Below are 57671 nucleotides of genomic sequence, written 5' to 3' on the forward strand. Positions count from 1 at the left end.
GCCGTGTACGGTCGATGCCGTGGGGGGCGATGTCAATGTCGATCTGGGGGAGATCAAGGCGCATACTCTGACCGCGGGCACGGGGAGCGATTGGGAGAGTTTTAGCCTGGATCTGAGTGATTGCCCGGTTTCAACCACCAACGTTATAGCGACATTCACCGGGACGGCAGCGGATGAAAGCGCGGATCTGTATAAGAACGCCGCGGCCAATCCTGCCGGTGCTGTGCAGATTGAAATGGTTGATGGTTCATCTGGCGCCAATCGCCGCCTGGGCAGCGGCAGTGATATGACCGTGCTGGTCGATCACGCCACCAATAAGGCGACCTTCCCGCTGAAGGCGCGCGCTTTCAGCACCAACGGTGGTGCAACCCCCGGCGGTATTGAAGGTGTTGTACAGGTGGCACTCACCTATCAGTAATACCCTCTAGCCATAAGAAAACCTGGCCCCACTTTTTTATGGCAGCTTTAGCTGTGTCTGTTGAGTTAATTACCTGGGGCTTATTCATTGTGGGTAGCTGGCTTTATTTTTAATATATTTTTCGATCAATAATAAGAAAAAATAACTCTCATCAATAAGAGAGGGAATGACATTTTTGCACACCAATTTATCAAGGAAGTAAAAAAGGGTATTCAGCAGAAATGGGAGGTTCAATATGACAGTGGTTCATACTTATCAAAGAGGGAGTGCGCATTCCCCTAGCTCTTATGGGCTAAAAGGGGACGGTGTGATTGTAATGGAATCCTGCCCCATCACGGCACTTGGAATGCGTAATATTTTGGCCCAGTCCTGTGGCCTGGCGGAGGAGGTACAACGGGTCAGTAATCTGGAGCAAATCCCTGGGTTGATGCGCCACCGTCCGGCCCGGCTGTTGATTATGGAACTGTGCGGTGAAGACGAGTCGGTTCTGGACGGCTTAAGGCTGATTGCGCTGTGCCTGGAGCATTGGCCAAGCACGGCGATGATCGTGTGTACCGCACTTGACGATCCCCGGGTGCTGCAATTGCTGACCGCATCAGGCATCAAAGGGCTGGTGCTCAAACAGGAGCCTGGCGTTGCGCTGGCACAATGCGTACAGCAGGTCTTGTCGGGTTGTCGCAGCTATAGCCATAAGGTACGGCAATTGCTGAGCAGCCAGTCTGCCATTGGCAAAGCCTTGACGTCCCGTGAACTGGATGTGTTGACACACCTGTTTTCCGGCAAAAGCGTTACCACCGCGGCGTTGATGATGCACCGTGATGTTCGCACCGTCAGTACCCACAAGCGTAATGCGATGCACAAGTTGGGTTTTCAGAATGATGGTGAACTTTATTTGCAAGGCAAGTGGATGGCAAAGACCGGCCCGGTGTTTGCCCGCTAATCCTTGATACCGCTATGTACTTATTCTCTGGATGGAATCAACGAGATATTTATACAGGAGTCGTCTATGCAACCGTTGTCACAAAAGCCGCTTGGCTTGGCGTTAATGGATCGCAGCCCACTCACGCTCACCGGGCTGTCTTGCTTTATCGGCACGCTTAACGTTGCCAATGAGATTATCGTGCAGGAAACCAGCATGGTTGCGGTTGCCGAAAGGTTGCTGTACCAACCCGTCGATATTCTCATCACCGAACTCAATGGCCAGAATGAAACCATCGCGCAGGGCCGTGAAGTTCTGTTTAATCTGTGTGCACAGCAGCCTGAGTTGCGGGTCATTGTTTACACCCGTAGCCAGACAGGGGAAGATCTGTGCAAGCTGCTTGATGTGACCAATATCAGCGTGGTGTCCCGTGGGGATGAATTGCCGCTGGTTGGGGAGTTCTTTAACCGGGTATTTAACGGTGAGCGCGTATTGAGCCCGTTGATCGGCTCTTATCTGGCGCGTAACGATCCTGAAGATGCTTCAAGCCTGCATCATCTGACCCGTTGCGAAAATGATGTCCTGACGTTCTTGTTCAACGGGATGAGCCTGCGGGAAATTGCTGAGCTGCAACAACGCAGCATCAAGACCATCAGCGCGCACAAATGTAATGCCATGCGCAAACTACAGGTTAAAAACGACAGTGAACTGTTCTCGCTGAGAAAAAACATTAGCCAGCAGTTTGCATGTGATTGATGGCTGGAAATCGCTTGTTGCTCCGCCGTGCTGTCATCAAGCATGGCGGGGCATACCGCAACGGTACCTCGATCACCAAGTTACTGAGCCGCTATCCACCGATATTCAGAACGGCGATCTCGAAGCTGCCAAATCACGATGGTCGTGCCGCCAAGCTTGGCTTACGGCAATCCGTCCCTGATATCTCACCGTTATCGACGATGATATATAACGTAAGGATATTGGCTGTTGCACAGCTAGCCACGTCTGCGAAGTAAAAATGCGGTGCCAGTCTGAATTGGTGGTTTGCGGTCTGCCTTGGGTTAAATATGTATTACCCGAAAGCGTTCAACGTTGCTGGCAGTATAAATAACGGTGTTCTGAATGTTGCGATGGCCCAGGTAATCCTGAATGAGTCTGGTGTCGATCCCTCTATCTGCCAGGGCATAGCCGCAGGAGTGGCGTAACATATGGGGATGGACCTGGACGTCTATACCAGCTAATTCACCGTAGGACTTTATTAAGCGGTAAATTTGTTGGCGTGAAATCTGCCCGCCGTGGCGAGAAAGAAACAGCCAGGGGCTATCAGGTTCCAGGTAGCCTGGGCGTTTTGCCAGCCAGCGCCCCAGCGCGATACGCTCACGAATTTGAATAGGATGCTGTACAGAAAAGCCGTTCTTTAAGCGGGCTACGTGTAAGCGGTTGGTGGCCAGGTCAATATCCTCTAGCCGCAGTCCCCGTAGTTCGCTGACGCGTAATCCATGAATAAAGCACATCAACAGCATACAGCGATCACGGCAACCGTTGGCGCCGTCCGGGACGGCGGAGATCATTCTCTCAATTTCAACATGACTGAGATATTTGCGTTTTTTCATTCTCTTATCCCTAAGCTAGATAAAGCAAATATGATTGGTGGTCCGTTCATTTAAGCATTGAACACCATTGGCAGCAAACAAAATAACATAACGTTCATGAGAATAATCCTTAATTATTGTCTTAGTGCTAGGCTTTAAGGGGGGTTAGCGGTTATTTATTAAGAAAAAATCAGCTCACTTGATCATAGGGAAATCCTGTTTGATGGTTTAAAGATCGTCTGTTTTGAAATGATTTACCTAATCAGACTGGTTAGCTGTTTATCTAAAACGATTTTACCATCTTTGGGGTTAAATCTATTTTTGAGATTTTTATTATTGCGTTAATAATGTTTTTTAGCCTGACAATCTGCTGCTTGCCCTATATTTTCTTTAGTCATCGCCCCGTGTTTACCTGCATGGACAGGTCAGGGCCAGTATCTGCTCAGCCAACAAAATGAGAATTGTGATTGATATCGTGCTTTCGCCAACTACAATGCCCGCCAGTGCATGATTTCTGAATAGGGTTTCTCATGGAGTTGTTACGGGTGGTGTTCCAGCAGTATCGCTGGCCGTTTCTGGCGGTAATGGCGTTAACTCTGGCCAGTGCGGCGTTGGGGATTGGCATCATTGCATTTATTAACGTGCAACTGATGGGCGCGGCGGGTAACCCGCTAGTGGTGTTGCCGCAGTTTCTTGGCCTGTTGGCGCTGTTGATGGCGGTAACGCTCGGCTCTCAGTTGGCGTTGACCACTTTGGGGCACTATTTTGTTTACCGGCTGCGGGGTCAACTGGTGAAGCGCATATTGGATACCCATATTGAGCGGCTGGAGCAGTTGGGTAGTGCCTCATTACTGGCTAGTCTGTCGAGCGATATCCGCAATATCACCATTGCTTTTGTCCGCCTGCCGGAGTTGGTTCAGGGGGTGATCCTGACTTTAGGATCGGCTGCCTATCTGGGCTGGCTATCGCCTGCCATGCTGGGCGTGACCGCGATATGGGTAACGGTCACTATTCTGGGGAGTTGGTATCTGGTCTCGCGGGTTTATAGCCACCTGAGCAGCGTGCGCGAAGCGGAAGAGCGGCTCTACCTGCATTATCAAGCGGCGATTGACGGGCGCAAAGAGCTGGCGCTGAACCGCGATCGGGCAAAAATGCTATTCCAGCAGGCTTATCAGCCCGATGCCGGTAACTACCGTTATCATATTATCCGCGCAGATACTTTCCACCTTAGCGCCGTGAACTGGTCGAATATCATGATGCTGGGCGCCATCGGCCTGGTGTTCTATATGGCGAACAGCCTGGGCTGGGCCAACACTACGGTGGCGGCGACCTATTCCCTGACTTTATTGTTCCTGCGTACCCCTTTATTACAGGCGGTTGGGGCATTCCCGACGCTGATTGCGGCCGAAGTGGCCTTCAATAAAGTGAAGGCGCTCAAACTGGCGGACTATGATCCGGCATTTCCGACGATACAGGCTCGGGCGTGGCAAACTCTGGAACTGCGCGACGTGGCATTCCACTATGCGGTGGGTGAACAACAATCAGGGTTTGCGGTTGGGCCGATCAATTTGACGTTACGGCGGGGCGAACTGGTGTTTCTGATTGGTGGCAACGGCAGCGGTAAATCGACGCTGGCCATGCTGCTCACTGGGCTGTATGTGCCCGTTAGTGGGCAGATCCTGCTGGATGGCCAACCGATTACGGTTGCCGATCGTGAAGATTATCGCCGCCTGTTCTCTGCCATCTTTACGGATTTCCACCAGTTTCACCATCTGTTGGGGCCGCAAGGAGAACAACCGGACGCCGAACTGGTGGAAACCTGGTTGCAGCGCCTGAAAATGAAAAGCAAATTAGAATTCGACGGCACACGCATCACCAACCCGCAGCTTTCACAAGGGCAGCGCAAGCGCCTGGCCCTGTTGCTGGCGGTGGCTGAAAAGCGGGATATTTTACTGCTGGATGAATGGGCGGCGGATCAGGATCCCCAGTTCCGCCGTACTTTCTACCGCGAGTTACTGCCTCAGCTGCGCGAAATGGGAAAAACCGTGTTTGCCATCAGCCATGACGACCATTACTTTGAACATGCGGATCGCCTGCTGCAAATGCGAGATGGGCATCTGAGCGAACTGATTGGGGATGAGCGCCATCAGGCGAGCCGGGATTCTGTTAGCCAGCTTGATTGAGGCCGTGAAAAACTGCTGAATTTGTCGGGGCGCTAATATTCGCCCCGACACAGCGAGTCGGTTGAGAATATCTGTCGTCCCATAGGGTTAGGCTAGTTGAGTGATTGTTTATATCGATAATCAACATCGTCGCCAATGATTTACTCTGTGTCTAGGGGAAAACGCTACATGGCATTGCGCTCGTGTAACCGATTTCAATTGGCAACAGAGGAGTCAGGGGGACAGGAACGCGCCGATGGACAATCAATCACTCATTCCCACCACAGAGGTCCCACTAGCGGAAACGCTGAGATTTCCGCCATCCTGGCAACTCAATGAGCGGCAACAGCGCTTTATCGAAGATCTTTGGCTGCCGCAAGAACCTGCCGTGGTCGGTTCAGCCGATAATCTTGCGACGCCCGGCCAAGATGCCGAACAGCATCTGCAGCAGCGTTAACCCTAGTAAAATCGTCAACGGCACCGTCCAGCCTTGCGTCAAATCATGCATCAGACCAAACAGGGTCGGCCCCAGCGCGGCCAGCAGGTAGCCGATGGACTGCGCCATCCCAGACAGCACCGTTGCCTGATGATGCTGCTGGCTGCGCAGACCAAAGAAAGACAGTGCCAGCACTAACGAACTCCCCGCTCCCAGCCCGGCAAATATCAGCCAGATAAGAGAGTGGGCAGGCAGCAACAGCAATCCGCCGACGCCAATAAAGATCAACAGCGAACTGACCAGTGCGATCCCTCGCTGGTCGCGTGCGCGTGGCAGTGCAAATACCATGACGAAGTTAGCGGCGATCGCCACGATCTGATAAACAAACAGCTCGAACCCCGCCTGCTGCGGTGAAGTGCCGTGGCTTGCGGCAAAGGCGCTGAACCAACCGATAATGGTGTAGAAGGTGATGGATTGCAGCCCCATGAACAAGGCCACCTGCCAACCCAGGGCGCTGCTCCAGGGAGAGCGAAAGGTTTCTGTAGCCACCGGCGCGCCGGCTCGGGCTACCGGGATGGGCTTGCGCTTTAGTTGGGGTAGCCAGATCGCCAATGCGATAAATGCCGGTAGGCTCCAGCACAGCAGTGAAAAACGCCAGCCGTTATCGTTGAATGCAGCCAACGGCACCGCCATGCCGGAGGCGATAGCGGCCACCAGTGACATCATGGCCGCATAGGTACTGATCATCACCGCAGCCCGATGAGGAAAATCGCGTTTTACCAGCGTGGGTAATACCACGTTGGCAAAGGCGATGGCAGCGCCGATCAACACCGTCCCTAACCACAGCATGCCATCCCACGGTTGTGAACGTAGCACGATCCCGGCGACCAGCAGCATCAGCGCCAGCCCAAGCGTGCGCTCAATCCCGATGCGCTTGGCCAGCGACGGCGTTAATGGTGATAACACCGCAAACAGGATCAGCGGCAGGGAGTTGAGTAACCCGGCGGCGGTGGCAGAAAGCATCAGTTGCCGCTGGATCTGTTCCAGTAACGGGCCTACGCTGGTTAAAGGGGCGCGCAGGTTGGCGGCCACCAGCATGATGCCGGCCAGCAATAAGAAACGCGTCAAACGACTGCGTTTAACAACACAATTTGTGGATGGTTCGGGTTGGGGCATGAGCTCCTCGCATCAGGCATGCAGCCAATCATTACTGCATGACGAGATGCGTTGATTGACGTTAACGCTTACGTACTGGCAGGGCTGTCAGTATCTACGCGCCAGTTTAGGAAAGATCGCCTCGCCTGACAAGAGGTTAAGGAAACCGCGTGCGGCACCCACCAGGTGACTTTGATCAGCGCGAGGTCACTATTAACGGATAGTAACGGCAATAAACTTATTTTGAGGAATCGCTATGTCTTCTTTCTACAGCCCCCGCCGTATTGTGCTTTACACCATCGCCGTGATCGTGATTTTGGTGATTGTCGGTTTGGTGACACACCTGGGTGTCGGTTGGCTCAACTGAACCAATTAACGGTTTTGTGATGTTGATCACCCAAGGAAAGAAAAGCCTTTTCGCTGCAGCCCGCCAAAGCCGCTTTCACTGTGCTATTTTTCACATACTCTTAACCTGCCGCCCTATCGGCCTGCGGCAGATTTCACTTTTCTCGCGCCCGCCGAGGAAATAGTTTCATTTCATTTCGATTCGAAAGCTTTTTACCCCCATTTGCTGCTAAAACTGCCCTGTAATCCCGATCACAATTTCATTGCTTTCGCTTTGCTGTAATACCGCCGCAGTAGAGCGAAAGCCATCATCTCCCAGCTAAAACCGGAAACCTGAGGACCTATTGCTCATGCCAGTGAACACCGCCAAACGACGTGAACACATCATCGATCTGCTCTGCGAGCACGGTAGCGTGCGGGTGGAACAGCTCAGCAAACAGTTTGCCGTTTCCACGGTGACGATCCGCAACGACCTGCGCTTTCTGGAACGCAAAGGCTGTGCGCTGCGTGCCTATGGCGGGGCGATGCTTAACCAGCAGTTTGCCTTCGACCGCCCGTTACATGACAAAGGGCGTTTGAACCGCGATGTGAAGTCACAGATTGCCTGCCGAGCGGCAAGCTACGTGCGTGACGGCGATGCGCTGATCCTGGATTCCGGTTCCACCACGGCCCAGATCGTGCCCTGGTTGAAACCGCGCCGCGATCTGGTGGTGATGACCAATGCGCTGAATATTGCCTATGAGCTTTCAGGTTACGACGGGGTGGAAGTGATGGTGTTGGGGGGAAGCGTCCGGCAGAACTCCTATTCGCTCTATGGTCCGGCTGCCGAGCAGCAATTGCGCCAGTACCGCTTCGACAAACTGTTTCTGGGCGTCGACGGTTTCGATCTGGTTGCGGGGATCACTACGCCTCACCCTGGTGAGGCACACCTCAATCGTGTGATGTGTGAGGTGGCGCGCGAAATTATCGCGGTAGCGGATGCCAGCAAGTTTGGTCGCAAGAGCTTTTGCATGATCCGCGAAGTTGGGCAAATTCATCGGCTGATCACAGATAGCCGTCTTCCACAAGATTATCAGCAGGCGCTCAGCGATTTAGGCGTAGATGTGGTGATAGCCGATCGCGAGTAGGGCGCCATCATGGGGGATCCATGCAGCAGTGGTTACAACTGGTAGCACAGCACAAGGCCGGCCAGCCGGTGGGGATATTTTCCGTTTGCTCCGCGCATCCCTGGGTATTGCAGGCCGCCTTACGGCAGGCAAAGGCACGTGGCACGCCGGTATTGATCGAGGCGACGTCAAACCAGGTTAACCAGTTTGGCGGCTACACCGGCCAGACCGCCGCACAGTTTCGTGATGCGCTGTGGCAGATGGCGGATGACATCGGGTTGCCAAGGAGCGCTATTTGGCTGGGGGGCGATCATCTTGGCCCTAACGCTTGGCAAGACCGCCCGGCACAAGAGGCGATGGCGCTGTCCGAAACCCTGATTGACGACTATGTGCGCGCCGGATTTCGCAAGATCCACCTCGACTGCTCCATGTCCTGCGCTGACGATCCCACCCCGTTGGGAGATGACATGGTGGCACAGCGTGCGGCGCGCCTGTGCGCAGTGGCGGAACGAGCCTGGCAGCAAGCGGGTGGTGAAGCCCCGGTGTATGTGATCGGAACCGAAGTGCCAGTACCGGGCGGTGCGCAGGAAACGCTGCAAGGCATCCAGGTGACTACGCCACAGGCAGTCTCAGTCACGTTAGAGGCGCACCGTCATGCCTGGCAGCAGGCAGAGCTGAGCAGCGCCTGGTCACGAGTGATCGCCTTGGTGGTGCAACCCGGCGTCGAGTTTGACCATCACAGCGTCGAACATTACCAACCGCAGGCGGCGCAGGCGTTGAGCCGCTTTATCGAACGCCAATCGGGGCTGCTGTATGAGGCCCATTCGACCGATTACCAGACACCGAAAGCTTATTCGCAACTGGTGCGTGACCATTTCGCCATTCTGAAAGTTGGCCCGGCGCTCACTTTTGCGCTGCGTGAGGCGCTGTTTGCCCTCGATCGTATCGAACGTGAATGGTTGGGGGAGCATCGTTCGGCCCAGCTGTGCGCCACGCTTGAGCAGGTGATGCGTGAACAGCCGCAGCAGTGGAGCCGCTATTATCACGGCAGCCCGCATCAACAGTATCTGGATCGGCACTACAGCCTGAGCGATCGCGTGCGCTATTACTGGCCGCAGCCACAGGTCCAGCAGGCCGTGGATGCGTTGATGGACAATCTACGGAGTAACCCAATCCCGCTGGCCTTACTCAGCCAGTATTTACCCGATCAGGCACGGGCCTTGAATGCCGGTGAGCTGAGTCAGGATCCGCAAGATTGGGTGATCCACAAAATTACCCAGGTGCTCGACGACTACCACTCAGCCTGTTACCCGGAGGTGCGCTGATATGCCCAATATTCTGATGACTCGTATCGATAACCGCCTGGTGCATGGCCAGGTAGGGGTGACCTGGACCAACACGCTGGGCGCCAATCTGGTGGTGGTGGCCAACGATGATGCCGCCGCCGATCCGGTACAGCAAAACCTGATGGACATGGTGGTGGCCGAAGGCGTGCAGACCCGTTACTTCACCCTGCAAAAAACCATCGACGTGATCCACAAGGCGGCGGATCGGCAAAAGATTTTTCTGGTGTGCAAAACGCCGCAGGACGTATTGAAACTGGTGCAGGGCGGAGTGCCCATCACCTTTGTCAACGTTGGCAATATGCACTTCGCCGCAGGGAAACGGCAAATCCACAAGACGGTCTCGGTGGATGACGATGACATTGCCGCCTTTCGTGAGCTGGCGGCGTTGGGCGTAGCCTGCGAGGTGCGCCGGGTGCCGGATGAAGCCGGTGAAGCGATAGGCAAACTGCTCGCTTGAGCGCAGGGGGAAGCATGTTAACTGACGCGTTATTGATTGCATTGCTGGCGGGGTTGGCCGGGGTCGACCTGTTCGACGGCCTGACCCACTTCCACCGCCCGGTAGTGATGGGGCCGCTGGTTGGCCTGATCCTGGGGGATGTCACCACTGGCTTGCTGGTGGGTGGGACGCTGGAACTAGTGTGGATGGGCATGGTGCCACTGGCCGGTGCGCAGCCGCCTAACGTGGTTATCGGCGGGGTGGTCGGCACGGCGTTTGCCATCCTCACCAAGGCCGATCCCAAGGTGGCCATTGGCGTGGCGGTGCCGTTCGCCATTGCGGTACAGGGCTGCATCACGCTGCTGTTCACCGCGTTTTCACCCATGATGCACCGCTGCGATCGCATGGTACAGGAGCTGAACTGGCGTGGCGTTGAGCGAGTGAACTACCTAGGCATCAGTATCCTGTTTGTTTTCTACTTTGTGGTGGCGTTTTTGCCGATCTACTTCGGTGCCGATGCGGCCAGCGCCATGGTGCAGAAAGCGCCGACCTGGCTGCTGGATGGTCTGGCGGTGGCGGGCGGCATGATGCCGGCAATCGGCTTCTCACTGCTGATGAAAGTGATGATGAAGAAAACCTACGTGGCGTATTTCATCCTCGGTTTTATTTCAGTGACGTTCCTTAAGCTGCCGATCCTGGCGGTGGCGCTGGGGGCATTGGCGATCGCGCTGATCGATTTCTTTAACAGTCAACGGGCAGATGCGGATGTGACCAGAAAGCCTGTTCAACCGGAGGACGCTGAAGATGGCATTTAATGATTCTGACGATCTGCTGGCACAAAAAGCAGCAAAGCGCCTGGAACAGGCATTGGCCACCAGCCAGGTAGAACAGGACGACTACGTTGATAGCCGCCCGGCACAAGCGCTGACGCGCAGCGATATCAATCGTATGGCCTGGCGCTCGCTGTTGCTGCAGGCATCGTTCAACTACGAACGTATGCAGGCCGGTGGCTGGCTGTACACCCTGATCCCTGGTTTGCGCAAGATCCACCGCAATCCTCAGGATCTGGCGAATTCGATGAAGATGCACATGGAGTTTATCAACGTGCATCCTTTCGACGTCACCTTCCTTTCGGGGTTGGTGCTGGCGATGGAGCAAAACAAGGAGAAAGTCTCCACCATTCGAGCGGTGAAAGTGGCGCTGATGGGGCCGTTGGGAGGCATTGGTGATGCGCTGTTCTGGCTGACGCTGTTGCCGATTTGTGCGGGCATCGGGGCATCTCTGGCGCTGGAAGGCAGCCTGTTTGGGCCGATAGTGTTCCTGCTGTTGTTCAACGTGTTCCACTTCGGGCTGCGCTTTGGGCTGGCGCACTATGGCTATCAGGCGGGCACCAGTGCGCTGACGCTGTTGAAAACCCATACCAAACGAATATCCCATGCGGCGTCGATCGTGGGCATGACGGTCATCGGTGCGCTGGTGGCCTCTTATGTACATCTTTCTACGCCGCTGATCATGCATGCCGGTAAGGCCACCGTGGCGTTGCAAACGGACGTGCTCGATAAGTTGATGCCCAACCTGTTGCCGCTGTGTTTCACGTTGCTGGTGTTCTTCCTGATGAAGCGCGGTTTCTCACCGGTGAAACTGATCGGTGTGACGGTGGTGATCGGCGTAGTGGGTAAATTTATCGGTTTGCTGTGAGGAAGAGAACATGCCAGGAATTGTCATTACCGGCCACGGCGGCTTCGCCAGTGGCCTGCTACAGGCGGTAGAGCAGGTGGTAGGGGAACAGCCTGCCTGTATCGCGGTGGACTTCCCTGTCCATATGGGTACGGCGGAGTTGAAAGTGGCGTTGAGTGCCGCGCTGCAAGCGGTAGAGCAAGCGGACGGTGTGGTATTCCTTACCGATATGCTGGGGGGATCGCCTTTCCGTAGTGCCTGCGAGTTGGCCGATGCGCATGGCAACTGTGAGGTGCTGACCGGGGTGAATATGCAGTTGGCTGCCGAAATGATGCTGGAGCGCGAAGGGCTGAGCCTGACCGAGTTCCGTGACATGGCGCTGGCCTGCGGCAAACGCGGCTTGACCAGCCTGTGGCACGAACGGCGTAAGGTGAAATGCGCCAACGTCGAGGCTGATGGGATTTAGCCCTCACCCCAACCCTCTCCCAAAGGGAGAGGGAGTTGATAGCCCCTGCTCTTTTGGAGGTAAAGAAGTAATTTCAGCAACCTCGACCGCTTCCTTATCCAAGGTGAATCAGTCGATGCTTATGAAGAATCACGATGCTTTCAGCTAAACGCGCTCGGTCCCCTCCCTGCACTCAAAGGGAGAGGGAGTTGATAGCCCCTGCTCTTTTGGAGGTAAAGAAGTAATTTCAGCAACCTCGACCGCTTCCTTATCCAAGGTGAATCAGTCGATGCTTATGAAGAATCACGATACTTTCAGCTAAACGCGCTCGGTTCCCTCTCCCTGTGGGAGAGGGTTAGGGTGAGGGGGCATGTTGGGACTAACTCGGCATCGGCAACGGGCTAAGCGCCATCTGGGCCGGGCCATGTTCGTCACGGCTGAAACGCCAGCAGGTCTGATGATATTTCGCCACGCTGTTGCGGTGTGCCACGCTGACCAGCGTGACCTCCGGCAGTTCGTCAACCAGCAGGCAATACATCAATTGCTCGGTTTCATCATCCAACGCGCTGGTGGCCTCATCCAGGAATAGCACATCCGGACGGGTAAGGATCGCACGTGCAAACGCCAACCGCTGCTGCTCGCCCGGTGAAAGGCGATGGCTCCAGTTGGCGCTGGTATCCAGCCAGCGTTGCAGGTGCTTCAGCCGGCAGTTTTCCAAGGCTTTCAACAACTGCTCATCGCTATAGTCTTTATCCTGATGTGGATAGCTCAGCGCTTCACGTAGCGTACCGATCGGAATATAGCTGCGCTGTGGCAGGAACAGCGTAGAGAGCTGGCCGTTCATACCGATCTCACCCGAACCGTAAGGCCAGATCCCGGCAATGGCACGTAGCAGCGTAGATTTACCACAGCCAGAAGGGCCGACGACCAGTACGCGCTCGCCGCGTTGCAGCGTCATGGTTGCTGCACTTAACAGAGGCTGTCCATCGGGCAGCGTAAGGCCAACCTCGCGCAGCATCAGCGGTGAGTGGTCTTCCTGTTTCAGGCTGATGCCACGGGGCTGGTTATGCACCTCGTCCACCGCTGCGTTAAAGCCAGCCAGACGGTTAACGCAGGCTTTCCAGGTGGCCAGATTGGAAAACGCGTCGATAAACCATGACAGCGAGCCTTGCACCTGGCCAAACGCGGAGGAGATCTGCATCAGCCCGCCCATCTGGATCGCACCGGAGAAATAGCGAGGTGCCGCCACCAGCAGCGGAAAGACAATGGCAAACTGGCCGTAGAAGTTACTGGCGATATTCAGCCGCCGGGTGATGCGCATGATCGACCACCAGTTGCTGCGGATGGCCTCAAAGCGGTTACTTAGCTGCTGCTTCTCGCGTGGCTCACCGTGATACAGCGCGATGGCATCGTTATTTTCACGGATACGTATCAGCCCGAAACGGAAGTTCGCCTCATAGCGTTCCTGATTAAAGCCGAGCATAACCAGCGGCTTGCCGACCCACCAGATCAGCAACGATCCCAGCGCCGCGTACAACAGGGCAAACCACACCATATAACCGGGCAGGGTAATGGTATGTTGGGCGATCACAAAGGTCATCGGCCCGCTGATATGCCAGAGAATGGTAATAAACGAACAGAGCGTCACCAGGCTGGAGAGCAGGCCGAGCGATAAAGATAAGGTGTACTGGGTCAGGACGTTGAGATCGTCAGAGATACGCTGATCGGGGTTATCGATAATCTGCTGTTGTTCGGTATGGTAATAGGCCTGGTGTGCCAGCCACTTGCCCATAAATTTTTCCGTCATCCAGCTCCGCCAGCGCATCTGTAGGCCCTGGGTCAGGTAGATTTTGTAGACCGCCAGCACGATGAAAGCCAACGCCAGATAGGTAAAGCGCCACAGCTGGGCTTTGAACACCGGGTAGTTTTTATTTTGCAGGGCATCGTAGAACACCTGGTTCCACTGGTTGATCAGCACGCTGATATAGACCAGCCCCAGGGATAGGCCCACGATGGCGATCAGCATTGCCCAGGCACGCCATTTTTCTTCCGAAACCCAAAAGGGTCTGATTAACTGCCAGACGGCCCGTTTTTGTGTGGTGCTCGTGTTCATAAAAATCCAGAAGGTATCGTTTTCTTCTAGCATGGGCACGAGGTTGGTAACAAACAAACCGCCACATGTAAGCAGTTTTGACGTGGCTCATTATTTGCAATACAGCAGAGATAAAACGAGCGCTAGTAACGTTGAGTAGAGTAAGGCGAAGGTGTTTTTGGCGCGGCGGCAAATCACAACACAAAATGAAATTGTTACAACTATGTTCGGGGCGAACATGTGCTCGCCCCGGCAGATTTATTTCACGGCATCTTTCAGTAATGCTTTCCAGCCTGCAACATTCCCCAAATACTCCTGCACGGGGATCTGGGATAGACGTCCTTGATCATCCTCCAGGGCAAAGGTTGGGAAGCCGTGCCCACGGACTTTGGCGAGCAGTGCGCGGCTGTCGGCGATATGCTGTGCCGTTGGCGCGCCGCTGTTCAAACGCATCTCGGCAATAAAGGCAGCAGGATCCAGGCCCAACTCTTTCGCCAGCGCTTCCAACACTGGCGCATCGGCAATACGTCGCCCTTCCCGGTAGTGGGCTTCCTGAATGCGGTGCAGCATATCCAGGCCCCGTCCGGCGAGCTGTTCAGCGGCCAGGATCGCAACGATCGGTGGCTCAGAGTCCATCACCGCCGTGGTGTCTCGCAGCAGCCCGTTGAAGTAATCGTCGCCGAAAGGCTGGCCGGTTAGCCCGGCAATCCGCTTGTCATGCGGCATCACGTAATTGCGCCATTCCTCGTTGATGGTTCGGCGGGCATTGCCGGTCATCATGCCACCGGCGTGCAGGGCAACGGTCAGGCCCTGAATAGCCTGCGCGGCCTTGGCCAGCGGTGCTGCACCGTAACACCAGCCGCACAGCGGATCGAAAATGTAATGCAGGGTCGTCATGTTTTTGCTCCTACCGCTTTACTGCGGCCACTTCATTTCGCCTTTCAGTACCTTGGCGCTCAGTTCCAGGCTAGAACCATCGTGCAGTTTTGGATAGTGCTGCTGCATGGCCGCGATCAGTTCAGCGGAGTTCCTGGTTTTTGGCAACTCGCTTTCCAGCGTGGTCAGGTAATTGTGGGTAAAGGTCACCGATTCCAGCGTTTGCGCCGCTCCTGGCAGGAAGTGCCCCGGAACCACCACCTGCGGTTTCAGCGCCTTGATGCTTTCCAGCGTTTGCTGCCAATGAGCGCGTGACTCGACGGTCTGATTATCCGCAATCCACGGATGAATATTGTCACCGGCCACCGGTACGCCACCCATCACAGCTTTCAACGATGGGATCCACACAAAGGTGCGGTCTGGCGTTGGGCCATTGAGACCTTTCACTTCGACCTGCTGGCCATCGATGCTAAAGCTGCTGCCCTGCAACGGCTGCGGCACGATCACGGTTTTCGGCGCATTCTCCTTCAGGATCGGCCCCCAATAGGCGAGTTTGCCTGCCTGAGTAGCGTTGATCGCCTTGATCGTTTCCGGTGAGGCAATGATGTTTGCCTGAGGGAAGGCGGCTTTGATCACGTCCAGCCCGAAATAGAAATCCGGATCCGAATGGCTGATATAGACCGTGGTCAGCTTCTTACCGGTGGCCTTGATCTTTTTCACCAGCTCCTGCGCGTCGTTACGCTGGAATTGGGCATCGATCAGCGCCACTTCGTGTGGGCCGCTGACAATCTCGGAAGAGACCGGGAATACGCTCTTTTCGCCTGGGTTGTACACTTCCAGGGTCAGAGTATTAGCCGTATTGGCGAAGGTGCTGAGTGAAACTAAGCCGGTTACGGCCAGGGTCAGTAATGATTTCTTAAACATGTGCAGGTGCCTTTTGGGTATTTGTTGTCGTTGGCCAGATGATAGGTTGCATAGAACGGGAGAAAAACCGGATAATAAGCAACTATTCATTGCGTAAATCGAGCGAATTATGGATCGCATTACCGCCGCAGAGGTTTTTGTCACTATCGTCGAACGAGGCAGCATGATTGCGGCAGCGGATACCCTGGCGATGTCGCGGGCTATGGTGACGCGCTATCTGGCGCAGATGGAACAGTGGGCCGGGGCGCGGCTGCTGCACCGCACTACGCGCAGGCTCAGCCTGACCGATGCCGGAGAGCGCACCTTGGAACGTTGCCGCCAAATGCTGGCGGTAGCGAAAGATATCGATCTGGTGGAAAACGAGCAGAGTGACGATTTACGTGGCCTGCTGCGCATCAGCTGCTCGCAATCGCTTGGCCAAACGGCGCTGGTGGGGGCGGTGGCGCAGTACCTGAAGCGTCATCCTCAGGTGGCGGTGGATCTGCAAATGAATAACCGAGCGGTCAATCTGGTGGAGGAGCGGATCGATCTGGCGTTACGCATCACCAATGAGCTGGATCCCAATCTGATTGCCCGGCCGCTTTCCAACTGCGCTTCGGTGATCTGTGCATCTCCAGCCTATCTGACCGCTCATGGCACCCCGCGCCACCCGCAGGATTTAGCCCTGCACAACTGCTTGACCTATTCCTACTTTGGGAAAAGCCTGTGGCACTTTGATGAGCAAGGCGTGAAGTCGGCGGTGGCGGTCAGCGGCAACCTCAGCGCCAACGAGTCGGTGGTGCTGTTGGCAGGAACGCTGCAAGGGGCGGGGATCTCGATGCAGCCTTACTATTCCGCTGCGCCACTATTGGCAAAGGGGGAGTTGGTGGAACTGCTGCCGGGGTATCTATCACAGACGATGGGGATCTACGGCATCTACACCTCGCGCCGCCAAATGCCTGCCACGTTGCGTACCATGCTGGACTTCCTGGTGGAATGGTTTGCCACCGATCCTGGCTGGCGTGCCACGCTGCGCTAGCGTTGGATCACCGAAGCCAGGCGGGCTGGCAACCGTTGCGCCTGCTGCTGCAAGTGCTGCACAAAGGTGGTGACCAGCGCGGAAGAGGGACGGTGCAGCGGACGGATCAGGCTCACGGTAAACGGCACCTCGACGCTGAAGGGCCGCACATGAACGCCATTATTGGCGTAATCCAACGCGGTCAGCGGGTTGACGATAGAAATGCCCACCCCGGCCTTGACCATCGCACACACCGAGGCGGCGCTGTGGGTCTCCATCACCATCCGGCGCTCGATGCCTTGTTCATGGAACAGTGCGTCCAGCAGTTGCCGGTAGCTGTCGGTGCTCGACAGGCTGATAAAGTTTTCTGCGTTGAAGTCCTGCGGCGTCAGCGTGCTTTTCGCAAGCAATGGGTGCCCGGCAGGCAGCACACACACCTCATTCATCGTCATCAGCGTCATGCGCTCGGTGCCAGCGGGCGTCAGGGTATTTTCCGTCAGGCCCAGATCGTGGCGCTGTGCCGAAAGCCACTCTTCCAGCAACGGTGACTCCTGCGGGATCACACTGAAACTCACCTTTGGATAGCGATCGACAAAAGGTTTGCACACGGCAGGCAGCAGCGATTGGGAAAACACCGGCAGACAGGCAATGGAAAGCTGCGCCTGCTGGAATTGCCGAATACCGGCGGCCGCATTCTTGATGCGATCCAGACCGTAATAAGAGCGCTGCACTTCTTCAAACAGCCGCAAGCCCTGCACCGTCGGGTAAAGGCGGCCACGTACGCGGTCAAACAGTTGCAATTGGATCAGCTTCTCGAAGCGGGCCAGCTCGCGGCTGACGGTCGGTTGTGAGGTTTGCAGCAGCGCCGCCGCTTCGGTCAGATTGCCGGTGGTCATCACCGCGTGGAAAATTTCAATCTGGCGCAGGGTAATGGCGTACATGGCGAAACTCCACGGAGGGGGAAGGCCATATCATAAATGAATAGACTATGGCGAAATAGATATTTTTCACACCGGGGCCGCTGCGGCATGATGGTGGAAAATTTGATTATGAGAACTGACCCATGCCACGCGCTTTGAACGACACCTCTACCGCCCTGAACGCCGCTAATCTGCTGGCGCTGCCCCCACGCTTTGGTTGCCCGGTCTGGGCCTATGATGCGGCTATCATCAGCCAGCGTATCAGCCAGTTGCAGCACTTTGACGTGATCCGTTTTGCCCAGAAAGCCTGCTCGAATATTCATATTCTGCGCCTGATGCGCGAGCAGGGCGTCAAGGTGGACTCGGTGTCGCTGGGGGAGATCGAGCGCGCGTTAAAAGCCGGTTTTGAGCCGGGTGGCGAAGACATTGTGTTTACCGCCGATGTGCTGGATCACGCCACGCTGGCGCGCGTCAGCGAATTGAAAATTCCGGTCAACGCCGGTTCTATCGATATGCTGGAGCAGCTTGGTCAGGTGTCTGCCGGGCATCCGGTATGGCTACGCATCAACCCTGGTTTTGGCCATGGCCATAGCCAGAAAACCAATACCGGCGGAGAAAACAGCAAGCACGGTATCTGGTATGCCGATTTGCCACAGGCGGTCGCCAAGGTGCAACAATACGGTCTGAAACTGATCGGGCTGCATATGCACATCGGTTCCGGGGTGGATTACCAGCACCTGGAGCGCGTGTGTGATGCCATGGTGCAGCAGGTGATCGCCCTGGGGCAGGACATTACGGCTATTTCCGCCGGTGGCGGCCTTTCCATCCCTTATCAGCAAGGGGAAGAGGCGATCAATACCGAACACTATTATGGCCTGTGGAATCGTGCGCGTGAGCGGGTTGCCGCACATCTGGGCCATCCGGTGAAGCTGGAAATCGAGCCGGGGCGTTTCCTGATGGCGGAAGCGGGCGTACTGGTGGCGGAAGTGCGTTCGGTAAAACAGATGGGCAGCCGCCACTTTGTCCTGGTGGATGCTGGGTTCAACGATCTGATGCGTCCGGCGATGTACGGCAGCTATCACCATATCTCCCTGCTGCCTGCCGACGGGCGCAATACTGATAATCAACCGCTGCAAGACACCGTGATTGCCGGGCCGCTGTGTGAGTCGGGTGATGTGTTTACCCAGCAGGCGGGTGGCGGTATTGAAACCCGTCCGTTGTCGCAGGTGCGGGTCGGGGATTATCTGGTGTTCCATGACACCGGGGCCTATGGCTCGTCGATGTCCTCCAACTACAACAGCCGCCCGCTGCTGCCGGAAGTGCTGTTTGAAAACGGTGAGCCTCGCCTGATCCGTCGCCGCCAGACGATTGAAGAATTGATCGGGCTGGAGCTGCTTTAAGCTGACATTAACGCGCGTGCGGGCCAGGCACCACGGACTCACGCAGTTTTAACTCACCGACAAACGGCGTTAGCGGTTGCAGCGCTTCGCCGTTGATCAGACGCAGGGCCTGGGCGATCGCCGCTTCGATCATCGCGTCGATCGGCAGGTAGACGGTGGACAATGCCGGTTGCAGATAGGCGGCGCTTGGCTCATCGTCGAAACCAAACAGCGAAACGTCCTCAGGCAGGCGTTTGCCAGCCTGGTGCAGGGCCTTCATCGCGCCGATAGCCATATCATCGTTGCTGGCAAACAGCGCGCTGAATGCGTTGCCGCTAGCCAGCAGAGCCTTACAGCTAAGGTATCCGCCAGGTACGCTGCTGTCGCCGTTGGTGATCAGGGCATCATTGAACGCAACCTGGTGGTGTTCCAACGCCTGACGATAACCCGCCAAGCGGGATTGGGCGGTGGGTGTATCGATCGGCCCGGTGATGCAGGCGATCTCACGGTGCCCTTGACGGATCAGATAATCCACCACGTTGAAGGCGGCCTGTTGCTGTTCGAAGAACACGCAGCGTTCACGGGCCTGCGGCAGATCGCGGTTAATGACCATCACCGGAACCGGCAGGTCTTCCAGCAACTCCATCAGGGCACTTTCGCCCATAAAGCGGGTGTACAGGATAATCGCGTCGCAGCGGCGATCCGCCAGCAGCCGTACCGCCTGCAATTCATCTTCTGGCGTGTCGTGGCCGTCGGTGACGATCAGGTGCTTGCCGCTGGCTTCGATCAGTTTGGCGGCCTGGCGCAGCAAACGGCCAAAGTAGGGGCCATCAAAATTGGACACCACCAGCCCAATGCTGTTGGAGCTTTTATTGGCCAGCGATTGGGCGAGAAAGTTTGGCCGGTAGCCCAGCTCATCCATGGCCTTGAACACCGCATCACGCGTGCTCTTCTTCACCTGGCCGGTGCCATTTAAAACACGGGAAACCGTGGCTTTGGACACCCCCGCGCGCAGGGAAACATCCAACATGGTGATCATCAATGGCTACCCTCTTTCAACGTCCGCTGCGGTAAATATTGCTGAGTCTAGCATAGGGTGAGATCGGGTCGAACATGTTCGACCCCTACAAATTCAGCAACCTATGTTGTTGAGGCACCCATACATTGATTGGCGTAAACTGACGGTGCCGGTGTTTAAGGCATTTTTCCGGGGGGTTAGCGTGTTTCGTATTGTGCATCTGGCGGACTATCCGCAGTATCAGCAACAGATTATCGACTGGCAGTGGCAGGCGTTTGGCAGCGAAAACAGCCGGGAATTCTTTGCCAGCGTGGTGGCCAGCAGCCTGCGGCATGAAGGTTTGCCGATCACCTTTATCGCCCTGTTGGATGACAAGCCGGTAGGCACCGTGGGGCTGTGGCGCTGTGATTTGATCAGCCGCCAGGATTTAACGCCGTGGCTGGCCGCGCTCTACGTTGAAGAGAGCCAGCGCGGCAGCGGGCTGGGGTTGCAGCTCCAGCAATATGTGCAGGAGTACAGCCGCCGGGCCGGGTTCAAGGAACTGTATCTGTATGCCGAGTTTAGCGGTTATTACGAACGCCATGGCTGGCAGCACATCGGGGAGGCGCTGGAGTACCCGGATCGCCCCGTGCGCCTCTACCACCGCCGGCTAGACTAGTTCTGCTCGAAAGCGTTATTGATGCTGGCGACCGAATGGCGGCGTACCAGCGTCGGGCTGAACATATTGGTGATCTCCGGTAGCGGTTGGTTGTTGGCCAGCGCCAATGCCAGCTCTGCTGCTTGCGTCGCCATCGCCACCACCGGGTAGCGGATAGTGGTCAGGCGCGGGCGCAGATAGCGCGAAATCAGCACGTCATCAAAACCAATCAGCGAAATCTGGTCCGGAACGTCCACACTGTTATCACTGAGCACCGAAAGCGCCCCGGCGGCCATCGGATCGTTATAGCAGGTGATGGCGGTAAACGGCTTGCCACGGCCCAGCAACTCGGTCATGGCCTGCTCGCCGCCAATCTCATCCGGCTTGCCGTAGGCAACCAGCTTCTCATCCACCGCAATACCGTGTTCTTCCAGGGCATCCAGGTAGCCCTGCAATCGATCGGTAGCATCTGAAATCTGATGGTTGGAGCAGATGAAGGCGATCCGCTGGTGGCCCTGCTGGATCAGATGGCGGGTGGCCAGCCAGGCACCGTAGCGATCGTCAAGCGCTACGCAGCGGGACTCAAATCCAGGCAGCGTACGGTTGATCAGCACCATGCCCGGGATCTGGCGCATCCAGACGGTCAGCTCATCGTCGGTCAGCTTCTTCGCATGTACTACCAATGCCGCACAGCGATGGCGTACCAGTTGTTCAATGGCCTGGCGCTCTTTTTCGGCATTATGGTAACCGTTACCAATCAGCAGAAAATTATGGGTGGCGTAGGCCACCTGCTCCACGGCTTTTACCATGGCGCCAAAGAAGGGATCGGAAACGTCAGAGACAATCAGGCCCAGGGTTTCGGTGGATTGCTGTGCCAGCGCACGGGCATTGGCGTTGGGGTGATACTGCAATCCCTCCATGGCGGCCAGCACGGCGGTCCGTGAACTTTCGCTGGCTTTTGGGGAGTTATTTATTACGCGGGATACCGTGGCGACGGAAACACCCGCCAGCCTGGCAACATCCTTAATCGTGGCCATATCTGCAACACTTCCTGGGTAATCGCTTACATTCCTCAGTTTTGCGGAAAAAATCGCGCGCCGCAAGGGCTGATATCGTTAACTTGTGGTGAGCGTTGCATTTATGGCTTTTAAATTCACCTTTTCGCCCCCAAGCGGATCCATGGTTAACGGGTGCAGCGTGCGGTGCCCCAACGATCCGGGTTGGTTGAGGTTTTTCAATAGTTTCATAACCATGTCTATCACAGGCAAAACTACATCGCTGGTTACACTTTGCGCCTGACTGTTGCGATTGGCCGCTGGCGAGAGTTTGGCGTGGCGGGGTAAATTGATTGTCCCAGAGGTATTGATTGGTGAGCAATCGACATACTCTGTATGTTGAAGCCATTTTCAATTGCACCAACCTACGCGGATGCGTAGGTTTTTTTTTCCCCGCCGTATAGTATCCTTCCCCCAGACCATTTTTAAGGCCATCAACCCCGAGGGAGAGTGGGATGATATATACCGTGTTACGTGCACTGTTTCGCCTGATGTTTCGTGTTCGTGTCGAAGGCGACGCCAGGCATTTTGAGCAGCAGAAACTGCTGATCACCCCGAATCACGTTTCTTTCATGGATGGCGCGCTGCTGGCGTTGTTCTTACCGATCAAACCGGTGTTTGCCGTTTACTCCAGCATTTCCGAACGTTGGTTTATGCGCTGGCTGAAGCCCTATATCGATTTTGTGCCACTGGACCCCACCAAACCGATGGCTATCAAGCATCTGGTGCGCATGGTTGAGCAGGGCAGGCCGATCGTGGTGTTCCCGGAAGGGCGCATTACGGTGACCGGTTCATTGATGAAGATCTACGACGGGGCGGCCTTTATCGCCGCCAAATCTGGCGCCACCATCGTGCCGGTACGTATCGATGGCCCGGAGTTCAGCGTGTTTGGCCGTATGGCCGGGGTGTTTAAGCTCCGCGTCTTCCCACAGACCACCATCAGCATTCTGCCGCCAACCACTTTACCGATGCCAGATGCGCCAAAAGCCAGTCAACGCCGGCAGTTGGCCGGTGACAGGCTGCATCAGATCATGATGCAGGCGCGCATGGATACCCGCAAACCACAAACCCTGTTCGCTGCGCTGTTGGCCGCGCAGCATCGCTATGGCCGCTTCAAGCCCTGCATCGAAGACGTGGGCTTCAAGGAAGACAGCTATCATACGCTGCTCAAAAAATCGCTGGGCATCAGCCGCATCCTGGAACGCTTTACCGCGCCGAAAGAGCATGTTGGCCTGCTGTTGCCCAATGCCACTATTACCGCTGCCGCCATCTTTGGCGCTTCATTGCGTGGCCGGATCCCGGCGATGCTCAATTACACCGCCGGTGTGAACGGGCTGAAAAGCGCGATGACTGCGGCCACTATTAAAACCATCGTCACCTCGCGCCAGTTTCTGGAAAAGGGCAAACTGACACACCTGCCAGAGCAGGTGCCGGAAGCCAACTGGGTCTATCTGGAAGATTTGAAAGATACCGTCACCCGCGACGATAAGCTGTGGATCCTGCGTCACCTGTTCCAGCCACAAAAGGCAATGGTGCCACAGCAGCCAGAGGATGCGGCGCTGATCCTGTTTACCTCCGGCTCGGAAGGCCATCCGAAGGGCGTGGTGCATTCCCATGCCAGCCTGCTGGCCAACGTGGAGCAGATCCGAACCATTGCGGATTTCACCCCGCGCGATCGCTTTATGTCCTCGCTGCCGCTGTTCCATTCTTTCGGCCTGACTGTCGGGTTGATCACCCCGTTGATGACCGGTAGTCGGGTATTCCTCTACCCAAGCCCGCTGCATTATCGCGTGGTGCCGGAACTGGTCTATGACCGCAACTGCACCGTGCTGTTTGGTACGGCGACCTTCCTCAACAACTACGCTCGCTTCGCCCATCCTTATGATTTTGCCCGCCTGCGCTATGTGGTGGCCGGGGCCGAGAAACTGGCCGAAAGCACCAAACAGATTTATCAGGACAAATACGGCATCCGCATTTTAGAAGGCTATGGCGTCACGGAGTGTGCTCCGGTGGTGTCGATCAATGTGCCCCTGGCGGCCAAAGTTGGCACCGTAGGCCGCATTATGCCGCAGATGGAAGCACGTTTGATCAAGATGACCGGGATCGATAACGGTGGCCGTCTGCAATTGAAAGGCCCGAACATCATGAAGGGCTACCTACGGGTTGAGCGCCCAGGCGAGCTGGAAGCTCCGGCAGCCGAGGACGAAAACGGCGTGCTGCAAGCTGGCTGGTACGATACCGGTGATATTGTCAGCTTCGACGAACAGGGTTATTGCACCATTCGTGGCCGCGTGAAGCGCTTTGCCAAACTGGCGGGGGAAATGATCTCGCTGGAGAGCGTGGAACAGTTGGCGGTGCGCCTGTCACCGGAAGGGCTGCATGCGGCCACGGTGAAAAGCGACAGCAGCAAAGGCGAAGCGCTGGTGCTGTTTACCAACGACGCCAGCATTACCCGTGATAGCTTGCTGCGGGTGGCTCGTGAGCAGGGCACCCCGGAGCTGGCGGTGCCACGCGATATTCGCCTGGTGAAGGCGCTGCCGTTACTGGGCAGCGGCAAACCGGATTTCGTTACTTTGCGCCAAATGGCTGAACAGCCGGAGAAGGCATAATGAATGCAACTGATTTCCCACTGCTGTCACGTTCAATGATCGCGGTGATCTGTGCCCAGTTTCTCTCAGCCTTCGGCGATAACGCCTTGCTGTTTGCTACCCTGGCGCTGATCAAACAGCAAATGTACCCCGATTGGAGCCAACCGATACTGCAAATGGCCTTCGTGGCCACCTATATCATCCTGGCTCCGTTTGTGGGCCAGATCGCCGACAGCTTCTCCAAAGGCCGGGTGATGATGGTCGCCAACGGCTTGAAGCTGGCCGGTGCGCTGGTGATCTGCTTTGGGCTGAACCCGTTCCTGGGCTATACCCTGGTCGGCATCGGGGCTGCGTCTTATTCACCCGCGAAGTACGGCATCCTGGGTGAGATCACCAGCGGCGATAAGCTGGTGAAGGCCAACGGTCTGATGGAGGCTTCCACCATTGCTGCCATCCTGGTGGGGTCGGTAGCCGGTGGCCTGCTGGCAGACTGGCATATCGTGGCCGCACTGGCGGTGTGTGCCGTGGTTTACGGCGCGGCGGTCGTCGCTAACCTCTATATCCCGCGCTTGCCTGCTGCCCATAAGGTGGTTTCCTGGCATCCACGCGTCATGGGGAGCACTTTCTTCAACGCTTGTGTAGTGCTGTGGCGCGATGGCCAAACCCGCTTCTCACTGATCGGTACCAGCCTGTTCTGGGGCGCTGGTGTCACCCTGCGCTTCCTGCTGGTGTTGTGGGTGCCGGTGGCGCTGGGCATTAGCGATAACGCCACGCCAACCATGCTCAACGCGATGGTGGCAATAGGCATCGTGGTCGGGGCCGGGGCGGCAGCCCGCCTTGTGACGCTGGAAACGGTTAAGCGCTGTATGCCTGCCGGGATCCTGATCGGTATCGCCGTGGTCTTCTTTGCGCTGCAAACCAGCATGCTGAATGCTTATGGTGTGCTGCTGGTGATTGGTGTGCTGGGTGGCTTCTTTGTGGTGCCGCTGAATGCGCTGTTGCAAGAGCGGGGCAAACGCTCCGTTGGGGCAGGGAATGCCATCGCGGTACAGAACCTGGGTGAAAACACCGCCATGCTGCTGATGCTTGGCCTCTACTCTTTGGTGGTCAAATTAGGCGTGCCGGTGATCGGCGTCGGGATCGGTTTTGGCGTCGTGTTCGGCCTTGCCATCACCGTACTGTGGATATCTCAGTTCCGCTCGAAAGCCTAACGGCTTGATACATGGGGGCACAGCATGCTGCGCCCCCATATCCGTTATGGCGCTGGAATGGTGAAGCGGCTGTGGATCTCTTCCAGGGCCTGCAACACCTCCTCGTTCAGCACCACGTCAAAACTGTCGACATTTATCTTCAACTGCTCCAGCGTGGTGGCACCCAGCAAGGTGCTGGCAACGAACGGTTGCTGGCGCACGAATGCCAGAGCCATCTGTGAAGGGTCCAGACCGTGTTTTTTCGCCAGCGCCACGTATTCGGCGATCGCCGCCTGGCTCTGGGCCGAAGAGTAGCGGGTAAAGCGGCTGAACAGGGTGTTGCGCGCCCCGACGGGTTTGGCACCGTTGAGGTATTTACCCGACAGCGTACCGAAGGCCAGGCTGGAATAGGCTAACAGTTCGATGCCTTCATGTTGGCTAATCTCTGCCAGACCGATCTCAAAGCTGCGGTTTAGCAGGCTGTAGGGGTTCTGAATCGATACGATGCGCGGTAGTTCGTGCTTTTCTGCCAGTTGCAGGTAGCGCATCACGCCCCAAGGGGTTTCGTTAGAGACGCCGATATAGCGAATTTTGCCGGCACGGACCTGCTCGGTTAACGCTTCCAGGGTTTCCAACAGCGGGATGGTGGCTTTCTCATCGGTGTACTGATAATTGAGCTTGCCGAAACAGTTGGTGGTGCGCTGTGGCCAGTGTAGCTGGTAGAGATCCAGATAATCGGTATTTAACCGTTTCAGGCTGGCGTCCAGGGCGACGCGGATATTTTTGCGATCCAATGCCTGCTGTGGGCGAATGCCTGCGTCATTACCCCGGATCGGCCCGGAGACCTTGCTGGCCAGCACGATTTTGTCGCGGTTGCCGCGCGCCTTGATCCAACTGCCAATATACTGCTCTGTCAGTCCTTGGGTTTCCGGGCGCGGCGGTACTGGATACATTTCTGCGGTATCAATCAGATTGATGCCAGCGGCTAATGCATAATCCAGCTGTGCGTGGGCATCGGCTTCGCTGTTTTGTTCGCCAAAGGTCATGGTGCCCAGTCCCAGCACGCTCACTTCCAAAGAACTGTGGGGAATACGGTGGTATTGCATTAACGGCCTTCCTTCAATGTTAGCGCTTACGGGCGTGATGCCCGCTAAAACAGAAGCCAGAGATCCAACGGCGTAACACGCCTTACTTGACTATAACCAAGCCAGGAAGATGGTGAAAGAGGAATATAACTGCCGGGGCTAAGGCTAAGCCCCTGATTGTTAATCTGTCAGGGGCCGGGGCTGGCTTAACGCTCGATAACCTGCGTGACCTGATCGCCGTTAATCTGGCGCTGGTTGCCTTGCTCGTCCTGATAACTGATCAGGCCGGTATCCTTATCGATTTTAGGCTTTCCCTGCGTGAGGATCATATTGCCGTCTTTGGTGGCCATCACATAGTCGCTGGAACAGCCCGCTAATCCAGCGACCATCAACAGGGCGGAAATAGCCATAACCCATTTTTTCATGCCTTGCACCTTTGCATTGCCTGGAATAATTGTCCTAATAGAGTAGCAAACTCTGCCAAAGATGGTCTTCGGACGTATCCCATCTGTGTAAGGAAAAATAACAGTGAAAACAGGGGCGGAGAGCTAATCAAAGCGTAAAGTGCCTGGCCAGCAGTGCCCTGGTAAAGTTTTTCTTTAGATAGAAGCCGCGCGGTAGGGTAAGGATCGGCTGGCCCTGTTCACCGGTGGCTTCGGTCAGTGCCTTGTTGTTGGCCGCTTTTGGCCGCAGTTGTAGCACTTCGCCATGGCGGGCGGTGATCCGCTCAACCTGGCCGAGCACGATAAGATCCATCAGCTCTTCCCAATCCCGGCGCAGCATCTCGGTTTCTTCCTGATTGGGTTGCCACAGTAGCGGGGAACCAACGCGGCGCTGTGCCAACGGGATTTGTCGTTCTCCCTCCACCGGGATCCACAGCACGCGTGCCAGTTTGTGGCGTACGTGGCTGCTTTCCCAAGTCACGCCGCTATTGCCTGTCAGTGGGGCTACGCAAACGAAAGTGGTTTCCAGCGGGTTACCGGCGGCGTCGACCGGGATGGTTTTCAATTCAATGCCCAGCTCTGGGAAATCCTGCTCAGGCTTGCTGCCCGCCATGGCACCCAGATACAACTCCAGCAGCATGCCGACCCAGCCTTTATCCCGTTTGAGATCCTTGGGAATGCTGACCTGCGCGCGGGCTGCCAGTTCGCCAAGGTTAAAGCCAGCCAGCGCCTGAGCACGGGCCAATAATTGCTGCTCGTTTTCTGGCGGCAGCGGGGATAAACATGCCATAAATCAGACCTATGAATTCTGGTTAAAAAATGTACCGAATTTACTCACAGCCTTAAAAGGGAAAAGCAGGCTGGGGAAAACAGCAATAGTAGCATGATTTTACATGACTTTTTGGCTAGTAAATCGCTGTGTAAAATTTTCAGTGCGGGGTTGTGCACCTGTAGCCACCGACAATAAACAGGATCTTACACCTATTTATCCACAGATTTCTGGGATAACCCAACTTTTTGCCGATCACTGGTTTGATTTACAGCCTTGACGCGGGGCATTTTTTACGAATTTGGCGGTTTTATAGGTCGCAGGGTATAATAATCTGTGGATAAAATCCGCATTGGTGGATCTTTCGCCAGAGAAAGATCCAAAGCGTGCATAGATCACATTTTCACCCTGTTTATAACTGCTTTTAAGTCTCTATTGCGTTGTATTTAAAGGAGTAATAAAAAATCAAAAATACGGCGGATTTTAAGTTCAATCGAGTTTTCCCGGCTTATCCCTAGAGTTCTTCACACACCTATCCACAGAAAAAGTGAATAAAACCGCCCTCTAACCTCGCTACATGTTTATAACTTTGCCATTATCTGTGAGTTATCCCAATGTTATCCGAACGACGGCGCTGCAAAGCAGTGGTTTACCGCCTGTGGCTTGTGTGAAACAATCAGGTTATCAATACGAATTTATGCTTATCGAGGTAGTCCGGTGATCGATGATGATGGCTACCGCCCGAATGTTGGTATCGTAATCTGTAATCGTCAGGGGCAGGTCCTATGGGCCCGCCGTTACGGTCAGCACTCCTGGCAGTTTCCCCAAGGGGGAATAAACCCTGGCGAAACGCCTGAGCAGGCGATGTACCGTGAGCTGTTCGAAGAAGTGGGATTGAGTAAAAAGGATGTGCGTATCCTGGCCTCAACCCGCAACTGGTTGCGCTATAAATTGCCAAAACGTTTGGTGCGTTGGGACACAAAGCCGGTTTGTATCGGCCAAAAGCAGAAATGGTTTCTGCTGCAGTTAATGTGCAATGACGCGGATATCAACATGCAGCGCAGCAGTACGCCGGAGTTTGACGGCTGGCGTTGGGTGAGTTTCTGGTATCCGGTGCGCCAGGTGGTGTCGTTTAAACGCGACGTGTACCGCCGGGTTATGAAAGAGTTTGCCGCAACCGTCATGCCAATGCAGGAACTGGCAGCGCAGCGGCAGCCTCCTGCCTATCGCCGAAAGAGAGGTTAAGTCAAACCGACTATGCTCACGCGCTTGCGAGAAATTGTTGAGAAAGTGGCCGCGGCGGCCAGTCTGACAGATGCGCTGGATCTTTTGGTCAATGAAACCTGTCTGGCGATGGACACCGAAGTCTGCTCCATCTATCTGGCAGACAACGACCGCCGCTGTTATTACCTGATGGCGACGCGCGGGTTGAAAAAGCCCCGTGGGCGAACTATTGCCCTGGCCTTTGACGAAGGCATCGTCGGCCTGGTCGGGCGGCGGGCAGAGCCGATCAACCTGGCGGATGCCCAAAGCCATCCCAGCTTCAAATATATTCCGCAGGTCAAAGAGGATCGTTTCCGATCCTTCCTTGGCGTGCCGATCATTCATCGCCGTCAACTGCTTGGCGTGTTGGTGGTGCAGCAACGTGAACTGCGGCAGTTTGACGAAAGCGAAGAGTCCTTTATGGTTACTCTGGCCACCCAAATGGCCGGGATCCTCTCGCTATCACAGCTAAACGCCATTTTTGGCCAGTATCGCCAGACTCGTATTCGGGCGCTGGCTGCGGCGCCTGGTGTGGCGGTAGCAGAGGGCTGGTTAGATAGCAGCCAGCCTTCACTCGATCAGGTATATAAAGCCTCTACGTTGGATACCGTCAGCGAGCGCGAACGCCTGACCCAGGCATTGGAAGAGGCTGGGGCAGAGTTCCGCCGCTTCAGTAAGCGTTTTAGCGCCAGCTCGCAAAAAGAGAGCGCGGCGATCTTCGATCTCTATTCCCACCTGCTCAACGATGCCCGCCTCAAACGTGAGCTGTACGCGGAGATCGATGCCGGTTCGGTGGCCGAATGGGCGGTAAAACAGGTAATTGAAGCCTTCGCTGCCCAGTTTGCTACCTTGCAAGATACCTATATGCGCGAGCGTGCCAGCGATCTGCGTGCGCTTGGCCAACGTCTGCTATTTCACCTTGACGATACCACCCAAGGGGCCAGCCAATGGCCCGCCCGTTTTGTGCTGGTCGCCGATGAGCTGACAGCGACCCTGTTGGCCGAAGTGCCGCAGGATCGCCTGGCTGGCGTGGTAGTGCGTGACGGTGCTGCCAACTCCCATGCCGCGATCCTGGTGCGAGCCATGGGGGTGCCAACGGTGATGGGAGCAGACATCCAGCCTGCGCTGTTGGCCCAGCGAATGCTGATTGTTGATGGCTATCGCGGCGAGCTGCTGGTCGATCCGGAACCGGTGCTGGTGAAGGAATATCAACGTCTGATCAGCGAAGAGCTGGAGCTCAGCAAGCTGGCGGAAGACGACGTTGAACAGCCCGCAGAGCTGAAAAGCGGTGAGCGGATCCAGGTGATGCTGAACGCCGGCCTTAGCCCGGAACATGAACAGTTGCTGGGCGCGCGCGTGGACGGCGTTGGCCTGTACCGCACCGAGATCCCGTTCATGCTGCAAAGCGGCTTCCCGTCGGAAGAAGAGCAGGTGGCGCAATATCAGGGCATGCTGCAACTCTTCTATCCGCACAAGCCGGTGACGCTGCGTACGCTGGATATCGGTGCTGATAAGCAACTGCCCTACATGCCGATCAGCGAGGAAAATCCGTGCCTCGGTTGGCGGGGGATCCGCATTACGCTGGATCAGCCAGAAATCTTCCTGATCCAGGTGCGCGCCATGCTGCGTGCCAATGCGGGAACCGGCAATCTGGGGATCCTGTTGCCGATGATCACCAGCCTGGAAGAGATCGACGAGGCCAAACGCCTGATCGATCGCGCCGGGCGAGAAGTGGAAGAGATGCTGGGATACGACATTCCCAAGCCGCGGATTGGCGTCATGCTGGAAGTGCCGTCGATGATCTTCCTGATCCCTTATCTGGCCGCACGCGTCGATTTTATCTCGGTGGGAACCAACGATTTAACTCAGTACCTGCTGGCGGTGGATCGTAATAATACCCGCGTTGCCTCGCTGTACGACAGCCTGCATCCAGCCATGTTGCAAGTGCTGAAATTGATCATCGAGCAGGGGACGGCTGCCGGGCTGCAGGTCAGCCTGTGCGGTGAACTGGCGGGAGACCCGATGGGTGCTCTGCTGCTGGTGGGGATGGGGTACCGTAATCTGAGCATGAACGGGCGCAGCGTCGCACGTATCAAATATCTGTTGCGCCATATCGAACTGGAAGATGCGCAAGGGCTGGCTCAGCGGGTATTGAGCGCCCAGATGACCACCGAGGTTCGCCACCAGGTGGCGGCGTTCATGGAACGGCGTGGCATGGGTGGGCTGATCCGCGGTGGCCGCTGATTAGGCGTTGCCCAGTCCGTTAAGCGTCGACCTATTTTTTTACAGAACTTTTCCCTGCCGGCAAGCCCGGACGTGGTTAAGCCTATGTTATGATGCGCCATCTCAATGCGCTGCTCCCGTTGCCCGGGCTTTGCACCGCTTTTGGCACCTGCCGCCCCCGCTTGGGGATGAATAACAGACATATTGTGGTGATAGATGAGCACTAGCTATCTGGCGTTTCCAAAATTTGATCCGGTGATTTTCTCTATCGGCCCGGTCTCTTTGCACTGGTACGGTTTGATGTACCTGGTTGGCTTTGTTTTTGCCATGTGGTTGGCGGTACGCCGCGCGAACAAGCCCGGTAGCGGTTGGACCAAAGACGAAGTGGAAAACATGCTGTATGCAGGTTTCCTTGGGGTCTTTATCGGTGGCCGTGTTGGTTACGTGCTGTTCTACAATCTGCCGCTGTTCCTGGATAACCCGCTCTACCTGTTCAAAGTCTGGGATGGCGGTATGTCGTTCCACGGCGGCCTGATTGGCGTGATCGCGGTGATGCTGTGGTTTGCCCGCCGTACCAGGCGCAGCTTTTTCCAGGTCTCTGATTTTATTGCCCCACTGATCCCGTTTGGTCTGGGTGCTGGCCGCCTGGGTAACTTTATCAACGGTGAACTGTGGGGGCGTGTCACCACCGATACGCCTTGGGCGATGCTATTCCCAAGCTCGCGTCCGGAAGATATCGCCATCGCCGCCGCTAATCCTCAATTGCTGCCGCTGCTCAATGAATATGGCGTGTTGCCACGTCATCCGTCGCAGCTGTATGAAATGGTGCTGGAAGGCATCGTGCTGTTTATCATTCTGAACCTGTTTATCCGCAAGCCACGTCCGATGGGGGCCGTATCGGGCCTGTTCCTGATTGGCTATGGCGCATTCCGTATTATCGTCGAAGCGTTCCGCCAGCCGGATGCCCAGCTTGGCCTGTTTGACGGGGTGATCAGCATGGGGCAAATCCTGTCCGTGCCGATGGTGCTCGCCGGTATTATTATGATGATCTGGGCGTATCGCCGTCGTCCACAGCCACAACAGTCGTGAGGAAAAATGAAACAGTATCTGGATTTGATGAACAAAGTGCTCGCCGAGGGCACCCCTAAAGCCGACCGTACCGGCACTGGCACGTTGTCGATTTTCGGCCACCAGATGCGTTTCAACCTGCAGGCAGGCTTCCCGTTGGTGACCACCAAGAAATGCCACCTGCGGTCGATCATTCATGAGCTGCTGTGGTTCCTGAACGGCGATACCAACGTGGCCTATCTGCGCGAAAATAACGTCAGCATCTGGGACGAATGGGCCGATGAAAACGGCGACCTTGGCCCGGTCTATGGCAAGCAATGGCGTGCCTGGGGGGCGGCGGATGGTCGCCAGATTGACCAGTTAAGCACCGTGTTGCAACAGTTGAAACAGGATCCGGACTCGCGCCGTATTATTGTTTCTGCCTGGAACGTCGGTGAACTGGATCAAATGGCCCTGGCACCGTGCCATGCCTTCTTCCAGTTCTATGTGGCGGACGGCAAACTCTCCTGCCAGCTGTATCAGCGCTCGTGCGACGTGTTCCTCGGTCTGCCGTTCAATATTGCCAGCTATGCGTTGCTGGTCCATATGATGGCGCAGCAGTGCGATCTGGAAGTGGGCGATTTTGTCTGGACCGGTGGCGACACCCATCTGTACAGCAACCACATGGAGCAGACGCAACTGCAATTGACTCGCGAGCCGCGTGCGTTGCCGAAGCTGGTGATCAAACGTAAGCCTGCCTCGCTGTTTGATTACCGCTTTGAAGATTTTGAGATTGAAGGCTACGATCCGCACCCGCCGATCAAGGCTCCTGTCGCTATCTGATTTGCCGAGGGCCGTATCCGGCCCTCTTTCCTAATCCCGGCTGAACGGGGCGCGGAATGTGAACTGCGCCCGTGCCGCATTGCCAAAAATGCGAAGCCGTGCTCAATTTCCCCCAGCTTGTTACCTGCCAATTAAAAATTCTGCGCATCATTTTCCAGCCTGAGAAAAGGTGCCTTTTATCGTGCCTCTGGCTGATTACACTCGCCATATGAACCGAGATAAAAATAGCCCCGAACACCAGCAAGGCCTGACGCTGATCGAACTGCTGATCGTGATGGTGCTGGCGGGGATGCTGACCTCCTGGGGGGTTAGCCAGTGGCATCATTATCAACAGGCGCTGCGGCTGGAGCAGACCGCCCAGCAACTGCTGGCATTTTTAACGCGCTTACAGGCCGATGCCAACTGGCATAACCGCAACGCTTTATTGTGGTTTCGGCCTGGCAAAATCTGGTGCATAGGCAGTGGCCCGCAGGTGGCATCTTGTGCTGCCGTGGTGGACCGGGCCTTTACCCCAGAATACCTGGATGTGGAGTTACAAGGTTATACCCAAAAGGAGATGGGGTTTTATGGGGTGCGCAACAATGCGCAGGCCGGGCATATCCTGTTAGGGAATCCGGCTGGCCGCATACGTCTGGTGCTCTCCGCCAAAGGGCGGCTACGGTTGTGCTGTGAAGAAACTCCCATCCGGAGCCTGCCCTTATGCGAACCTTAGAACAAGGCTTTACCCTGCCGGAGGTGCTGTTGGCGATGACATTCGGCAGCCTGATTGCATTGGCGGCGGCGAAAACCTTACCGATACTGCGTCAGCAGACGGTCGATATGGGCCGTCATTATCGGTTGGATCTGGTGTTACGCCAGTTGGCTTTCGGGATTGAAAAAGACCTGCGCCGCAGCGGATTTTGTGCCGGACAGTGTCAGGGGCGTTCGCTGCTGATTAGCCATGCAGCGGGTGAAGCTCCGGGCAGTTGTGTGATCGTGGCCTACGATCTTAACCGCAATGGCAACTGGGAAAGCCGTGGCGATGCCGAGTATTTTGGTTACCGCCTGCGGGCAGGCGGGCTGGAGGGGCAAAGCGGTGTGACCCAGTGTCAGGGCAGCGGCTGGGAACGTTTGCTCGATCAGGAAGAGGTCCGGATTGAGTCTTTTTCTGTCAGCCAGATTGCAGGGCGCGATGGCAACTCCTTGATGTTGTTTGCCTTAAGTGGCCGCTCAACGGTGCGGGCAAATATAGAACGCCGCCTGGAGTGGGCGGTCAGCATGGAGGCACCCTAGAGATGGATAGGCAGCAGGGGGGCAGCACATTGGCTGTGGTGATGTTGTTGTTGGTGATGGGGCTGATGCTGCTCACCGCCCAGCAGCGGCAATTGGACAGCGCACTATTACTGGCTGTCGATCAGCAGCGCTATCTGCGGGCCTACAATCAGGCGGCCTCGGCACTCAGTTGGGGGCTGGCGCAGCCGTGGCCACGGGAGTCTCTACAAGCGACCCATTGGTCCTGCCAGCAGATGAGCGGCGAGGCTTTGCAGGCCTGTGCCCGGCTCTCGGCCCGTACCGGCTTGGTGATGGTTCGTGGGGCAGGAGATATCACGGGAGCGGAGCCCTTGTGGCTATACCAACTGGCTACACAACAAGGCGGGGCTGGCGACCACCTGCTGAAAGCGCAGAAAGGCGGCTGGCTGGATTTTTGCCCGGAAAAGCGGGAAAGTGATTGTGCCGAATAAACGGGCAGGCTGGCGTACTCAGCGGGGCTTCAGCCTGCCTGAAGTGTTGATCGCGGCATTGTTGTTCGCCGTCTCGCTGCTCGGGCTGTTACAATATCAGCAGGTGCTGTTGCAGGCATTTCAACGGCAGTGGCAATATCGACAGGCCTGGTCGCTGGCGCACCAACAGCTGGAAATATTCAGTGCCGGTGCCGAAATAAACCATGCCCTATCGCTACCGCCTAATTGGCACTACCAGGTCGAAACCCGCCAGGCGCAAGGCTCATGCTTACGGCGTACGGTGAAGATACAAACGCCGCTGCACCAACAGGCTGAACTCAGCCGCTGGTATTGCGGGCAGTAGCACGAGTGTTGTTAGACTTGCCCTTGACTCTTTTGGTCGAGGTGTTCTCGATCGCTTCCCTCTCCCTTGGGAGTAGCTAGGGTGAGGGGGAACTCGGTCGCTGAAATTACGGCCAGTAGCACGGATTGTTGTGCCACCTTAGACTCTTTTGGTCGAGGTGTTCTCGATCGGTTCCCTCTCCCTTGGGAGTAGCTAGGGTGAGAGGGAATTCGGTCGCTGAAATTACGGCCAGTAGCACGGATTGTTGTGCCACCTTAGACTCTTTTGGTCGAGGTGTTCTCGATCGGTTCCCTCTCCCTTTGGGAGAGGGTTAGGGTGAGGGGCCTTTTTGCCAGTAGCCGGTAATGCCCTTTTTCGCTTCCAAGGAGCCTCATGTTTACGGTTTATCATTCCAATCAGTTGGACTTGCTGAAAACGCTGACCAGCGCGCTGATAGCCAGAGAACCTTTGGCCGATCCGTTTCAACAGGAAGTGGTGCTGGTGCAAAGCCCCGGCATGGCGCAATGGTTGCAGATGCAGCTGGCCGAGCAGTTTGGCATTGCCGCGAATATCGTTTTCCCGCTACCGGCGACCTTTATCTGGGACATGTTCACCAAGGTATTGCCAGGCATTCCTAAAGAGAGCGCCTTTAGCAAAGATGCCATGACCTGGAAGCTGATGTGGCTGCTGCCAGGCATGCTGACCCGGCCCGAGTTTGCTCCCCTACAGCATTACCTGACCGATGACGCCGACAAGCGCAAGATCCACCAGCTCGCCGGGCGAGTTGCCGACCTGTTTGACCAATATCTGGTTTATCGCCCGCAGTGGCTGGAGAGTTGGCAGCGTGGGGAGGCGGTAGAAGGGCTGGCAGAGGCGCAAAGCTGGCAAGCCCCCCTCTGGCATCGGTTGGTGGAATATACCCATGAGCTGGGCCAGCCCGAATGGCACCGCGCCAACTTGTATCGCCGGTTTATCAGCGCGCTGGAGAATGCCACTCAATGCCCTGCGGGATTGCCGCCACGGGTGTTTATCTGCGGGATTTCTGCCTTGCCGCCAATTTACCTGGAGGCGCTGCAGGCCTTGGGTAAACATATTGATATCCATCTGATGTTTACCAACCCCTGTCGCTATTATTGGGGCGACATTCAGGACTACGCCTTCCTGGCCCGTTTGCAGAGCCGCAAACGCCGCCACTATCACCAGGCACGCGAGCAAGGTTTGTTCCGTCAGCCAGAACAGGCAGCCCAACTATTTGATGCCGAAGGTGAACAGCAGCTGAGTAACCCGCTGCTGGCTTCCTGGGGCAAGCTGGGGCGCGATCATCTGTATTTACTGTCGCAGATGGAGGCGGTGCAGGAGGTGGATGCCTTTGTCGAGATCCCGGCAGATAGCTTGCTGCACGCCATTCAGCACGACATGCTGGAGCTGGAAGATCATGCGCTGATCGGCACCACGCCGGAAACCCTGGAGCGCAGTGACAATAAGCGCCAGCTCGATCCGCAGGATCGCTCCATCAGTCTGCATGCCTGCCACAGCCCGCAGCGCGAAGTCGAGGTGCTGCACGATCGGTTGCTGACCATGCTGGCAGAAGATCCCCAACTTACCGCGCGCGACATCATCGTGATGGTGGCGGATATCGACAGCTACACCCCGTATATTCAGGCGGTGTTTGGCAATGCCCCCGCCGGGCGCTATCTGCCGTTTGCCATCTCCGACCGCAAGGCCAGGCAGGCGCATCCTGCGCTACAAGCCTTTATTTCCCTGCTGGATCTGCCGCAAAGCCGCTTTACCTCAGAGCAGGTATTGGCGCTGTTGGACGTACCCGCGCTAGCGGCGCGCTTCTCGATTCAGGAAGAGGGGTTAAGCCTGTTACGCCACTGGACTGGCGAATCCGGGGTACGCTGGGGGCTGGATGATGACAACGTGCGTGAGCTGGATCTGCCCACAACGGGGCAACATACCTGGCGGTTCGGTCTGACGAGGATGCTGCTGGGCTACGCCATGGACAGTAACGTCGGAGATTGGCAGGGCGTATTACCTTACGACGAGTCGAGTGGATTAGTGGCCGAACTGGCCGGGCAATTGGCCGATCTGCTGGCGCAACTCAGCCGTTGGCGGCAAATCCTCAGCGAAGAGCGGCCGTTAGCCGAATGGTTGCCGCTGTGCCGCCAACTGCTCAATAGCTTCTTTGAGACGGACAGCGAAACGGAAGAAGCGTTAGCGCTGATCGAAGAGCAGTGGCAGAAAGTGGCCAGCTTTGGTCTGGCGGCACGTTATCCTGATGCCGTGCCGTTGACGCTGCTGCGCGATGAACTGGCCGCACGGCTCGATCAGCAACGCATCAGCCAGCGTTTCCTGGCCGGCCAGATCAATTTCTGTACCCTGATGCCTATGCGTTCCATTCCGTTCAAGGTGGTTTGCCTGCTGGGTATGAACGACGGTGTCTACCCCCGCACCTTGCCGCCGCTGGGGTTTGACCTGATGGCGCAGCAGATTAAGCGGGGCGATCGCAGCCGCCGTGACGATGACCGCTACCTGTTTCTGGAGGCAATCCTCTCTGCCCAGCAGCAGTTGTACATCAGCTTTATCGGCCGTTCCATTCAGGACAACAGTGAGCGTTATCCTTCGGTATTGGTCACTGAACTGTTGGAATATCTGCAGCAAAGCTATTGCCTGCCTGGCGATGAAGGGTTGGATGCGGACGGCAGCGCACACAGGGTCGGTGAGCACCTGCTTAAACGTCATGCTCGTATGCCGTTTGCTGCGGAAAACTTCCTGCCGGGGAGCGAAGATCAAAGCTATGCGGCTGAGTGGTTGGCCGCTGCCGATGGTCGTGGTGCTGCACATCCGGAATTTAATCAACCGCTGGCGGCGGAAGAGAAAACCCAGGTTTCTGTTGATGAACTGCTCCGGTTTTACCGCCATCCGATCCGCGCCTTCTTCCAGCTACGTCTTGGCGTTAATTTCATTCTGGAAGAGACCGATCTGCCGGAAGACGAGCCTTTTACGCTGGATAACCTCAGCCGCTATCAGTTCAACAGCCAATTGCTGAACACGCTGATCGAGGGGGAGGACGCTGGCAAGTTATACCAGCGGGTGCGTGCATCGGGGGGATTACCTTACGGGGCTTTCGGTGAGATTTACTGGCAAAAGCAGCAGGAAGAAATGGCGGAGCTGGCCGAACGGGTGCGTGAACAGCGTCAGGAGAATGGCAGCCTGGAGCTGGATATTGACGTGGCAGGCATGCGTATCACCGGCTGGCTGCATCAGGTGCAGCAGGATGGCTTGCTACGCTGGCGTCCGGCAACGCTTTCGGCCGTAGACGGTATCTTGCTTTGGCTGGAGCACCTGGTGTATTGCTCTGTTGGGGGTAGCGGGGAAAGCCGCATGTTTGGCAGCAAGAATTCCGCCTGGCGCTTCGCTGCACTTGCGAGCGAGGAGGCCCACGCGCAGTTGGCGGAGCTAGTGGCGGGCTACCGCCGTGGCCTGTCGCAGCCGCTGATGCTGCTCAATAAAAGCGGCTGGGCCTGGTTGAGCCAATGTTATCAGGCGCAAACGCAGCAGATAGACTGGGATGAAGAAGTCCAGGTCAAGGCGCGTGCCAAGCTGCTGCAAGCCTGGCAGGGCGATCAGCGGATCCCGGGCGAGGGGGCAGATCCCTATACCCAGCGCGTTTTCCGCCAAATGGATAATGTTCGCCTTGAACAAATCCTCAAAGAAACAGAGCGTTACCTGTTGCCTGTGGCCCGCAATAACCTGGGGTAACCCCCCCTCGGTGATACAGGTCGCAGTGAGATGATAAAAATTTTACGCTTTTATACTCAACCATTGAGGTTAAGTCTGGTCTTACATAACGTATAGGCATATACGTTGTAGAGTGGCGTACGTTACGCCCCAACGATGTGGGCTATAGTGAGTTGCGTGTTTAAAACCGTAATGCTTTGAGTTAGAAATTGAATTTCATTGGGCATCGCTTCCGGTTGTGTCATTTTGCACCATGCTGTCACCGTCAGGGAGTTGGCGTGACAGCCAGAGAACAGGGGTTTATTTTGGATATGCGCAGACTGTTGACCCGTATTACCGGGTTGATGTTATTGGTTATGTTTTGGGCGCCGTTAAGTTGGGCCGCACAAGGCTGGCAACCGCTGGCGGAAAAGATCAACAAAAGCGATCACGATCCGCGTGAATATCAGGCTATCAAGCTGGATAACGGCATGACCGTACTACTGGTGTCTGACGCGTTGGCACCAAAGTCACTGGCTGCCCTGGCGCTGCCGGTAGGCTCGCTGGAAGATCCCAACAGCCAACTTGGCCTGGCTCACTACCTGGAACATATGGTACTGATGGGCTCCAAGCGCTATCCAGAACCCGAGAACCTCTCTGAGTTTTTGAAAAAGCACGGTGGTAGCCACAATGCCAGCACCGCGTCTTACCGCACTGCGTACTATCTGGAAGTGGAAAACGACGCTTTGGAACCCGCTGTCGACCGCATGGCCGATGCCATTGCCGAACCTATTTTGGATCCCGGCAACGCGGACCGTGAACGCAACGCGGTGAATGCCGAGTTAACGATGGCGCGCTCCCGTGACGGTATGCGCATGGCGCAGGTTGGGGCAGAAACCCTCAATCCGGCTCATCCTAGCGCACGTTTTTCCGGCGGCAACCTCGAGACTTTGCAGGATAAGCCAGGTAGCAAGCTGCATGAAGAACTTGTTGGTTTTTATCAGCGTTACTATTCTGCCAACCTGATGAAGGGCGTACTGTACAGCAATCAATCCTTGCCTGAACTGAGAGCGCTGGCGGTCAAAACCTTCGGCCGCATTCCAAATCACGATGCGAAAGTGCCACCCATCACCGTTCCGGCAGTTACCTCCGAACAGCAAGGCATCATCATTCATTATGTACCGGCACAGCCGCGCAAACAGCTGAAGGTCGAATTCCGTATCGATAACAACAGCGCCGAGTTTCGCAGCAAAACCGATACCTATATCAGCTACCTGATTGGCAACCGCAGTACCAATACGCTTTCCGACTGGCTACAGAAGCAGGGGCTGGCAGATGCCATCAATGCCGGTGCCGACCCGATGGTCGATCGCAACGGCGGCGTATTCTCAATCAGCGTTTCATTGACCGACAAGGGGCTGGCGGAGCGTGACCAGGTGGTGGCGGCGATCTTCAGCTATCTGAATATGCTGCGTGGTGAAGGGATCAAGCAAAGCTATTTTGACGAGATCGCCCATGTGCTGAATCTGGATTTCCGCTATCCATCGATTACCCGTGATATGAATTACATCGAATGGCTGGTAGACACCATGCTGCGCGTACCGGTAGAGCATACGCTGGATGCGCCGTACCTGGCCGATCGTTACGATCCTAAAGCCATTGCGGAACGCCTGGGTCAGATGACGCCGCAAAATGCGCGCATCTGGTTTGTCAGCCCGAATGAGCCACACAACAAAACGGCTTACTTTGTTGAGGCACCTTATCAGGTCGAGAAAATCAGCGCGGAACGCTTCGAGAAATGGCAGCAGTTAGGTAAGGGGATCACACTTTCCTTACCAGGGCTGAATCCTTATATTCCGGATCAGTTTAGCCTGAACAAGCCCTCACATGAGTTCACCAAACCGGAAATGGTGGTAAACCAGCCAGGGTTGCGGGTGCTGTATATGCCAAGCCGCTATTTTGCCGACGAGCCCAAGGCCGATGTGACGGTAGCTTTGCGTAACGCCAAAACCATGGATTCAGCGCGTAATCAGGTGTTGTTCTCGTTAATGGATTATCTGGCGGGGATCTCGCTTGATGAGTTGAGCTATCAGGCTTCGGTGGGCGGGATTAGCTTCTCTACCTCCCCCAATAATGGCCTGATGTTTAGCGCCAATGGCTTTACCCAGCGCCTGCCACAGCTGTTGACTTCGCTGATTGAAGGTTACTCCAGCTTTACCCCAACGCAAGAGCAGTTGGAGCAGGCGAAATCCTGGTATCTGGAACAGTTGGATTCCGCCGAGAAGGTCAAAGCTTTTGAGCTGGCGCTCCAACCGGTACAGATGCTATCCCGCGTGCCTTATTCCGAGCGCAGCGAACGCCGTGCAGTGCTGAAAACCATCACGTTGCAAGACGTGCTGGCTTACCGTGACGGCCTGATGGCCGGGGCCACGCCGGAGTTGCTGGTAGTGGGGAATATGAGCAAGCAACAGGTAGACACGCTGGCCTCTTCACTGAAGCACCGCCTGGGTTGTACTGGTGTGGAATGGTGGCACGGCGAAAACGTCGTGATTGCCAAAAACCAGTTTGCCAACCTGCAGCGCCCTGGCAGCAGCACCGATTCGGCGCTGGCGGCGGTGTATGTCCCAACGGGATATGACGAGGTCACCAGCATGGCATACAGCTCATTATTGGGGCAGATCATCCAGCCGTGGTTCTACAGCCAATTGCGTACGCAAGAGCAGCTCGGCTATGCGGTGTTCTCCTTTGCGATGCCGGTTGGCCGCCAGTGGGGCATCGGTTTCCTGCTGCAAAGCAACAGTAAGCAGCCAGCCTATCTCTACCAGCGCTATCAAGATTTCTACCCGAAGACGGAAAAGCGCCTGCGTGAGTTGAGTGAGGCCGATTTCTCCCAATACAAACAGGCCATGATCAATGAACTGCAACAGCGTCCACAGACTCTGGGTGAAGAAGCGAGCCGCTTCAGTAGCGATTTCGATCGCGGTAATTTTGCCTTCGATACCCGCGAAAAGCTGATCGCTCAGGTTCAGACTCTGACGCCGACCAAACTGGCGGATTATTTCCATCAGGCGGTGATTAAGCCGCAGGGGCTGGCATTGTTGTCGCAGGTGAGTGGCAGCAGCCAGCAGAAAGCCGACTTTGCGGTACCGGGTGAGGATTGGGTCACCTATCCTAACGCCTCGTCCCTGCAGAAAACGCTACCACGTAAAGTGGCGACGCCATGACGAAAGGCGTTCCTCAGCGGCTTGATCCACTGACGTTGCCACTGTTTGGTGAACGGCTGATCGAAGCCTCGGCAGGGACAGGGAAGACCTTCACTATCGGTGCTTTGTATCTGCGCCTGCTGCTTGGCTTAGGCCAGGCAGCGGCGTTTCCACGACCGCTGACGGTAGAAGAGATCCTGGTCGTTACCTTTACCGAAGCGGCGACGGAGGAGCTCCGGGGCCGCATTCGCAGCAATATCCACGCGTTACGCATTGCCTGCGTACGCGGACATAGCTCAGACCCGCTATTTGCCGCGTTGATGGCGGAAATTGGCAATCTGCCCGAGGCCGCAGCGCAATTGCTGGCCGCCGAGCGCCAGATGGACGAAGCGGCGATCTACACTATCCACGGTTTTTGTCAGCGAATGCTCACTCACAACGCATTCGAGTCGGGCATTCTGTTTGAACAAACGCTGGTGCAGGACGAGCTGCCGTTGCGCCGTCGGGCCTGCGCCGATTTTTGGCGGCGTCACTGCTACCCATTGCCACTGGGCGTTGCCCGGGCGGTTAGCCAGGAGTGGAGTGGCCCAGAGGCTTTGTTGAGCGATCTCTCGGGCTATCTGTATGGCGAGGCTCCCACTCTGCGTCAGCCACCGAAAGATGAAGAAACGGTGCTGATGCGCCATGAACAGATAGTTGCGCGGATCGATGCCCTCAAGGGGCAATGGCAGGCAGCGGCGGCTGAGCTGGAGGCGCTCATCAGTCAGTCTGGCGTCGACAAACGCAGCTACAGCAGCAAACATTTACCCAACTGGCTGAATAAGGTGGGGGAATGGGCGGGGCAGGAAACCGAAGATTACCAGTTACCCAAAGAGCTGGAGAAGTTCCGCCAATCGGTACTGCTGGAGAAAACCAAAAAAGGTGAAGCCCCGCGGCATTTGCTGTTTGTGGCGATTGATGAGCTGTTTGCCGAACCCTTGACCCTGCGTGACCTGATCATGGCGCGGGCGCTGAGTGAAATACGCCTTTCCATTCAACAGGAAAAACGCCAGCGTGCCGAACTGGGTTTTGACGATCTGCTCAGCAGGCTGGATGCGGCACTGCAAAGCGCCGGTGGTGAACAATTGGCGCTGGCGATCCGCCAGCGTTATCCGGTGGCGATGATCGATGAGTTTCAGGATACCGACCCACAGCAGTACCGGATCTTTCAGAAACTGTATGTTGGCCGGGAAGAGTGTGGCCTGCTGCTGATCGGGGATCCCAAACAAGCGATTTACGCCTTCCGTGGGGCAGACATTTTTACCTATATGAAGGCTCGTTCAGAGGTAAGTGCCCACTACACCTTAGAGACCAACTGGCGCTCATCACCGGCGATGGTTGGCAGTGTGAACCGCCTGTTTGCCCAAGTGGAAAAGCCGTTCCTGTTTGGCCAAATCCCGTTTATCGAGGTGGCAGCCGCAGCGAAAAATCAGGAATTGGTCTTCGAGTGGCAGAATAAACCACAACCGGCCATGCAGTTCTGGCTACAACCAGGGGACGGGGCCGGAGTAAGTGATTACCAACAATTAATGGCGCGCTTGTGCGCAGCCCAGATCCGCGACTGGCTCAGTGCCGGACAGGCCGGAGAAGCCTGGCTGGTCAAAGGGGAGCAACGCCGCCACGTTCAGGCATCGGATATTACCATTTTGGTGCGCAGCCGCGCCGAAGCGGCACTGGTGCGTGATGCACTCAGCGCGCTGGCTATCCCCTCGGTTTACCTTTCCAACCGTGACAGCGTGTTTGATACGCCGGAAGCCAAAGATTTACTGTGGCTGCTACAGGCGGTGCTGGCCCCCGAACAGGAGCGAACCCTGCGCTGCGCTTTGGCCACCGGGCTATTGGGGTTGGATGCCTTGACGCTGGACGAACTAAACCATGACGAGTCCGCTTGGGATGGTTTGGTCAACGAGTTTGATGAATATCGTAGCCACTGGTTGCGCCGTGGCGTGTTGCCGATGCTGCGTGAGGTGATGGCCAAGCGGCATCTGGCTGAAAACCTGCTGGCCAGCCCGGGGGGCGAACGCCGTTTGACCGATGTCATGCACCTGGGGGAACTGTTGCAGGAAGCCACGGCACAGCTGGACGGTGAACATGCGCTGGTGCGCTGGTTGGCGCAGCAGATCGCTCAGCCGAATCGTCAGTCGGACAATCAGCAACTACGGCTGGAAAGTGATCGTCATCTGGTGCAGGTGATCACCATCCACAAGTCGAAAGGGTTAGAGTTCGATCTGGTGTGGCTGCCTTTTGTGGGGAATTTCCGTCAGCAACAGCAGGTGCTGTATCACGATCGCCAGACCTTTAAAGCCCTGCTGGATCTTAATGCCAACGAAGAAAGCGTGGCCTGGGCGGAAGAGGAACGGCTGGCGGAGGATTTACGCCTGCTGTATGTGGCGCTGACCCGCTCGGTGTATCACTGCAGCATAGGTATTGCGCCGTTGTTCCTTGGCACGCGCAAGAAGCAGGGCGATACGGATTTGCACCGCAGCGCGTTGGGCTATCTGGTGCAGGCAGGGCAGGCAGGCGATGCGGCCTATCTGCAAACCTGCCTGCAGCAGTTGGCAACTCAGGGCATCGCGCTGTCGCTGGTGGATGTGCCGGGTGAACAGAGCTGGCAGCCGCAGATGGCAACCGCCGCAGAGCTGACGGCCAGGCAGTTTCCTCGCAGGATGCAGGACTTCTGGCGGGTAACCAGCTACACCGGTTTGCAACAGCATGGCTCAAGCCGGATGCAGGAGCTGTTGCCACGCCTGGACGTTGATGCTGTTGGTGAGGGCGATATGACTAAGCCACCCGCATTGACACCCCATACTTTCCCGCGCGGGGCGGCCCCTGGGACCTTCCTGCACAGCCTGTTTGAGGAACTGGACTTTACCCAGCCGCTAGATGAACAGTGGCTGCTGGAGCAGTTGCAACAGCAAGGGCTGGAGGAGCATTGGTTGCCGGTATTGTCCGGCTGGATGCAGGTGTTGCTGAATGCGCCGCTTAATAGCAGCGGCGTCACGCTTTCCGCCTTACCGGTGGGAGCCAGGCAGGCAGAATTGCAGTTCTATCTGCCGATCGGCGGCCTGCTGCAAGCGCAGCAGTTGGATAAACTGGTAAAACGCTACGACCCCCTTTCCGCTGGCTGCCCTGAGCTGGATTTCCAACAGGTACAGGGCATGCTGAAAGGTTTTATCGATCTGGTGTTCTGCTGGCAGGGCAAATACTACCTGCTGGATTACAAATCCAACTGGCTGGGCGAAGACAGCAGTGCCTATACCCAAGAGGCAATGGCGCGGGCGATGGCGGAACATCGTTACGATCTGCAATACCAACTCTATACCTTGGCGCTGCACCGCTATCTGGGGCATCGTCTGGCGGATTACGATTACCAACGCCATTTTGGCGGGGTGATTTATCTGTTTTTACGCGGGGTGGATGCCGAGCATCAGGGCAACGGTATCTTTGCCTGCTGCCCAGAGTTCGCTCTGATTGAAGGGATGGATCGCCTGTTTAGCGGTGAAATGGCCGATGTTGAGGATGGGCAATGATTGAGATTTTGCATCAGGCGTTGGCTCTGGGTGCCTTGCGGCCGCTGGACGTGCAATTTGCCCAGGTGGTGGCCAACGATGATGAACCGGATATCCTGCTGGCCGCCGCCTGCCTGAGCTCGGAGGCCGGTGCGGGCCACGTTTGTCTGTTGCTCGAACAGCTATTGCCGGAAAATCTGTTTGATGGCCGACAGCCGGAACTGGCCCTGGCTGCCTGGCAGGCCTGCGGGCAACCTGACGTGGCGAGCTGGCAACAGCGTCTGGCGAGATCGCCTGCAATTAGCGATGGCAGTACGGCAACGCCGATGGTACTGCAACAGCAGCGGCTGTATCTGCAACGCATGTGGCAGAGCGAAGGTGACGTCGCCACATTTATCAGTAGCGATAGTGTGCCACAGGAACTGGAAGAGGTGCAGTTACGCGCCATTCTCGATCGATTGTTTGGCGCGGCCACGGACGAACCTGATTGGCAAAAAATTGCCGCAGCGGTAGCGGCCACGCGCCGCATCGCGATTATTTCCGGTGGCCCCGGCACAGGTAAAACGACTACCGTTGCCAAGCTGTTGGCGGCGCTGGTGCAGCTGGCGAACGGGGAGCGTCTGCGTATCCAACTTGCTGCGCCTACCGGTAAGGCCGCTGCTCGTCTGACCGAATCCTTGGGGATCGCTAGCCGTCAGTTGGATTTAACCCCGGAGCAACGGGCCTTATTCCCTACGGAAGCGGCGACGTTACACCGTTTGTTGGGTGCTCAGCCAAATAGCCAGCGCATGCGCTATCACCGGGGGAACCCGCTGCATCTGGATGTGCTGGTAGTGGATGAGGCTTCGATGGTGGACTTGCCCATGATGGCAAGGTTGATTGCCGCCTTGCCCCCCAAGGCGCGAGTCATCTTCCTTGGCGATCGCGATCAACTGGCCTCGGTGGAGGCTGGAGCCGTGCTGGGGGATATCTGCCGGTTTGCCGAGCAGGGATATAGTGAAGCTCGTGCGGCACAGTTGGCGCGTCTGACCGGTTGCCCCTTGCAGGGGCAGCCAGCGCAGGCCGAGGCAGCGGTGCGTGACAGCCTGTGCCTGCTGCGCAAGAGTTACCGGTTTGATGCCAAATCCGGCATTGGTCAGTTGGCCTTGGCGGTGAATGCAGGCGATAGCAAGCGCGCCCTGGCGGCGTTGAACGGCAGCTATGCCGATGTGGCGGGTTATCCACTGGCAGAAACCGAAGATTACCAACGGCTGCTGGATAGCTGCGTTGCCGGTTATCGCGACTATCTGCGGCTGGTAGCAGAAGGGGCCGGGGCCGTGACGATCCTGGGTGCCTTTGGTCGCTTCCAGCTATTGTGCGCCCTGCGCGAAGGGCCATTTGGCGTTGCCGGGCTGAACGAGCGTATCGAAAGTGGGCTGCAGCGTGCCGGTTTGATTCGGCGTAATCCAGGCCCCACCGGGCGTTGGTATTTAGGGCGGCCGGTGATGATTGGCCGCAACGATAGCGCGCTGGGGCTGTTTAACGGCGATATTGGCATTGCCTTACCCGGTGAGGGCGGCGATCTGCGTGTGCACTTCCAATTACCGGACGGCAGCATCAAATCGGTACAGCCTAGCCGCTTACCGGCGCATGAAACCGCCTATGCGATGACAGTGCATAAATCACAGGGGTCGGAGTTCGACCATACGGCGTTAGTGCTGCCAAATCATTTTCTGCCGGTGCTGACCCGCGAGCTGGTCTATACCGCTATTACTCGTGCACGTCAGCGGCTTTCGCTCTATGCGGTAGACAAGGTGTTGGTAAGCGCAATCCGCACCCCCACACAGCGTCGTAGCGGGTTGGCAGAACGCTTGCAGATCGGGAAGTAACAACGAAGGGGCGCAGCACGCTGCGCCCGTCATGATAATCAATGGGTTAGCTAGGGTAAGTCAAAGATCGGCCAACAGGATCTTCGAGCGGCGCTGGTAGTTATATAAAGCCTGCTTCTGCATCGGCAGCACGTCGACTTCCGCCGGAGTGAAGCCGCGCTCCTGGAACCAATGGATGCTACGCGTGGTCAGCACAAACAGCTTCTGTAGCCCCATCTGGCGCGCCTGGCTCTCTACCCGTTGCAACAACATCTCGCCCCGCGACGAACTGCGGTAATCCGGATGCACCGCCACGCAGGCCATTTCACCAATCTTCTCTTCCGGGAACGGATAGAGTGCCGCGCAAGCGATAGTCAGGTTATCGCGTTCGATAATCGTGAACTTGTCGATCTCCATTTCCAACTGTTCGCGCGAACGGCGGACTAAAATTCCTTGTTGCTCCAATGGGCGGATCAGCTCGAGTATGCCACCGATATCATTGATGGTCGCCCGGCGTACCTGTTCGGCGCTCTCCATGACGATTTGGGTACCGATACCGTCGCGTGAAAACAGCTCCTGTACCAGTGCACCATCCTCCTGATAGCTGATCAGGTGGCTGCGGCGTACCCCGCTGCGGCAGGCCTTTACCGCACCGCGCAGGAAGCGCACGGTGCCAGAATGGTAGTCACCTGCCTCTTCCAATTGCTCGATACGTTTTTGTGCATCGTTGGGGAACAGTTCGGAAAGGATATTGCCTTCCTCATCGGTCACCCCCTGTGATGAACAGAAGCCGATCATTTTCTCGGCCTTCAGCTTGATTGCCAACTGGGTGGCGACTTCTTCCGAGGTCAGGTTAAAGCTTTCACCGGTCACCGATACCGCCACCGGGCCAATCAGCACGATGGCCTTGCTGTCGAGTTGGCGATGAATGGCTTCTTCATCAATACGCCGGATACGGCCGCTGTGGCAATAATCGACGCCGTCATCCACGCCCAACGGTTGGGCGATAATAAAGTTGCCGCTCACTACGTTGATGTGGGCCCCTTGCAATGGGGTGTTATTCAGGCTCATGGAAAGCCGTGCGGTAATATCCAGCTGTAACAAGCCAGCGGCCTGCTTAACCAGCTCTAGCGTATGGGCGTCGGTCACTCGGGTATGCTTATGGTAAATCGGCTCGCAGTTATGCTGTGCCAGATTATTGTCAATCTGTGGCCGCGCGCCGTAGACCACCACCAAACGAATGCCCAGGCTATGTAACAGCCCGATATCGTTGACGATACTGGAAAAGTTTTCATGTTCAATAGCTTCGCCACCCAGCATGACGACAAAGGTCTTGCCACGGTGAGTGTTGATATAGGGAACTGAGTGACGAAATCCTTGCACCAGCTCTGTACTACGTTCCTTCACGGCAAGACCTCATTTGCATATTTATACGGTATTTTTGTATTTTTATTCTTTTATTGCGCCAAAGGCAAGTAGGAAATGAGAGTGATTTTTCTGCCAAATGCGCTAACTGATTAATAAATTGAAAGATCATAAAAAGATTTTCTGATGACAGCGGTGAATGGATTGGGTAAAGTTTTTGCCATTGTTTTTTTTTGCTGTTTTTTTAATCGTTAGTTTTTCCGGAGCCGCATGCCTAACTCTAATCACAATCCGGGTCGCCGTCGTTTGTTGCAGGGGGTTGCTGCAACCTGGTTGCTGAGTGTGAGTCGCGTTGGTTTCGCCGCTGCTTCTCATGTGATTGCCGTACGAGTCTGGCCTTCCTCAACCTATACCCGAGTCACGCTGGAATCCAATGTCCCGCTGAAATACAAACAGTTTGCCCTGACCAATCCAGAGCGCATCGTGGTGGATGTGGAAGGGGTACAGCTAAATAGCGTGCTTAAAGGCATCGCCGGCCAGGTGCGCAAAGAAGATCCCTATCTGAAACAGGCGCGAGTCGGCCAGTTCGACAAAAATACCGTCAGGCTGGTGCTGGAACTCAAGCAAAGCGTCAGCCCGAATATGTTTACCCTGACACCCGTCTCCGAATACCGCAACCGCCTGGTGATGGATCTTTATCCTACCAAAGGGGGCAGCGGTGAAGAGTATGATCCGCTGTTGGCGTTACTGGAAGATTACAACAAGGGCGATCTGGCGCGGACGTTACCGGCAGAAGCACCGCAGGCCGGTAAGGCTGGGCGCGATCGGCCAATTGTGATCGTGCTCGATCCTGGGCACGGCGGTGAAGATCCGGGGGCCATTGGCAAAAATAAAACCCGTGAAAAAGATATCGTGCTGCAGATCGCTCGTCGTCTCAGTGCGCTGATCAAACGCGAACCCAACATGAAAGTGTTTATGACGCGCAATGAAGACGTGTTTATTCCATTAAAGGTGCGCGTAGCCAAAGCGCGTAAGCAGCGGGCCGATCTGTTTGTCTCGATCCATGCCGATGCCTTCAGCAACCGTGCGGCTCGCGGTTCCTCGGTGTTTGCACTTTCCACCAAAGGGGCAACCAGTAACGCCGCCAAGTTTCTGGCGCAAACCCAGAACGCCGCTGACGACATTGGTGGCGTCAGCAAAAGTGGCGATCGCTACCTCGATCACACCATGTTCGATCTGTTGCAAACCGCTACCGTCAATGACAGTTTGAAGTTCGGTAAGGAAGTGCTGAACCGGATGGGTAAAATTAATCGCCTGCACAAGAATCGTGTCGATCAGGCCGGCTTTGCCGTATTGAAGGCCCCGGATATTCCGTCGATCCTGGTGGAAACGGCGTTTATCAGCAATCTGGAAGAAGAGCGCAAGCTGCGCACCAGCCATTTTCAGCAGCAGGTGGCGCAATCTATTCTGGCCGGGATCAAAGCCTATTTCGCCAACGGTGGCGCATTGGCACGGCGTTAAACCAGGCGTAGCCCAAGGAGGGGCGGCGTGGTTAATTGGGAAAGTAGGGGAAATTCAGATACAAAAAAACACCCGTTAAGGTGCTTGTCTGATGTTATCAAGATTGGTTGCGGGGGCCAGATTTGAACTGACGACCTTCGGGTTATGAGCCCGACGAGCTACCGGGCTGCTCCACCCCGCGTCCGTCTTGATACTGATATTATCGAACCAACCCTTCATAGGATACCGCTATTGCCGTATCGGTTGGTTGCGGGGGCCGGATTTGAACCGACGACCTTCGGGTTATGAGCCCGACGAGCTACCAGGCTGCTCCACCCCGCGTCCGTATAATACCTTTTCTTTCATCGAATCCAACCTGTTTTTGATACTGATATCACAGTATCGGTTGGTTGCGGGGGCCAGATTTGAACTGACGACCTTCGGGTTATGAGCCCGACGAGCTACCAGGCTGCTCCACCCCGCGTCCGATGGAAGCGCACTATACTCTCCAGGCATTTTGTTGCAAACCCTTTTTGCATATAATTCATCGAAAGCCATTTTTATGCTGCATTAGTCCCCAATTTGCGTTTTTTTTCATCATAATCATCTGGCTGGGAATTTTTAGCGGTAGCGATTCCTTTATCTATGGCCGTTTGTTATCGTTCAGCCAGTTTACCCGTATCCATTGGGTATGGAACATATCAGTCTGAGAGAGTGTGCAATGAAAGGACGTTGGGGCAAATACCTGCTCGGTGGGTTAGTGGTTGCGGTACTGGCCGGTTGTTCGTCAAAACCGACCGACCGGGGGCAGCAGTATAAAGATGGTCATCTGGATCAGTCGCTGGAGTTGGTGAATCGCCCCAATGCCAGAGGCGCCCCGATCAACGGCCAGGATTACTCCAACCAGCTGATGGAGATTAAATACGCTTCGCCGTCGCTGTTTAACCGCAATAACTCCACCTATCAGGCGGTGCAGAGCTGGATGGCGGCGGGGGCGGATACGCGCCAACTGAACCAGTTCGGCCTCAGCGCCTATCAGATGGAAGGCGTCGATAGTTATGGCAACGTTCAGTTCACCGGCTATTACACTCCGGTGTTGCAGGCGCGTTATACCCAACAGGGCGAATTCCGCTACCCGCTGTACAGCATGCCAGGCAAAGGTAAGCGCCGCCTGCCGGATCGTGCCGGTATCTACTCGGGGGCGCTGGACAGCCGTTACATCATTGCTTACACCAATTCCCTGATGGATAACTTCATGATGGAAGTGCAGGGTAGCGGCTATGTCGATTTCGGCAACGGCCAGCCATTGGTGTTCTTTGGCTATAGCGGCAAGAACGGCCATGCTTACCGCAGTATCGGCAAGGTGCTGATCGATCGCGGTGAAGTGGCCAAGGCCGATATGTCAATGCAGGCCATTCGCCAGTGGGCGGATACCCACAGCGAAGCCGAGGTGCGCGAACTGCTGGAGCAAAACCCATCGTTCGTGTTCTTCCACCCGGTGCCTTTTGCTCCGGTGAAAGGGGCCAGCGCGGTGCCGTTGATTGCCAAAGCCTCCGTGGCTTCCGATCGTTCCCTGATCCCGGCCGGTACCACGTTGCTGGCAGAAGTCCCGCTACTGGACAACAAGGGCAAGTTCACGGGAAAATATGAAATGCGCCTGATGGTCGCCCTCGACGTGGGTGGAGCCATCAAGGGCCAGCACTTTGACATGTACCAGGGGATTGGCCCAGAAGCCGGTCACTCGGCAGGGTTCTATAATCACTATGGCCGGGTCTGGGTATTGAAAGGCGGCAATGCTGGGGCACCGCTGTTTAGCGCCAATCAGCCATTGACCGCCTCGAGTGGTTCCCAACTGGTTACCCGCTAAGTTAGATCGGGGCGAGCATGTTCGACCGTTAGCAGCGCCCAACGTTGTGAGTTCTGTGGGTGTATGAGCGTTCTCAGGGCCGGATCTTCCGGCCCTGACTATTTGCAACCAAGGTAAGTAAAGCGAAATGAGTACAGCCTATTCAGAGGCCTATCTACAGCGTTTTGGCGGCACAGCACGCCTTTACGGCCAGCAGGCATTGGCACTGTTCGCCCAGGCACACGTTTGTGTGATCGGCATTGGCGGGGTCGGTTCATGGGCGGCTGAAGCGCTGGCACGAACCGGCATTGGTGCGATCACTCTGATCGACATGGATGACGTATGCGTCACCAACACCAACCGGCAGATCCATGCTTTGCGCCAGCATGTTGGCCAGTCGAAAACCGAAGTGATGGCGGAGCGGATCCTGGCGATTAACCCGGAGTGCCGGGTGACCTGCGTGGATGATTTTATTACCCCGGACAACGTCGCCGAGTTGTTGAATCATAACTTCAGCTATGTGATTGATGCGATCGACAGCGTGCGCCCCAAAGCGGCGTTGTTGGCCTATTGCCGCCGCTTCAAGATCCCGGTGGTGACTACCGGCGGTGCCGGTGGACAGATCGATCCTACGCAGATCGCCGTGGCCGATCTGGCCAAAACCATCCAGGATCCGCTGGCAGCCAAGCTGCGTGAAAGGTTGAAGAACGACTTTAACGTGGTGAAAAACAGCAAAGGCAAGTTGGGGATCGACTGCGTCTTCTCTACCGAGCCGCTGGTGTATCCGCAGCCGGATGGTTCAGTATGTGCCTCACGCAGTACCGCAGAAGGGCCGAAGAGAATGGATTGCAGCGCGGGTTTTGGCGCGGCGACCATGGTCACCGCGACCTTTGGTTTTATTGCCGTCTCCCACGCGCTGAAGAAGATGGTGGCAAAGGCGGCACGTCAGGCATAGCTGGTAGCGATGGCGTGCACCCTGGCCGCCAAGGCTGCCAGGCCGCTGGCTCGGGTGGCGCTGAGCTGGGCACGCAGCGCCAGGCTATCAAACAAGGCCAGGGGGTCGGTGGCTAATACCTGTTGCGGCGTTTTGCCTTCGACTGCGGTCAGCAGGATCGCCAGCAGGCCGCGCACAATGCGTCCTTCGCTGTCGCCATAAAAATGCAGCGTCCCATCAGCCAACCGCTGGTGTCCCATCCAGACCCGGTTTTCGCAACCGCTCAGTTCCGTCTCCGTTTGCCGTAAATCGGCTGCCAGCGGTGGCAAGCGTTTCGCCAACATGATCAGTTGGCGGTAACGGTCTTCCCACTGTTTTAGCGCGCTGAAGGTGGTTACCAGCATCTCGGCGGTGATTTCACGGCCAAAAGGGTGAGGGGCAAGCATAGGTTCTCCGTTTTGCATCTTATTCCGTCAGTAATTCGATGGCGTTAGCTAACGCCAGCACCAGAACATCGACGTCTTGCGGCGTATTATAAGGCGCAAACGATGCACGTAACGTTCCGCTGACCCCTAATGCGGCAATCAAGGGTTGGGCGCAGTGTTGGCCTGCGCGTACCGCGATGTTCTGTTCGGCTAACAGGGTGACGATATCACTGTGGTGGATCCCGGTGATATCAAAGGCCAGCAGGCTGGAGCCGGAACTGCGGAAGCTGCGAAACCCGGGTAACTGCTGCAAACGCTGTTCGGCATTTTGCGCCAGATCGCGGCTGTATTGTTCGGCGGCGGCCATATCCTGCGTTTCCAGCCAGCTCAATGCGGCACCCAGCCCAAGCACGCCGGCAATATTCGGCGTACCGGCTTCAAAACAGTGCGGCGGTTTTTGTGGCGTAAAGCCGCTGAAAGAAGCCTGAGTCAGCATTTTTCCGCCGCCTTGCCATGGCCCCATTTGGGCCAGCAACGCGGTTTTGCCATACAACGCGCCAATGCCAGTTGGGCCATAGAGTTTATGCGCGGAGAAGGCGTAGAAATCGATATCGAGCCGTTGGACGTCGGCTGGGCAATGCACAATGCCCTGTGCGCCGTCGATCATCACTACCGCGTTCACCGCGTGAGCCATCTCAATAGCCAGCGCGATATCCGGGCAGCCTCCCGTGACGTTGGACATTTGCCCCAGGGCCAGAATGCGGGTTTTCTCGCACAACAGCGTAGGGAGCAGCGTCAAATCTGGCAGGCGATCGGGGCCAATCGGCAGCTTCACCACTTCGGCACCGGTCTGTTCAGCCACCATCAACCACGGGATCAGGTTGGCATGATGCTCCGCCTCGCTAACCAGGATCTGATCCCCGGACTGCAGGCGCGGGCGAGCATAGCTTTGCGCGACCAGATTGATGGCTTCCGTGGTGCCGCGGGTCCAAACGACATTGTCCGCGCAGGGGGCATTTATCAAGGTGGCGACCTGCTGGCGTGCCTGTTCAAAGCGCTGGGTCAAATCCTGCGCCGCACGATGTTGGCTGCGGTGTACGGTGGCGGCATCTGCGCTGTAAAACTGTTGCGTGGCTTCGATCACCGCCTGCGGTTTTAGCGCGGTGGCGGCACTGTCCAGATAAATTCCTGCCTGTTGAAGGGCCGGGAACTGGCTGCGAAACAAGGTAGGCTTAAAAGGCTTCATCGGCTGATTATCAGTGGCTTTGTCAGCCATTGATCCTGTCCTATTTTGCCGTCAGAGACAAGTTATCCCGATCAATTGCCGCCGTTTCCTGGAAATCTGATGAAAGTTTGTTATGCTGAATATTGGCACGAGAATGAGTTCCTTAAATAACAGAAATGAGTTTTACAGCATTTTTATCTACAAGGAGTCAAAAATGAACAAGACAGCCGCAGTTATCTCTGCCCTGATGCTTACGTTTACCCTGTCAGCTTGCTCAAGCAACTACGTCATGCATACCAGCGATGGGCGCACCATTGTCGCCGATGGAAAGCCTAAGGTGGATGACGATACCGGGATGATCAGCTACAAAGACGCCAACGGCGTTGAGCAACAGATTAACCGTGCTGATGTGAAAGAGATGGTGGAAGGTAATCAGTAATTTTCAGGCAAAAAAAAGCACCGCGAAGTTGGCGGTGCTGCATAAAATCACTATGGACAGACAGGGTAAATGTACAGGAAGTGAAAAACAGTAGCCTAGCTACCATGTCCGAATTGGCGGACAAATTGCAAACACAACATCACAACCACAAGCCAAAAGTTCATCGGCATCTTCGATACCCAATTCCTTTTCGTTCCGGCTCGGGAAGTGCCGCCACTATAGGTATTTACTGGCGCATGCTCAACGGACAATTTATAATGGCTCGGATTAAAAAAACTAATGGCAATAGTCCACGCGGATGGGCTAGTGGCGTTAGGTATCATGCAGCCTGATCTCGTTTGCGAAACCCGGCGGTCATTTGTTACATAAATGTAACTAAAGCCGATGAATTGCAAATTGGCCGCTCTGGCGTGTCCCTGCGCTCGCGGCATTTTTCGGTGCAGTTAGGCGGCGGTAAGGGCGCGTTCAGCCGACAACGCCGCAGTTTGCAATACAAAAGGGTCAATGAATGTCTAAACGTCTCCCTCCTCTTAATGCTCTGCGGGTTTTTGACGCGGCAGCCCGCCATTTAAGCTTTACCAAGGCGGCAGAGGAGCTGTTTGTTACCCAGGCCGCAGTCAGCCATCAGATCAAGTCTCTGGAGGATTTCCTGGGGCTGAAACTGTTTCGACGGCGCAACCGTTCGCTGTTGCTGACCGAAGAGGGGCAGAGTTATTACCTGGATATCAAAGAGATTTTCTCTTCGATCAATGAGGCAACACGCAAGCTTCAGGCACGCAGTGCCAAGGGGGCTTTGACCGTCAGCCTGCCGCCCAGTTTCGCCATTCAGTGGCTGGTGCCACGTCTTTCCAGCTTTAACTCAGCTTATCCGGGGATCGATGTGCGCATCCAGGCCATTGACCGTGAAGAAGAAAAGCTGGCGGATGACGTTGACGTAGCGATCTTTTATGGCCGTGGTAACTGGCCGGGAGTGCGCACCGAGCGTTTGTATGCGGAATATCTGCTGCCGGTTTGTTCTCCCAGCCTGTTAATGGGCGATCATGCACTGAAAGTGCCGGGCGATCTGGCTTATCATACGCTTCTGCATGATACTTCACGCCGCGACTGGCTGGCATACACCCGCCAACTGGGGTTACAGCATATCAACGTGCAGCAAGGGCCGATCTTTAGCCATAGTGCCATGGTGGTTCAGGCGGCCGTTCATGGCCAGGGGATTGCGCTGGTCAATAACGTGATGGCGCAAACCGAGATCGAAGCCGGCCGACTGGTCTGCCCGTTTAATGATGTGTTGGTAAGTAAAAACGCTTTTTATCTGGTATGTCATGACAGCCAGGCAGAACTGGGTAAAATAGCCGCCTTTCGCCAATGGATCTTGGCGCGTGCGGCCAGCGAACAGGAGAAGTTCCGCTTTCGCTATGAACAATAGGGCCAGCTGCGGTGACGTTGTGGCTGGTTAATCTCGATTAAGGTGAATAACGATGAGTAGCCGTTCTATGCTGATTTTTGCTGCTATCAGTGGTTTTGTCTATGTTGCTCTGGGCGCGTTTGGTGCGCACGTATTGAGTAGTGCGCTCGGGGCCAATGAAATGGCCTGGATCCGCACCGGGCTTGACTACCAGGGTTTCCATACTCTGGCGATCCTCGGGCTGGCCGTTGCCATGCAGCGTCGGGTCAGCCTGTGGTTTTACTGGAGCGGAGCGCTGTTGGCGCTCGGCACCGTGTTGTTCAGCGGCAGCCTTTACTGTCTGGCGCTGTCTCACCAAAAGGTTTGGGTTTATGTCACGCCAGTGGGCGGGACCTGTTTCCTGATCGGTTGGGCATTGATGTTGATTGGCGCTTTGCGTCTGAGGAAAAAGGCCGAGCGCCATGAATAAGATCGCGTTGTACTGCCGCCAGGGCTTTGAGAAAGAGTGCGCGGCGGAAATTACCGACAAGGCTGCCCAGTTGGAAGTGTTTGGCTTTGCCAGGGTCAAAGACAACAGCGGCTATGTGCTGTTTGAATGCTACCAGCCGGACGATGCCGATCGCCTGGCGAAAGAAATCCCGTTCCGTGAGCTGATCTTTGCCCGCCAGATGTTGGTGGTGGGAGAACTGCTGCGTGATTTGCCGCCGGAAGATCGGGTTTCACCGATTGTCGGCATGCTGATGGGCGTGGTCGATCGTGGCGGTGAATTACGGGTAGAAGTGCCG

Annotated in this window: 49 protein-coding genes and 3 tRNA genes (1 of these 52 running past the window's edge); 35 read left to right on the plus strand and 17 right to left on the minus strand. The window is 56.1% G+C overall.

Translation table 11 applies throughout. The annotated features are described in order from the left end of the window. The 4 genes from ABIE29_RS20520 to ABIE29_RS20535 all read left to right on the plus strand — a co-directional run. A partial coding sequence (locus tag ABIE29_RS20520) for a fimbrial protein (protein WP_429620823.1) occupies nt 1–418 on the plus strand: 418 nt, incomplete at its 5' end. Between the two features lie 346 nt (nt 419–764). Further along, a complete protein-coding gene (locus ABIE29_RS20525) occupies nt 765–1358 on the plus strand; it encodes a LuxR C-terminal-related transcriptional regulator (protein WP_429620825.1) in 594 nt (197 codons plus the stop codon). 66 nt (nt 1359–1424) lie between these two features. Continuing rightward, nucleotides 1425–2093, plus strand: a complete 669-nt coding sequence (locus ABIE29_RS20530) for a LuxR C-terminal-related transcriptional regulator (RefSeq protein WP_429620827.1) — start codon at nt 1425–1427, stop codon at nt 2091–2093. A gap of 17 nt (nt 2094–2110) precedes the next feature. Further along, on the plus strand, nt 2111–2350 hold the full coding sequence (locus ABIE29_RS20535; RefSeq protein WP_429620829.1) for a hypothetical protein: 240 nt from the start codon (nt 2111–2113) through the stop codon (nt 2348–2350). A gap of 45 nt (nt 2351–2395) precedes the next feature. On the opposite strand, the gene ABIE29_RS20540 is transcribed toward ABIE29_RS20535, so the two are convergent. Further along, the gene (locus ABIE29_RS20540; RefSeq protein WP_429620830.1) at nt 2396–2947 is read right to left on the minus strand and encodes a tyrosine-type DNA invertase; all 552 of its coding nucleotides are present in this window, start codon (nt 2945–2947) and stop codon (nt 2396–2398) included. 509 nt (nt 2948–3456) lie between these two features. Between ABIE29_RS20540 and ABIE29_RS20545 the strand changes: the two genes are divergently transcribed. After that, nucleotides 3457–5109: a multidrug ABC transporter permease/ATP-binding protein gene (locus ABIE29_RS20545; protein WP_429620833.1), complete on the plus strand. Its 1653-nt coding sequence runs from the start codon at nt 3457–3459 to the stop codon at nt 5107–5109. Between the two features lie 376 nt (nt 5110–5485). On the opposite strand, the gene ABIE29_RS20550 is transcribed toward ABIE29_RS20545, so the two are convergent. Then, nucleotides 5486–6700 carry a CynX/NimT family MFS transporter gene (locus tag ABIE29_RS20550; protein ID WP_429620835.1) on the minus strand — a complete coding sequence of 405 codons (1215 nt, stop codon included), beginning with the start codon at nt 6698–6700 and terminating at the stop codon, nt 5486–5488. A 674-nt stretch (nt 6701–7374) separates the two neighbouring features. On the opposite strand from ABIE29_RS20550, the gene agaR reads away from it, so the two are divergent. Genes agaR through agaF form a run of 6 tightly spaced genes read left to right on the plus strand, consistent with a single transcriptional unit; the run spans nt 7375 to nt 12055 of the window. Continuing rightward, nucleotides 7375–8151 (plus strand): transcriptional repressor AgaR, encoded by a 777-nt coding sequence (agaR, locus tag ABIE29_RS20555; RefSeq protein ID WP_037375671.1) that lies wholly within the window; start codon nt 7375–7377, stop codon nt 8149–8151. Nucleotides 8152–8171: 20 nt separating this feature from the next. Further along, entirely contained in the window at nt 8172–9455 is a 1284-nt protein-coding gene (locus ABIE29_RS20560) for a D-tagatose-bisphosphate aldolase, class II, non-catalytic subunit (RefSeq protein ID WP_429620839.1), read from the plus strand. A 1-nt stretch (nt 9456) separates the two neighbouring features. Continuing rightward, entirely contained in the window at nt 9457–9933 is a 477-nt protein-coding gene (agaV, locus tag ABIE29_RS20565) for a PTS N-acetylgalactosamine transporter subunit IIB (RefSeq protein WP_024529457.1), read from the plus strand. Between the two features lie 14 nt (nt 9934–9947). Then, a complete protein-coding gene (agaW, locus tag ABIE29_RS20570; RefSeq protein WP_021179850.1) occupies nt 9948–10727 on the plus strand; it encodes a PTS N-acetylgalactosamine transporter subunit IIC in 780 nt (259 codons plus the stop codon). After that, a complete protein-coding gene (locus ABIE29_RS20575; RefSeq protein WP_429620841.1) occupies nt 10717–11610 on the plus strand; it encodes a PTS system mannose/fructose/sorbose family transporter subunit IID in 894 nt (297 codons plus the stop codon). The genes agaW and ABIE29_RS20575 overlap by 11 nt, the downstream gene beginning before the upstream one ends. 10 nt (nt 11611–11620) lie before the next feature. Next, nucleotides 11621–12055 carry a PTS galactosamine/N-acetylgalactosamine transporter subunit IIA gene (gene agaF / locus ABIE29_RS20580; RefSeq protein ID WP_429620843.1) on the plus strand — a complete coding sequence of 145 codons (435 nt, stop codon included), beginning with the start codon at nt 11621–11623 and terminating at the stop codon, nt 12053–12055. A 358-nt stretch (nt 12056–12413) separates the two neighbouring features. Here the strand turns inward: agaF and ABIE29_RS20585 are convergent, their stop codons facing one another. The 3 genes from ABIE29_RS20585 to ABIE29_RS20595 form a co-directional block, all read right to left on the minus strand. After that, nucleotides 12414–14147 (minus strand): ABC transporter ATP-binding protein/permease, encoded by a 1734-nt coding sequence (locus ABIE29_RS20585; protein WP_429620845.1) that lies wholly within the window; start codon nt 14145–14147, stop codon nt 12414–12416. A 237-nt stretch (nt 14148–14384) separates the two neighbouring features. Further along, nucleotides 14385–15023 carry a DsbA family protein gene (locus ABIE29_RS20590; RefSeq protein WP_429620847.1) on the minus strand — a complete coding sequence of 213 codons (639 nt, stop codon included), beginning with the start codon at nt 15021–15023 and terminating at the stop codon, nt 14385–14387. 18 nt (nt 15024–15041) lie between these two features. Continuing rightward, nucleotides 15042–15926 carry an MBL fold metallo-hydrolase gene (locus ABIE29_RS20595; RefSeq protein ID WP_429620849.1) on the minus strand — a complete coding sequence of 295 codons (885 nt, stop codon included), beginning with the start codon at nt 15924–15926 and terminating at the stop codon, nt 15042–15044. A gap of 109 nt (nt 15927–16035) precedes the next feature. On the opposite strand from ABIE29_RS20595, the gene ABIE29_RS20600 reads away from it, so the two are divergent. Next, nucleotides 16036–16944 (plus strand): LysR family transcriptional regulator, encoded by a 909-nt coding sequence (locus ABIE29_RS20600; RefSeq protein ID WP_429620851.1) that lies wholly within the window; start codon nt 16036–16038, stop codon nt 16942–16944. Here the strand turns inward: ABIE29_RS20600 and ABIE29_RS20605 are convergent. Then, the gene (locus tag ABIE29_RS20605; RefSeq protein WP_429620853.1) at nt 16941–17864 is read right to left on the minus strand and encodes a LysR family transcriptional regulator; all 924 of its coding nucleotides are present in this window, start codon (nt 17862–17864) and stop codon (nt 16941–16943) included. The genes ABIE29_RS20600 and ABIE29_RS20605 overlap by 4 nt on opposite strands. 122 nt (nt 17865–17986) lie before the next feature. On the opposite strand from ABIE29_RS20605, the gene lysA reads away from it, so the two are divergent. Next, entirely contained in the window at nt 17987–19243 is a 1257-nt protein-coding gene (lysA, locus tag ABIE29_RS20610) for a diaminopimelate decarboxylase (RefSeq protein ID WP_429620855.1), read from the plus strand. Nucleotides 19244–19250: 7 nt separating this feature from the next. Here the strand turns inward: lysA and ABIE29_RS20615 are convergent, their stop codons facing one another. Then, complete coding sequence (locus tag ABIE29_RS20615; protein WP_429620857.1) at nt 19251–20261, minus strand: LacI family DNA-binding transcriptional regulator; 1011 nt, start codon at nt 20259–20261, stop codon at nt 19251–19253. A gap of 181 nt (nt 20262–20442) precedes the next feature. Here ABIE29_RS20615 and ABIE29_RS20620 point away from each other — a divergent pair, with 181 nt between their 5' ends. After that, nucleotides 20443–20898 carry a GNAT family N-acetyltransferase gene (locus tag ABIE29_RS20620; RefSeq protein WP_429620859.1) on the plus strand — a complete coding sequence of 152 codons (456 nt, stop codon included), beginning with the start codon at nt 20443–20445 and terminating at the stop codon, nt 20896–20898. Here the strand turns inward: ABIE29_RS20620 and galR are convergent. After that, on the minus strand, nt 20895–21914 hold the full coding sequence (gene galR / locus ABIE29_RS20625) for an HTH-type transcriptional regulator GalR (RefSeq protein WP_429620861.1): 1020 nt from the start codon (nt 21912–21914) through the stop codon (nt 20895–20897). The genes ABIE29_RS20620 and galR overlap by 4 nt on opposite strands. A 473-nt stretch (nt 21915–22387) precedes the next feature. Between galR and aas the strand changes: the two genes are divergently transcribed. Further along, a complete protein-coding gene (gene aas, locus ABIE29_RS20630) occupies nt 22388–24541 on the plus strand; it encodes a bifunctional acyl-ACP--phospholipid O-acyltransferase/long-chain-fatty-acid--ACP ligase (protein ID WP_429620863.1) in 2154 nt (717 codons plus the stop codon). Next, a complete protein-coding gene (gene lplT / locus ABIE29_RS20635; protein WP_429620865.1) occupies nt 24541–25731 on the plus strand; it encodes a lysophospholipid transporter LplT in 1191 nt (396 codons plus the stop codon). The genes aas and lplT overlap by 1 nt, the downstream gene beginning before the upstream one ends. A gap of 44 nt (nt 25732–25775) precedes the next feature. Here the strand turns inward: lplT and ABIE29_RS20640 are convergent, their stop codons facing one another. The 3 genes from ABIE29_RS20640 to mutH all read right to left on the minus strand — a co-directional run bounded on the left by ABIE29_RS20640 (nt 25776) and on the right by mutH (nt 28028). Further along, complete coding sequence (locus ABIE29_RS20640; protein ID WP_429620867.1) at nt 25776–26816, minus strand: NADP(H)-dependent aldo-keto reductase; 1041 nt, start codon at nt 26814–26816, stop codon at nt 25776–25778. A 185-nt stretch (nt 26817–27001) separates the two neighbouring features. Next, nucleotides 27002–27220: a YgdI/YgdR family lipoprotein gene (locus ABIE29_RS20645; RefSeq protein WP_429620869.1), complete on the minus strand. Its 219-nt coding sequence runs from the start codon at nt 27218–27220 to the stop codon at nt 27002–27004. A 127-nt stretch (nt 27221–27347) separates the two neighbouring features. Continuing rightward, nucleotides 27348–28028, minus strand: coding sequence for a DNA mismatch repair endonuclease MutH (gene mutH, locus ABIE29_RS20650; RefSeq protein ID WP_021806136.1), 681 nt, complete (start codon nt 28026–28028; stop codon nt 27348–27350). A gap of 696 nt (nt 28029–28724) precedes the next feature. On the opposite strand from mutH, the gene rppH reads away from it, so the two are divergent. The 12 genes from rppH (at nt 28725) to recD (ending at nt 47768) form a co-directional block, all read left to right on the plus strand. Continuing rightward, the gene (gene rppH, locus ABIE29_RS20655) at nt 28725–29252 is read left to right on the plus strand and encodes an RNA pyrophosphohydrolase (protein ID WP_021179868.1); all 528 of its coding nucleotides are present in this window, start codon (nt 28725–28727) and stop codon (nt 29250–29252) included. A 12-nt stretch (nt 29253–29264) separates the two neighbouring features. Next, nucleotides 29265–31514 (plus strand): phosphoenolpyruvate--protein phosphotransferase, encoded by a 2250-nt coding sequence (gene ptsP / locus ABIE29_RS20660; RefSeq protein WP_429620871.1) that lies wholly within the window; start codon nt 29265–29267, stop codon nt 31512–31514. Between the two features lie 195 nt (nt 31515–31709). Beyond that, nucleotides 31710–32582: a prolipoprotein diacylglyceryl transferase gene (gene lgt / locus ABIE29_RS20665; RefSeq protein WP_429620873.1), complete on the plus strand. Its 873-nt coding sequence runs from the start codon at nt 31710–31712 to the stop codon at nt 32580–32582. 6 nt (nt 32583–32588) lie between these two features. After that, nucleotides 32589–33383 carry a thymidylate synthase gene (gene thyA, locus ABIE29_RS20670; RefSeq protein ID WP_429620875.1) on the plus strand — a complete coding sequence of 265 codons (795 nt, stop codon included), beginning with the start codon at nt 32589–32591 and terminating at the stop codon, nt 33381–33383. 208 nt (nt 33384–33591) lie between these two features. Beyond that, nucleotides 33592–34095 carry a prepilin peptidase-dependent protein gene (locus tag ABIE29_RS20675; RefSeq protein ID WP_429620993.1) on the plus strand — a complete coding sequence of 168 codons (504 nt, stop codon included), beginning with the start codon at nt 33592–33594 and terminating at the stop codon, nt 34093–34095. Beyond that, nucleotides 34083–34655 carry a prepilin peptidase-dependent protein gene (locus ABIE29_RS20680; protein WP_429620877.1) on the plus strand — a complete coding sequence of 191 codons (573 nt, stop codon included), beginning with the start codon at nt 34083–34085 and terminating at the stop codon, nt 34653–34655. The genes ABIE29_RS20675 and ABIE29_RS20680 overlap by 13 nt, the downstream gene beginning before the upstream one ends. Nucleotides 34656–34657: 2 nt before the next feature. Beyond that, nucleotides 34658–35104, plus strand: coding sequence for a YgdB family protein (locus ABIE29_RS20685; RefSeq protein ID WP_429620879.1), 447 nt, complete (start codon nt 34658–34660; stop codon nt 35102–35104). Continuing rightward, nucleotides 35094–35447 carry a prepilin-type N-terminal cleavage/methylation domain-containing protein gene (locus ABIE29_RS20690; RefSeq protein ID WP_429620881.1) on the plus strand — a complete coding sequence of 118 codons (354 nt, stop codon included), beginning with the start codon at nt 35094–35096 and terminating at the stop codon, nt 35445–35447. Before ABIE29_RS20685 ends, ABIE29_RS20690 begins: the two co-directional genes overlap by 11 nt. A gap of 372 nt (nt 35448–35819) precedes the next feature. Further along, entirely contained in the window at nt 35820–39191 is a 3372-nt protein-coding gene (gene recC, locus ABIE29_RS20695; RefSeq protein WP_429620883.1) for an exodeoxyribonuclease V subunit gamma, read from the plus strand. 290 nt (nt 39192–39481) lie between these two features. Further along, nucleotides 39482–42373, plus strand: coding sequence for a pitrilysin (gene ptrA, locus ABIE29_RS20700; protein ID WP_429620885.1), 2892 nt, complete (start codon nt 39482–39484; stop codon nt 42371–42373). Further along, the gene (gene recB / locus ABIE29_RS20705; protein ID WP_429620887.1) at nt 42370–45921 is read left to right on the plus strand and encodes an exodeoxyribonuclease V subunit beta; all 3552 of its coding nucleotides are present in this window, start codon (nt 42370–42372) and stop codon (nt 45919–45921) included. Before ptrA ends, recB begins: the two co-directional genes overlap by 4 nt. After that, nucleotides 45918–47768 carry an exodeoxyribonuclease V subunit alpha gene (gene recD / locus ABIE29_RS20710; protein WP_429620889.1) on the plus strand — a complete coding sequence of 617 codons (1851 nt, stop codon included), beginning with the start codon at nt 45918–45920 and terminating at the stop codon, nt 47766–47768. The genes recB and recD overlap by 4 nt, the downstream gene beginning before the upstream one ends. Nucleotides 47769–47828: 60 nt before the next feature. Here the strand turns inward: recD and argA are convergent, their stop codons facing one another. Continuing rightward, on the minus strand, nt 47829–49154 hold the full coding sequence (argA, locus tag ABIE29_RS20715) for an amino-acid N-acetyltransferase (protein ID WP_429620891.1): 1326 nt from the start codon (nt 49152–49154) through the stop codon (nt 47829–47831). Between the two features lie 228 nt (nt 49155–49382). Between argA and amiC the strand changes: the two genes are divergently transcribed. Beyond that, nucleotides 49383–50633: an N-acetylmuramoyl-L-alanine amidase AmiC gene (gene amiC, locus ABIE29_RS20720; protein WP_429620893.1), complete on the plus strand. Its 1251-nt coding sequence runs from the start codon at nt 49383–49385 to the stop codon at nt 50631–50633. Nucleotides 50634–50737: 104 nt separating this feature from the next. On the opposite strand, the gene ABIE29_RS20725 is transcribed toward amiC, so the two are convergent. The 3 genes from ABIE29_RS20725 to ABIE29_RS20735 all read right to left on the minus strand — a co-directional run bounded on the left by ABIE29_RS20725 (nt 50738) and on the right by ABIE29_RS20735 (nt 51096). Next, nucleotides 50738–50814, minus strand: a tRNA-Met gene (locus tag ABIE29_RS20725). A gap of 63 nt (nt 50815–50877) precedes the next feature. Beyond that, nucleotides 50878–50954: transfer RNA gene (locus tag ABIE29_RS20730), tRNA-Met, on the minus strand. A gap of 65 nt (nt 50955–51019) precedes the next feature. Next, a tRNA-Met gene (locus tag ABIE29_RS20735) sits at nt 51020–51096 on the minus strand. A gap of 237 nt (nt 51097–51333) precedes the next feature. Between ABIE29_RS20735 and mltA the strand changes: the two genes are divergently transcribed. Then, nucleotides 51334–52479, plus strand: coding sequence for a murein transglycosylase A (gene mltA, locus ABIE29_RS20740; RefSeq protein WP_429620895.1), 1146 nt, complete (start codon nt 51334–51336; stop codon nt 52477–52479). Nucleotides 52480–52606: 127 nt separating this feature from the next. Further along, nucleotides 52607–53413 (plus strand): tRNA cyclic N6-threonylcarbamoyladenosine(37) synthase TcdA, encoded by an 807-nt coding sequence (tcdA, locus tag ABIE29_RS20745; protein ID WP_429620897.1) that lies wholly within the window; start codon nt 52607–52609, stop codon nt 53411–53413. On the opposite strand, the gene csdE is transcribed toward tcdA, so the two are convergent. Both csdE and csdA read right to left on the minus strand, forming a co-directional pair. After that, nucleotides 53404–53838 (minus strand): cysteine desulfurase sulfur acceptor subunit CsdE, encoded by a 435-nt coding sequence (gene csdE, locus ABIE29_RS20750; RefSeq protein WP_429620899.1) that lies wholly within the window; start codon nt 53836–53838, stop codon nt 53404–53406. The genes tcdA and csdE overlap by 10 nt on opposite strands. Nucleotides 53839–53857: 19 nt before the next feature. After that, the gene (gene csdA / locus ABIE29_RS20755) at nt 53858–55063 is read right to left on the minus strand and encodes a cysteine desulfurase CsdA (protein WP_429620995.1); all 1206 of its coding nucleotides are present in this window, start codon (nt 55061–55063) and stop codon (nt 53858–53860) included. Nucleotides 55064–55256: 193 nt separating this feature from the next. Between csdA and ABIE29_RS20760 the strand changes: the two genes are divergently transcribed. From ABIE29_RS20760 to rlmM, 4 genes are all read left to right on the plus strand, one after another. Then, entirely contained in the window at nt 55257–55481 is a 225-nt protein-coding gene (locus ABIE29_RS20760) for a YgdI/YgdR family lipoprotein (RefSeq protein ID WP_024484297.1), read from the plus strand. Nucleotides 55482–55989: 508 nt separating this feature from the next. Beyond that, nucleotides 55990–56907, plus strand: coding sequence for a transcriptional regulator GcvA (locus ABIE29_RS20765; RefSeq protein ID WP_024484298.1), 918 nt, complete (start codon nt 55990–55992; stop codon nt 56905–56907). 52 nt (nt 56908–56959) lie between these two features. Continuing rightward, nucleotides 56960–57355, plus strand: a complete 396-nt coding sequence (locus ABIE29_RS20770) for a DUF423 domain-containing protein (RefSeq protein ID WP_429620901.1) — start codon at nt 56960–56962, stop codon at nt 57353–57355. Further along, nucleotides 57348–57671, plus strand: the 5' portion of a protein-coding gene (rlmM, locus tag ABIE29_RS20775; RefSeq protein WP_021179890.1) for a 23S rRNA (cytidine(2498)-2'-O)-methyltransferase RlmM. 780 nt of this gene lie beyond the right edge of the window; 324 of the gene's 1104 nt are visible here — the first part of the coding sequence; its start codon is at nt 57348–57350; its stop codon lies beyond the right edge, outside the window. Before ABIE29_RS20770 ends, rlmM begins: the two co-directional genes overlap by 8 nt.

It is taken from the genome of Serratia sp. 2723 (assembly GCF_050434425.1).
Lineage (GTDB): Bacteria > Pseudomonadota > Gammaproteobacteria > Enterobacterales > Enterobacteriaceae > Chania.

Coding starts and splice junctions, on each gene's coding strand:
- ABIE29_RS20525 (WP_429620825.1), top strand. CDS start 765: ATGCGTAATATTTTGGCCCAGTCCTGTGGCCTGGCGGAGGAGGTACAA.
- ABIE29_RS20530 (WP_429620827.1), top strand. CDS start 1,425: ATGCAACCGTTGTCACAAAAGCCGCTTGGCTTGGCGTTAATGGATCGC.
- ABIE29_RS20540 (WP_429620830.1), bottom strand. CDS start 2,947: ATGAAAAAACGCAAATATCTCAGTCATGTTGAAATTGAGAGAATGATC.
- ABIE29_RS20545 (WP_429620833.1), top strand. CDS start 3,457: ATGGAGTTGTTACGGGTGGTGTTCCAGCAGTATCGCTGGCCGTTTCTG.
- ABIE29_RS20550 (WP_429620835.1), bottom strand. CDS start 6,700: ATGCCCCAACCCGAACCATCCACAAATTGTGTTGTTAAACGCAGTCGT.
- agaR (WP_037375671.1), top strand. CDS start 7,375: ATGCCAGTGAACACCGCCAAACGACGTGAACACATCATCGATCTGCTC.
- ABIE29_RS20560 (WP_429620839.1), top strand. CDS start 8,172: ATGCAGCAGTGGTTACAACTGGTAGCACAGCACAAGGCCGGCCAGCCG.
- agaV (WP_024529457.1), top strand. CDS start 9,457: ATGCCCAATATTCTGATGACTCGTATCGATAACCGCCTGGTGCATGGC.
- agaW (WP_021179850.1), top strand. CDS start 9,948: ATGTTAACTGACGCGTTATTGATTGCATTGCTGGCGGGGTTGGCCGGG.
- ABIE29_RS20575 (WP_429620841.1), top strand. CDS start 10,717: ATGGCATTTAATGATTCTGACGATCTGCTGGCACAAAAAGCAGCAAAG.
- agaF (WP_429620843.1), top strand. CDS start 11,621: ATGCCAGGAATTGTCATTACCGGCCACGGCGGCTTCGCCAGTGGCCTG.
- ABIE29_RS20585 (WP_429620845.1), bottom strand. CDS start 14,147: ATGAACACGAGCACCACACAAAAACGGGCCGTCTGGCAGTTAATCAGA.
- ABIE29_RS20590 (WP_429620847.1), bottom strand. CDS start 15,023: ATGACGACCCTGCATTACATTTTCGATCCGCTGTGCGGCTGGTGTTAC.
- ABIE29_RS20595 (WP_429620849.1), bottom strand. CDS start 15,926: ATGTTTAAGAAATCATTACTGACCCTGGCCGTAACCGGCTTAGTTTCA.
- ABIE29_RS20600 (WP_429620851.1), top strand. CDS start 16,036: ATGGATCGCATTACCGCCGCAGAGGTTTTTGTCACTATCGTCGAACGA.
- ABIE29_RS20605 (WP_429620853.1), bottom strand. CDS start 17,864: ATGTACGCCATTACCCTGCGCCAGATTGAAATTTTCCACGCGGTGATG.
- lysA (WP_429620855.1), top strand. CDS start 17,987: ATGCCACGCGCTTTGAACGACACCTCTACCGCCCTGAACGCCGCTAAT.
- ABIE29_RS20615 (WP_429620857.1), bottom strand. CDS start 20,261: ATGATCACCATGTTGGATGTTTCCCTGCGCGCGGGGGTGTCCAAAGCC.
- galR (WP_429620861.1), bottom strand. CDS start 21,914: ATGGCCACGATTAAGGATGTTGCCAGGCTGGCGGGTGTTTCCGTCGCC.
- aas (WP_429620863.1), top strand. CDS start 22,388: ATGATATATACCGTGTTACGTGCACTGTTTCGCCTGATGTTTCGTGTT.
- lplT (WP_429620865.1), top strand. CDS start 24,541: ATGAATGCAACTGATTTCCCACTGCTGTCACGTTCAATGATCGCGGTG.
- ABIE29_RS20640 (WP_429620867.1), bottom strand. CDS start 26,816: ATGCAATACCACCGTATTCCCCACAGTTCTTTGGAAGTGAGCGTGCTG.
- ABIE29_RS20645 (WP_429620869.1), bottom strand. CDS start 27,220: ATGAAAAAATGGGTTATGGCTATTTCCGCCCTGTTGATGGTCGCTGGA.
- mutH (WP_021806136.1), bottom strand. CDS start 28,028: ATGGCATGTTTATCCCCGCTGCCGCCAGAAAACGAGCAGCAATTATTG.
- ptsP (WP_429620871.1), top strand. CDS start 29,265: ATGCTCACGCGCTTGCGAGAAATTGTTGAGAAAGTGGCCGCGGCGGCC.
- lgt (WP_429620873.1), top strand. CDS start 31,710: ATGAGCACTAGCTATCTGGCGTTTCCAAAATTTGATCCGGTGATTTTC.
- thyA (WP_429620875.1), top strand. CDS start 32,589: ATGAAACAGTATCTGGATTTGATGAACAAAGTGCTCGCCGAGGGCACC.
- ABIE29_RS20675 (WP_429620993.1), top strand. CDS start 33,592: ATGAACCGAGATAAAAATAGCCCCGAACACCAGCAAGGCCTGACGCTG.
- ABIE29_RS20680 (WP_429620877.1), top strand. CDS start 34,083: ATGCGAACCTTAGAACAAGGCTTTACCCTGCCGGAGGTGCTGTTGGCG.
- ABIE29_RS20685 (WP_429620879.1), top strand. CDS start 34,658: ATGGATAGGCAGCAGGGGGGCAGCACATTGGCTGTGGTGATGTTGTTG.
- recC (WP_429620883.1), top strand. CDS start 35,820: ATGTTTACGGTTTATCATTCCAATCAGTTGGACTTGCTGAAAACGCTG.
- ptrA (WP_429620885.1), top strand. CDS start 39,482: ATGCGCAGACTGTTGACCCGTATTACCGGGTTGATGTTATTGGTTATG.
- recB (WP_429620887.1), top strand. CDS start 42,370: ATGACGAAAGGCGTTCCTCAGCGGCTTGATCCACTGACGTTGCCACTG.
- recD (WP_429620889.1), top strand. CDS start 45,918: ATGATTGAGATTTTGCATCAGGCGTTGGCTCTGGGTGCCTTGCGGCCG.
- amiC (WP_429620893.1), top strand. CDS start 49,383: ATGCCTAACTCTAATCACAATCCGGGTCGCCGTCGTTTGTTGCAGGGG.
- mltA (WP_429620895.1), top strand. CDS start 51,334: ATGAAAGGACGTTGGGGCAAATACCTGCTCGGTGGGTTAGTGGTTGCG.
- tcdA (WP_429620897.1), top strand. CDS start 52,607: ATGAGTACAGCCTATTCAGAGGCCTATCTACAGCGTTTTGGCGGCACA.
- csdE (WP_429620899.1), bottom strand. CDS start 53,838: ATGCTTGCCCCTCACCCTTTTGGCCGTGAAATCACCGCCGAGATGCTG.
- csdA (WP_429620995.1), bottom strand. CDS start 55,063: ATGAAGCCTTTTAAGCCTACCTTGTTTCGCAGCCAGTTCCCGGCCCTT.
- ABIE29_RS20760 (WP_024484297.1), top strand. CDS start 55,257: ATGAACAAGACAGCCGCAGTTATCTCTGCCCTGATGCTTACGTTTACC.
- ABIE29_RS20765 (WP_024484298.1), top strand. CDS start 55,990: ATGTCTAAACGTCTCCCTCCTCTTAATGCTCTGCGGGTTTTTGACGCG.
- ABIE29_RS20770 (WP_429620901.1), top strand. CDS start 56,960: ATGAGTAGCCGTTCTATGCTGATTTTTGCTGCTATCAGTGGTTTTGTC.